Genomic DNA, 57,671 nt, shown 5'->3' on the forward strand with positions numbered 1-57,671 from the left:
CTGATTATAGAAGCTATGCGTAAAGACGGTATGACCAGTCACAGTGGGCCTTATTAATAGCAAGCTAGCTGTACAAAAAAGAGCAGAGACACAGGATATCTCATGAGAGTTACTGTTTTTCTGCTCTTTTATTTTTTAGCTAATCCGTCACGTTTAACTTATATTATCGGGCAAATTTCCGAGGTGGCTGTACCGCTTTCGGTATTCAGAGGGCGAACAACCAAAGATTTTGGAAAAATGCTGTCTAAAATGTTTGATATCCTTAAAGCCAACTTGATAAGCGGTTTCATTAATATTCGTTTTATTGCTAATCAGCAATTGCGCGGCGCGGCGCATCCGAATGTAACGGATAAATTCATTGGCAGATTTACCTGAAATAGACTTTATTCTTCTATACATATTGGAGTGGCTCATGCCTAGCTCGTCGGCAAGCATTTTTACCGTAAAATTTTCATTCAACAAGTGCTTTTCAACTACTGCGATAGCGCGTTGAAGAAAATCTTTAAAGGCGGTCGGAACCTCATGATCTTTCGACTGCAATGTGATTTCACTGTAAAAATAAGTATGCAATCTATTTTTGTTTTCTATCAGACTTTCCACTCGTGCCACGAGTAACTCTTTATCAAAAGGTTTAACAATATAGTCATCTGCCCCAACTTCGATCCCTTTTAATTTAACATCAAAAGACGAACTTGCAGTTAACAAAATAATAGGAACATGGCTCCGCTTTGTATTGCTCTTCATATGTTTGCAGAGATCGATTCCAGAGTCTCCACCCATCATGATATCACTGATGACGATACTTGGTTCTATTTTTTCCAACACAGTTATTGCCATCTCGGCACTGTCTGCTTTAATAACTTCATATTTGTCAGAAAAAATTCCGGCAATATAATTTAGCATATCTTCATTATCATCAACAATTAATATTTTCTCCTGCATACCATCACCATACCACTCGTCAAGTGGTTGTCGTTTTTTGGAATAGATTGAAGGTGTATGTTCACGCTTATCTTCTTCCGCAGAAGCAAGATGTCTAGAAGAAGCCTGTTGTAATTCGACAGTTGCATCAATCGTCGTTGAGTTGACCTGATGAATTGGTAATCGTATTGTAAAAGTAGCTCCAGCTTTTGGATTTGCAGTATATTCCAATTTACCTTCGTGCAGCGTAATAAATTTTTTCACAAAAAACAGTCCGATCCCAAAACCATCTGCGCTTTGGTTGAATAGATTAAAATTACGTTTAAAAGGTTTGAAAATTTCTTCTGTCAAATGGGTTGGACACCCCTGTCCGGAATCGATGATATCACATATCAATTCGGATTTTATACGGTTCACTTTAACAGATACAGATCCCCCTTTGTCTGTATATTTAAGCGCATTTTGAAGTAAATTGATGAAACAGATTTCGAGTTTTTCATTATCTGCATTTATAATCAGTTTCTCAATAGTTGTTTCAAATGAATAAGTAATATTTCGAGCACTGGCCAATTGTTTAAAGGACTCAAAGGCGTCTCGCCACACCTGTATAATGTCAAAAACCTTACTGGAGAGTTCGTCTAAATTACCATCGGATTTTCTAAACAAAAGAAGCTTATCCGCAAGGTTTAACAACCGCTTGGAATGATTGTAAATAGACAGTAGCTCGTCTGAATCTGCCATATTCTTTTTTGACTTGACGACTATATCTTTAATCGGATTTACAATGAGTGTCAATGGAGTTCTGATCTCATGGACGATGTGAGTAAAAAATGCCAGTTTATCTTCGAGTAATTCGTGTTCTTTATCACGCTCAAACTCTGCAGTCTTCACTTTAAAGAGCAATAAAGCTTTATTCTCCCTATACCTATTATAAAAATAGAGTACCGCAGCGAGTAGCAAGAAGTATCCTAGATATGCCCAAAAACTTCGATACCACGGAGGCAAAACTTCTATTTCGATAATTCGTTCTGCCGGGTTCCATTCGCCATTTGCATTGGTTGATCTAATATGTAATTTGTATGTACCTTCTCTAAGATTAGAATAATAGGCTGTCCGTTGTTTATTAACGTAATTCCAATCTTTGTCCCAGCCTTCCAAATAATAGGCGTAGTCGATCCTATCCGAAAAACTAAAGTCCAATGCCGCATAGGAAAATGATAATACTGCTTTATCAAATGGAATTTTTAGACGCTTCACCTCATTTAAAGGAATTTGTCTCTCCTGCCCCCTCTGGTCATATGGCATATTATCGATACTCAATCGGGTCAATTTTAACGCAGGAAAACGGGTCTTAAATAATACGTCCTTCGGTCTGATGATATTAAAACCACGTATGCCTCCAAAAATCAACTGATCATCATGCAATTTGATGGCAGCGTTGTAATTAAATTGGTTACTTTGAAGACCGTCTGACTGGTAGAAGTTTTGAAATGTTTTTTTTTGTAAATCCAATTTGGAGAGTCCGTCGAGTGAAGATATCCACATGTTGCCTTGTGCATCCTGTAAGCTATTTAACAACGTATTACTAACAAGTCCATCCTTTTCGGTATAGCGCCTATAGTTCATTGTATTTAAGTTCAGATGTAAAAGTCCTCCCCCTTCGGTGCCAAGCCAAAGAAAGCCATTTTCTGTTTGTTGGATAAAACGAATTGGAGTACCGATCTGATAACTCTTGTATTTCATCGTACGCAAATCCAGTCGGAATAAGGAATTCCAGGATCCCATCCACAAGGTAGCATCTTTATCTTCGTAAAACGTCAACACGTCATTTATTGGTAAATCGAGGTATTTAAACTGATCTGTGATGGTATCTAAGCGATAGACATTTCCACTGGCAAGGGTGGAAGCCCAAAATGTCCCCCTACTGTCTTTAAATAAACGCCATACAGCATTATTGGCGTATGGCGTATTCGGATAGTAACAGCTATAATGCTTAACATCGCCTGTTTTTGTATTTAATTTTACAATCCCCATATCGTAGGTTCCAATCCACAACTGGTCATTTTGATGCTGAAGCAAGGATGTTATAAAAGAAGGTTTGCTCTGCATAGGAGCTGAATAGGTATAATTAACCAAATGGCCTTCCGATATACTCCATTTATATAATCCATCCCCGTCAGTTCCTATCCAAATATGATCGCGATCGGCCTGTTCGAATGATAAAATAAAATCGGTGGTATTCACCCGTTGACTATTGGGAATAAGTTTAAATGATTGAAATCTTCTTTTTACGGGATCCACAATATTGACCCCACCCCTTAGCGTGCCAATCCAAATCCGATCATCTTTATCTTCCCAAACAGCAAAAACAGATCGACTGGTTAATTGTTTTTGGTCAAATCCGATATACTCTTCGAAAGTTTGTGTCGTGGTGTTAAATTTTTGAATGCCCGCACCATCGGTACATATCCACAGCTTTTTGTCTTTTCCAAAATAAAGGTTAACGATAGCTTTTCGATAAGTATCGTACTTATATTGATCAAACACGCCCGTTTTTATATGATAACAATTAATTTTTTGATAATTGGCAAACCAAACGTCCCCGATTGCCGACACAGCCATAGTTGTCGACTGGAAATCACCCTGTTTCACAATTGAAAAACTCTTCTTTTTGCTATCATAATAAGCCAAACCAAGATGATCTATTATTGCCCAAATTCCAGCATCAGCTGCCTTGCAAATAGCTGAAACACGATAGTCGAAATCCTTTTGGCCAGCATATGGTAAAGGTATCCTAGTCGCAATACTTCCATCCTTCGTTTCCTCAATTTTAAAAAGCCCTTTAGATCCGCCTTGCAAAAATAACTGACCTAGCATATCCTTCTCTATTTGATGGATAGGAAAATTTAGAAGTTTATTTTCTCTTTGCGAACGCACCAACACTTGCTTACAAACTGAACGATTGGCGTCTATGACTGCCAACCCACTTTTGGTCGCAACATAGAGCTGCGCGGAAGCACTTTCGGCGATCGCAGTTACACGATTGTCGGGAATGGTATTATTAGATAATGGCTCATTTTTAAAAACTTTAAATTCATATCCATCGTAACGATTCAGGCCATTGGATGTTCCAAACCACATAAACCCATCCTTATCCTGAAAGATAGCCGTTACAAAATCGTTTGAAAGTCCTTTATCAGTGCCTAAATAAGCGATAGCTGATTGACACCATACAACATGTACCGGCAAAAGTAGCCCGAGAAGGATCAAGTAGACGTTTTTCATAAGAAGATTATAATTGTTTTAGTGACAATTAATTTACAAATAAAACCATTGATCGACAAATTCGAGATACAATATTTAGGATCCGATGGGTGCTCTCCTAGGTTAATGTGGTAATTTGGTGCTGCTAATGGTCTAAATATCTATAGCTTAACTGATTTTCTTGACATTGCAAATAAAAAAAGCGAGGATAAGACCTCGCTTTTTATCGAGCTGTTGATAAAAAAGTCCAATTTATCAGACTCATAAATTTATAATCTTACCTATAATCTACATTCCGGATAGCTTTATACTCACCATTAAATCCGCTGCGAAAACTTCTTAGAGATATTACTTCAATCGCTGTAAGCGTTCTTTCGCAGATGGAACAATATCATCATCTTTCTCATAGTTTTCAATAACACTTTTCAATGTACTTTTTGCCTGAAAAGTATTCCCTTTGCGTGCATAAGCATCTGCGAGCAATATAAAACTCTTAGCTACCCAATATTCTTGTGCTCCCCTATTGTTGATAACATCAAAAGCAGTTTCCAACGCTTTATCATATTCCTTATTATCATATTGCAGCAGCGCCACGCGGTAACGCGCTTCTGCGCCAACAGCAGACTGGCTTTTCAGTGCAGCCAGGTTGAATTCTTTCAGGGCAGCCGCGACGTTCTTTTCTTTCAGTAAGGACCTTCCGTTGTATAAATAGGCCTTTGCTATTTCCTCCTGAGTTGCCCCTGCATAATTCTTGATCAAATTCACGTATTTGGCCACCTGTTCCATATCACCAAGTTCGAAATAACATACCATCAGGTTGGTTACCGCATACCCATAATTCTTTTTATACTCCTCATTGAGTTCCAATTTTTTCAGATGCACAATAGCTTCATTGTATTCCTTGAGTCCTAAATATAAAGCAGCCACTGTTAACAGGGTATTCTCCGTATACTTACTCGTCCAGTCGTTCAGTATAATATTTAAATCGTGCAACGCTTCCTGCGGGTGACCTATACGGTAAGAACTTACACCACGGATATAACGCGCGAATTTCTCCTGTTTAGGTTTTGGAAATTTGTCGAAATAAGCGTTGATAGCTTCCACGGCTGCACCGTACTCACCGCGGGCAAAGAGCGAATGGGCTGCCTGGAAAGCCATATTATCCTGCTCCGCAGGACTCAGATTTCCCACATTAGTACCTACAGCGTAACGAATATAGCTCGAAGCGTCTCCCTGATCGAGGTAAATATTTTCAATAAAGCGCATAGCCTGCTCCGCCTCAGCGGTTCTGGCATATTTCTCCACTACTTTTTGGAAAGTAACTTTAGCTGCTTCGGGTTCATCATTGTTGTACTGTACAAGCCCAATGGTCATTAGGGCGCGAGGAACATAACTACTACGGGGATACTTTTCAATCATTCCTTGCAACCCATTGAGTGCATTATCATAGTTTCCCATCGTAAAATAGGTGTAAGGAATTTCAAAAGCTGCATCATCCGCATAATTAGAAGCGGGGAATTGCTTCAGCACGGAACGTAGCGTACTCATCTTCTTTTCATTGTCGCCTTGCAGACCAAAGATAATACCACGCTGGAAAAAGGCATAGTCCTGATTAGGTGCTTTGCTGTTGATCAGCTGGTCATAATATTTGTTTGCCCGGCTGTAATCGCGAAGACAAAGATACGAATCACCCAGTCGGGCGATGACGTCATACCGTATATTCTGATCCACTGTACTTCCACCGGCAGTTAGAAAGCGTTCAAAATACTCTGCCGCCAATGCAAAACGATTATTTCGATAGGCTGCATATGCAAGTCCATAATTGGCATAATTGTATACTTCACTATTTCGAGCAGCGGGCAAACGTAGGAACCGGGAAAAGTTTTCTACTGCTTCCCCAAATTTGCGGACTTCGTACATTGCCTCAGCCTTCCAATAGGTGGCAAGAGCAGCCATTTCAGCGTTGGCTGGAAACTTTTCCGATCGCATAAACATCGATATACTGTTCTCGAAAGCACGCTCATTATAAAACTCCAGTCCGCGATAATACGTTACCTTTTGATAGATCGCATTGACTTCCCTTCCGCGTTGCTTTAGCGATTCAAGCATGCTGACCCCCGCGTGGAAGTTGGTTGTACCCCGCAAGATTTCAGCCGATAACGTTTCTGGACTTTCTAGCCTCTTTGTACCAGGATCAGCAGGTTTCACTTCTTGTGCTATATATTTTTCGAGTACTCTTTGCGCAGCTTGGGTAGAATCCAGTTCGAGCAGGACTTTGGCATAGTTAAACAGCGCATCAGCTTTCACTTGTCGATCGAGGTCTAATTTTGTCACCTTCACAAAGGCATCTCGAGCAGCTTGTTTGTTGCCGGTTTCCAAAGCAATGTGGCCTAAAGTCATGATTGCACCTTGATAAAAGGCGTCCGAAGATTTCATTGTCTCCAACATACCGCTTGCTCTTTTGTATTCGCCAGCCCCATAGGCCAAGAAGCTGATCCGATAATTATCAATATTACTTTGTGATGCGTCTGGATGACGTTTCATCAATTCATGATAATACGCTTGTTTATATTTTTGCTGCGCTAAATAAGTGGTGGTAGCGATCTGACGTAATTCTGCTTCTATAGCGTCACGATTGATACGCTTCATATCCGGGCTCCGACGTACCTTGACGGCATCGGCTAGCATAGGCCGGTAATCGCGTACAACCTCTATGGAATCCATAGTTTGTACTTCTCCGCTACTTCTTTGCTCAATAGATTGCTGCTTCTCTTTTCTATCTTTCTGCTGTTTCTCTACTTCCTGTGCATACCCTGTAGCTAGCAGAGCTGAAAGCGTCCCAGTAAACAGGTATTTTAGGTAATTATGACCGATTCTTTCTTTCAATATCATCATTCATCCGTATTTCTGAATTTTTCCAAACGTTCCTTTGCCGAGGAGACAATAGGGTATCCCTAATCAGTATATTCAAAATTAAAGAATTCAAACCACATTTGGTAATTTCAAACCTTAGATACTTCATTTCAGGGATTTACAACCCGAACCGCTGTCCATTGCCCAATCGGCAATCGTCCTAACACAATAATGGAGCCAAGAAGAAAAAATAAGAACAACATCAGTACTATTGCGCTACAATCGATACAGCTGTTAAGAATAGGCTTATTGATACGAATGGAATGATTTTGAAACTTGCCAACTGCCATTCTCATACACCAAAGTCACTAGGTCAGTCATGCTAAAGCCGTCAAATTTCAATACAATTTTTGCAATCATATAATCTGCAGATTTTTCGACGATCTTGATATGCGTTTTGCAATTCAAAATTTCACCCTCTTGTTTATTCAAACATTCAATCACCGCACGGCGTCCATAGGTATGTATAGTGGAAGTATGAATTTTTTGACTGAAATCTTGGGCAAACAATTGCTCTAGCCCAAAAGATGCTCCGGCAGTAGTTACCGCAACATAATGCTGCAAGGCGAACTCTGCTGTGGAGAGATTAACAGGAACTATTTCTGATTTTGATACTGGTTTTTCAGCCGCCATGACAACTGAGGATAAGGCAATTAAAGCTGCTACTGTGAATGTTTTTACGAATCCTTTCATACTATCTTTTTGTTTAATTGTGTTAGTTTATATCCTTTTCCTTTTTGATCCGAAACTACAGAGCAATATGCCGCTAGCCTAAAGACTTTAGACCAAAGGTCTCATAATCTCGGTGAATAACGGAAATGAAAAGGTGACATACCAACCGTGTTAGCTGCTGCATGCCAAATACTATACCATTGGCCACAATAAACCCGTTTTTGCCTCTGAGCACATTTAAAGGCATTTTCAAGACGCTCTACGAAAAAGAAAGTGTGCGCATACGAACAATTTAAAATAGATTGTCCGTATGCGCACACCGCATAAAAAGCCTGACAAAAGATTTATGATAATAATAGATAATTGATGTTCATTTGCTTAAAAATGATATTCCGTGCAAAAAGATTTGTTCAATTTACATGTTTTATTCATGTTTCAGGGTAACTTTTCATATGCGCTACGTCTTTTTCATTATTCGTTATATAAATAGGAGTTTTAGCTATTATTTCTTGTTTGATGTATCATTGATATTTCTATGCTATTCCTTCGAAGCTTCTCTGCCGATTCTTTGTTCTTTGTTCGGGCCTTCATTGAACTTGGTTTGGGCTTTGTTAGCTTATTTACTGCCGTTTGCTTGCTGTTTCTCTGCTTATTCTTTGCTTATTCTTTGCTGTTTCTCTGCTTATTCTTTGCTGTTTCATTGGTATTTCTTTGCTATTTCTTTGCTATTTCATGGGTAGAAAAGCAAAGAAACAGCAAGAGAACATCCACGAACAAGTTAACATTGTACCTACCAAAAGCGAGTATAAGCTCCAAACTTAGCAATACAAATTAGCATACACACCTATTACCCTCCCGAAACATAGAAAGCAATTCATAAGCTCAACGGCAAAAACCAACTGTTCACAATAAAAAAGTCACATCCGAAGATGTGACTCAGTAACTAGAAAGTTAATTAAACTAATCTTTTGCAATACAAGACTTTACAATTATTCTACTGGTTTTACAACAAAGGAGAAGGAATAATCTTTGTAAGGTAACGTATATTCCTCAAGCGGCCATGCTCCCCAGCTATTCACTCCGCCCACCCCCATCTGTTTAAGGTCAATATTAAGCTGTGTTTGCTTTCTCTTGACCAAGTCGGCAGCATGTCGCTGTTGACGCTTGAGACCATCATCCAAGTCCTTGTCAAAATAATGCAAAGCACTCATGCTAAACGTGGAATCTCCCGTAAACAACAATCCGCGACCACTTTTATTTTTTATTTCCATCCATCGAACATCCGTCTTATTGCCTGTCTCCTGTGGCATTACATAAGGAAAATACTGCTGATCCACCGTCTGTTTATATAGTCCCACAGGTGATGAAAAATTACGGTCAATGTAGTTTTCCTGCGGTCCCCTTCCATAGTAATTGATCGTTTCAAAGCCTGAGGGCAAGATCCATTGCATACCGAAACGTGGAAGAACAGCTACCTTTTTTGTGGTATCAGCAACGAATGACTGAGAAATACGCATTTCACCCAATTGATTAATGCAATATTTCATTTCCAGCTGTCCATATACTTGCGGCATTTTATAGGTTGCATTCACGTACGCTAGATTATTGACAACTGTTGATTTAATTTCAATCAATTCAATAGAGTCTGAAACCTGCTTCCAAGGCTTCAATTTTTCCGGTGTATTTGCACCAAAGTCATTATCATTCGGTGCACGCCAGAAATTACTCTTAAATGCGGTGTGTTCATCAACAAAAGACTGCCCTTTAAAATGATATCTCGTTAGCCATCCTGATTTAAGATCAAACTCGATCAGCAAATCCTTGGCCGACACGATGAGATTTCCTTCTTTTCGCTCCGTATTGATTTTTCCCTGTGCTAAAACGGCGGTATTAGGCCGAAAAACACCGCCCAAAAATAACTGTTCAGTTGCAATAATATGCCCAGTTGGAAGTAAAGCCTCGGCTTTTTTCAGTCGATAGGTCAGATTCAGAAACTTTTCGCCAGATACTACGCTTTGATAAGGTATAGATAGCACCACAGATTGTTGCGGCGATACATTCAAATTCTTGATTAGTCCAGATTCCGTTTTTTCTCCATCAACTATAATTTCCCATTGAAGTTCAACATTTTCAAGCCCGCTAAAAAAGCGCTCGTTGTAAATTGCTATCTTTTTTTCGCCCAATAAACTAGTATGAATATCCTGATATACTTTTTTCATTTCCCATGCATGGGGATAGGGAGTTCTGTTCGCGTAAAAAATTCCTTTGGAGGCATAATTCCAGTCCGTAATAGCTTCTTTTGGTTCGTAATCTCCGCCATAAGTATATACCGTATCTCCTTTAGCATTGACTTTAATAAAACATTGATCCACAAAATCCCAGATATATCCACCTTGAAATATCCCTTTGTTTGCCCGAATGATATCCCAATAATCCTTAAAATTGCCCAACGAATTTCCCATGGCATGTGCATATTCACATTGAATAAAAGGCCTTTCAGGCTTAGGGTTACGGGCTGCATAATTTTTCATCGCAGATGGACTGGCATACATAGGCACCACTAAATCTGTATTCCAGTCAAATCTTAATTCGCCATAATTATTCACGGCCCTCTCGTATTGTACAGGACGGCTGCTATCGAGCTCTTTCATTCGGAGGTAGGCCCGATAGAAGTTATACCCATTTCCGGCTTCATTGCCCATACTCCAAATAATGACACTTGGATGATTCCGATCTCGCTGAATAAGACGTTCAACACGTGCTACATGCGCTTTCTCCCAATTCGGCCTATTCGCCATGGTGTAGGACAGATCATAGCCCATGCCATGTGATTCGATATTGGCTTCGTCGATCACATACAGACCGTATTGATCACAGAGCTGCAACCAATATTCGGCATTGGGATAGTGGCTGGTACGAACGGCATTGATATTGAATTTCTTCATAAGTTGTATATCCCGCAGCATATTTTCTTTTGAGATCACATGCCCTGAGACGGGATCTGTCTCATGTCTATTTATTCCTTTAATAAGAATAGGTTGTCCATTAACCAGCAACTGTCCACTCTTAATCTCAATCGTACGAAAACCGACTCGCAATGGAATGACCTCTACTGTTTTGTCCATATGGTCTATGAGCTTGACAACTACCTGATATAAATTCGGCACCTCAGCAGACCATAGTGCAGGACTATCTACTGTCTGCTCAACATTTATTTCCTGTCCAGAAACCTTCACAGCTTTACTTGATATCACCCGGCCATCCTGCTGCAGTGTGATCTCTGCCTTGAAATTTTCCTGATTAATCCGGTTAAAAATGAGTTTGGTTTTTAAGACTCCTTTATCAAAAGAAGCGTTGAGTGTTGGTGATAGTTGAATATCACGCACATGCAGCGGTTGTCGCATCAGCAAATAACAGTCACGCGTGATTCCGCTTAAACGCCACATATCCTGATCCTCCAAATAATTCGCTACTCCCCATCGCATAACGCGCATGGTAATCAGATTTTTTCCTTTTGTTAAATACTTTGTTATGTCAAACTCGGATGGTAATTTGCTATCCTCGCCATATCCGACATATTCGCCGTTTACCCAAACAGATAAATTAGATTTAGCAGCCCCAATGTGTAGAATAACAGGCTTCCCCTGCCAATCCGCAGGAATAACTACCTCGCGGCGATACACCGCGGTAGGATTGAAATCCATCGGTACAATGGGGGGATTTGGCTTGCCGATCAGATAGGTAAACTCAAAACCTGAAGTGGTATACATTGGAAAACCGTATCCATTAAGCTCCCAATTAGCGGGCACCTGAAAATTGTCCCAATGACGATCGTCATAGGTTAGTGATTCAAATTGAGCTGGCAACTGAGACGGGCTATTAACCCATTTGAATTTCCAAGAGCCATTCAAACTTAAATAAGAGGAGGATTGACGCCAATCGTAATTGACAATTTGATCTGTATTCGGAAAGGTTACAAAATCGGTATGCATGGGCAGTCGATTTTCTTCAGTTATCGTTTCATCCAACCAAGGGATCCCTTTTCGGATAACCGTATCTTGCTGTTCTTTGTTGTTTTGCTCATGCGTCAAAGTCACACTGGACTGTGCATGGCCCAACATGGTGACAATACTAGACAGAAAAATAAGCGTGAATTTAGTCACTATATGCATTTCTTTTATTTTTAGGGATAACAAATTAATTCGAAACGGTAGATTAGTCTGGCCTAATCGAACTTGAATAGATTGATGCGTCAAACTAATGAAATACATTTAAATCCCACTGGTCTCTCCAATTTATCTGTACTTCTTCATTCCCAAGATCAATAGGTAGCCAGATATACCTGCTATCCATCAGCTCTTTGGAATTCCATCGGTCGGCCATAAAAATAAAGGAATTCTCTTTTCCCGCTACGGGAAGTACAAATGTCGACTGACCGTCAAAAGTCAAGGCTGAATTTGGCCCCCGCATCGGATCACCGAGTGATTTCCAAGGACCAAAAAGATTTGTGGCGACATGGAGCTCGGCACGATTCGGTGCCCAGCCCGTGCATCCGCTGGTGATCAGGTAATACCGATCATTGTATTTGAATAATGCTGGAGCCTCCCTATGATTCCGAAATAGTAAAGAATCCTTCGCTGTTACATGGAGGTAATCATCCGTTAACTGTACCATGCGTAAAGCATAATTTTCGTCGGATGAATACACTTGGTACGCCTTCCCATCGGTATCCACAAATAAACTCATATCGCGTGACATATTGTTATTTGGCCTGAAACTATGGACAAACTGAAACGGCCCGCGAGGAGAATCACTTACTGCAACAGCCGCCCTGGCCGCAGCATAGCCCTGACCTTTCAATTCGAGATGGAACCACATGACATATTTTTTCAGTTGCTCCTGATAGATAACTTTTGGTCTTTCCATAATACAGCCCCAAGCAATATCACTTGTAGAATCTGCGCTCGGTGCTAGCGCCAATCCTTCAAACTTCCAGTGGTGCAAGTCATTGGACGAATACACATTGACTCCCTGAGATGCCGTGCCACCACGTTTCTCTCCATACCAATAGTATGTTCCATTCTGATGAAGTACGCCCCCGCCATGTGCATTGATCACATCACCGCTGTCGTCTGTCCATCTTTCACCTGGCTTGAAACTACTCACCTGAGCCGGTTTCACTTTTTGATAGACCCGTACATAATCAATTTCATATTTTGCGGGAAGTAATTTATGATCTATCGCGCCACCATTTGTACCGCCAAGTGCCAAATTTAACAGTAAGTAATGCGGTTGGGTAAATGGATTGAAGCCTGTACCATCCCGATTAACCAATTGGTCCATCGCAACGCGAAGCATCTCAATATCGTCCACATACAGGGCAATAGCATCTTCATCCCAAATCATTCGCCAAATATGAAACTGATCAGCCCAAGCTTTTCCACCAAGATCTTTAACTGCCCTGGTATGACCGAACCAATGGGCTTTCCAGCGTTGCTCAGTACCCGTTGCGATATTGGCCAATATATTGCCGCGGTAATATTCCATGATGTCGATTTCTCCATTCGATGGCCATTCTTTGGTCGTCCCTAAAGTCCAGAAAGCAGGCCAAAGACCGTCCCCAACAGGTATACGTGCCCGGATTTCAAAGATTCCGTATTTCCAGCTTTGCTTTCCTAACGTATTTATTGAAGCCGAAGTATACCTTATCTGCTTTCTGCTGTTAATCCAATCTTTACTGCCTTGAATAAAACCCAGATGCTCGCGATGTTCTTTTTTTGCTTCAATAATCAATAGGCCATTACGACAGAAAGCATTTTCCTTTTGATACCATTGTTCTTCGCGGTTACGTTTGAAACCTTCTTCGTAGCTCCACTTGGTTGTATCTAGCGTGCCTTGATAATCGAACTCATCCGACCAGACTAAGTTATACTCCTTTGGGATGGGTTTTTGGCTATATGCGGCAAAACAGCTTAAAAGCAGAATAAGACAGACAGATATAGGTGTTTTCATGATTTATTTTAAGTCTCTTTGAGCGAATAGTTATTGATTATTCGCAAACAAAAATATCCCCCTTTTTCTATCTAGACAAGGGGGATATTGAGTCAAAAAGAGGGATATATTCGTATTTATGTAATAATACGATGACACAAACACGATTTAGCTTTTCGAATTCCCAATTAGATTACAAACTCATTCCTAGAGTAAATGCTACCCCTTTAGATTCTAGATCCACATTTCCATACCCAATTCCCGTCAAAGGCATTTTAACAAATGGTTTCACGCCGATATTAATTTTATCGTTGATTTTCTTCTCAATAGAAACCGAAAAATCCGCGACACCAAAGATATGCTGGTTCTCGCCATTCACTTCATAGACGGCACTGTTTTGAGATCCGCTATAGCTCCCTCCGCCTTCATAATCGAAAGTGTACTTTTCCTTCAGCATAAAATAACTTGAAAGCCCTGCGCTCACATTAAATTTGACGTTTTTACTTTTAAGTACGGTGTAACTTGCTGTCAAGGGAACATCAAGAACATCACAAACGGCACTTACATTGCTGGGCAACTGAGCCATCTCCGGTGGATTTGATGGTGTATAAAACTTATATGCTGATTTATAATTCTTCTTAGCATAAGTCGCTCCCACAGAAACATGAAATCCTTTTGCGAGCGGATAGGAATAAGCCAAGCCGACATTTTCACTAAGGGAAGATTTCCCTGCTCCACGTACGCTTGTAAGATCTGGCCCAACGAGGAAACTAACAACCGACCGCTCCTCTTCCTTCCTCATGGCACCTATGGTTTCTTTAGGTTGATAAATAGCTGCCAAGCGCTCCCCTATCCCTTCAATCGGTTCTTCTTTTAAGTTGAAACTAGGTAATCTACGATGACTATATTCTATAGGAGGAATAGTAAATGTTGTTTCCTGTTTTCCATCCTGTATCCTTGTCAAATTTATATCGGCGACCTGCATCAAAAGAATATCCTGCAGTATTCTATTTTCACTTGGTACCGCTAAACCACTATTCATACCTGTATGCGGCTGAAATGCAACCCCACCTAAATCTTGTTCAGGTTCATGTCGCAAATTTCCCTGACGATGAATAGTTCCATTTTCCAGCCCTTCTTTTTCAGACAAAATATTGGCTTCATTGATTTCATTCAGCACTTCGTTAGACTTAAGTAATTGGTCATTCCAGATAAAAAAAGCTATTAAAACTGCTGCAACTGTGGTCGCTAATGTTATTAAAAGTACAATCTTTCTTTTCTTTAAACGATTTGACTGATTCAACCGTGATTCTATATTTTGCCAATGTGATTCATCAAACTCAAAATGAACATCATTTAGGCCGTCTTTGAAAATTTCATCAATCTTATTTTTATCCTTTTCCATCATGCTTTCTTTTGAGTTTTACCAAATTTTACCCCTTGAACTTCCATTATTTGTACAAGTCGCCCGCGTGCTTTATGTAAATTAGATTTTGATGTTCCAATAGCAATACCCAGCATGCCACTAATTTCCTCATGTCCATAACCATCTATTGCGTAGAGGTTGAACACCGTTCTGTACGCCGGTGGAAGCTGCTGTACCATCGCCAATAGGTCTTCATAGTTTAACTTTTGAGTAATGCTATCATCTTCCACAATAGCGTGCTCATACAAGGATACATCAAGTAGGAAGCCCTGTTTAATCTTTGCGCGGTAAAAATCAATTGCAGTATTCGTCATGATTTTTTTGATCCATATGGAAAAAGGCTTCTGAAAATCATATTTACCAATATTTTTAAAAACCTTAAAAAAACCTTCATTTAAAATACTTAGTGCATCTTCTCTGTTATTAGCGTAGCGCAGACATATACCTAAAGACATCGCATAGTAAATGGTATAAAGATCTTTCTGAGCTCTCCGGTCCTCATCAATACATCCTTTAATAATATGGATAGATTTTTCGTCAACTTCTGTTATCGCCACTCGATATTGCTTCTTTCTTTTGATAAATATAGTATTAAGTCTAATACGAACGGATTATAAGAAAGGTTGCCTGCAAAAAATATTTTTTTTGAATCAATTTCAAAGCAACCTTTCTTTTGAAATGATCGTAATATCAACAGATTATTTAAAAAAAGGCACTCATATGAAAGTAACAAAAAAACACGTAAAGCTAGTCTTTCTCGGTCTATTGACCTTAACAATGTTTTCTGCATGTTCAAAAAACGATGCAGCTCCTGACAATGTAGAAAATAAAAATAGGGGTATACAAATATCTGCCAATACCCAGTTTGGTAATATCCTGACCGATGCAAACAGTAGAACACTGTACTTTTTCTCCAATGATACAAAAGGAATCTCTACCTGTAATGGCAATTGTTTGGCAACTTGGCCAGTTTACCACAGTAACGAAACAAGTACGGATGTAAAAATTGATAAAAGCCTGATGGGTGAAATCACACGCGAAGATGGTTCCAAGCAAAGTACATTTAAAGGCTGGCCGCTTTATTACTATGCAGGCGATGGTCAATCTGGTCAGGTGAAAGGGGATGCTATAAATAAAATATGGTATGTAGCCAAACCCGACTATTTACTTATGGTTGCCAATGCCCAACTCATCGGACACGACGGTAAAAACTATTTAGGTGATTATACCGAAGGAATAGCAAAAACAATGTATCTAACAGATGATACAGGTAGAACACTGTATGCCTTTAAGCCTGATAAATTTAATAAAAACAATTATACTGCCGCAGATTTCAGCAATGATCCGATCTGGCCAATTTTTCAAAAAGAAACAGGAGCCCTTCCTTCGCTTATTCGTACAACTGATATCGCCGTAATTAGCGTCTATGGAAAGAAACAGTTGACTTTCAAAGGATGGCCCTTATATTACTTCGGTCAGGATATACAACATGGAGACAATAAAGGAATAAGTTTCCCACGTGTTGGTGTTTGGCCGATCGTAAATGACGATACAACCGTTGCTCCTGCAAACTAAATCTATACTAACGATTCAAACATATGGCAAAAACACACAAAACAGCAATTCCTTGCCTCATAGCATATCATCACTTCGTCATTTCGCTCTTAACCATATCGGCTCTCACTTTCTCCGCCTGTACGAAAAAGCAGGCGCAGGAACTTACGACCAATCCAGATAACGGTACTGAAACGGTGACAGCCGAGAATGTATCGTATACGAATTTTTCTAAAGCTCTTTTCGAAAGCAAATGTAGTTCATGCCACGGAACAGGACGTTCGGCTAGCGGACGATGGACATTTAATGGCTATACTTCCGTAAAAGACAACATCGCAAGAATTAACAACGCTGTACTGGTCACCAAATCCATGCCGATAGGCGGGGCGCTAACTGCAAAAGAAATAGAACTGCTTGATGCATGGATAAAGAGAAATTCACCTGAAAATTAATGATATCAATATGAAAAAAATTAACATTTACATGGTGCTCTTCATGATGCTTATCAGCGTGGGGACATTTGCTCAACAAAAGACCTACCTTGTTTCAAAAGAAAACAGCATTACCTTTTTTAGTAGCGCCCCTTTAGAGAACATTGAAGCTAAAAGTACATTAGGCGCTTCGGCTATAAACCTTCAAACCGGAGACATCATTTTTAGAGTAAAAAATACATCTTTTCAATTTGACAAAAAGCTGATGCAGGAGCATTTCAATGAAAACTACATGGAAAGTGACAAATATCCCCTATCAGAATTTAAAGGCAAAGTCGAAAATGCGGACAAATTAACAAAAGACGGTAATTATACGCTTAACGTAACAGGAACACTTCAGGTTCATGGAGTTACCAAATCCTACAGCACAAAGGTCGAGTGTACCGTAAAAAATGGAACGATAAGGGCTATTTCAAATTTTCAAGTAAGACTTGCAGATCACAAAATAACAATTCCATCGATCGTTGGAAAAAAGATTGCTGAAGTCGTCAAAATAACCATTGATGCGACCTACAAACCCTAAAAATTCGATTGCATTTCAAATGAAAAAAACGCTACTTATACTCTTGTGCTTAACTTCTGCAACATCATATGCCCAGGAAGACCTTGAGAAATTGATTCATATCGATACACCGAAAAATGAAAAGGTCACAGCAACCTTTAAATCCGGCAACCTGATCAATCTTAAAACTACAGAGACTATTCATCGAAATGAGATGGACTTTCGAGTAGATCACCGTTTTGGTGATATCGCGGGCAGTGCAGGCGGTGGGAAAAATTTCTTTGGTCTGGATAATTCTACAGACATCCGTATAGGATTTGATTATGGCCTCTTAGATAATCTAAATATCGGAATTGCCCGCGCGAAGGGTGCGACCGACGTTAGACAACTCTTTGAGGGCAATCTGAAATACCGATTTATCGACCAAACAGTAGATAATAGTGTCCCTATTTCCGTAGCTCTTTTTGCAAGCACTACCCTATCTGCAATGGAGGCAAGTACTGATAAAGCTTCGGCTGCAAGCTTTGATACCTTCAGTGACCGATTAAGTTATGTAACGCAAGTCATTATTGCTCGAAAATTCAGTTCAAATCTATCGCTCGTTTTGGTACCGTCCTATCTTCACCGCAACTATACCGCACATAATGATCAAAATGATTTGTTTGCACTTGGAATTGGTGGACGGGCGAAAGTCAGCAATCGGGTCGCATTAGTGGCGGACTATACATTACCTTTCCGAAAATCATCAAATAAAAAATACCGTGAAGATTTAAGTGGGCAGCGTTACTATAATGCCTTAGGGATAGGTATTGAAATGGATACTGGTGGACATATATTCCATCTAAATTTCACAAATGCGACGGCAATTCAAGAATCTCAGTTTATTAGCAAAACAAATAGCTCTTGGGCTAAGGGACAATTCCGCTGGGGATTCAGCATCGCTAGACGTTTCAACTTCAATAAAAAATGACAGTTAAAAACCTGAATTAAAAACCATTAAAAACAATAATACGCTTGGTAAATTAAAAATTAAAAAGCTAAAAAACAGATAAGCATCTACCTTTTCTAATGAGCACGTTGAAAAAAAATTCCCCAACAGATTCTACACCTGTGGGGAATTTTACTATTACACAATATTAACCCTATAAGTCATTTAACCAAGTATTTACCTCGTCTTGTGTTTTTCCCGTCTTCTTCTGAAGTTTACCTACTAATTCGTCTTCCTTGCCTTCTGCATACATCAGATCATCATCTGTAAGGTCTGCATATTGTTGTTTTACCTTGCCTTTGATCTCATTCCAACGGCCTTTCCATGTTAAATCACTCATAATTATTCTCCTTTCATTAGTTATTAATAGAACAGTTTTAATCAAATAATCGTTTTGATTTTTTTTAATCTTAATCGTTATACCAGCACTTCTTTGTCCTGCTATTATTATTTTCGGTTACAATTAGCGGTCCAAGCTTTTCCGTCTTTTGTGTAGCCAATTGTTAATTTTCCAGCATCAATACGAATAACTCCCGTACCAGCCGAACCAATATTGATTAAGACATTATTCTTTTTCTCAAAATCTACCCCATTAAGATTAGGAATACCATTTCCGAAAGCAAAATTATAGGTATCGCCGGCTTTTGTTACCGTAACTGTCCCTTCTGCCGCTGCAACATCATTATCATTGTTGTTTAAATCATCAAAAGAGATTGTACCTTCGTATTTCCCAATAAAAAGATCATTGTCTGCCGGATCATCATCTTTGCTACATGCCGTAAAACCCACTAATACAGTTAAAATAAGCATACCTAGTCCCAATGTTTGAATTAATTTTTTCATACGTCAAATGTGTTATTGTAAATATTCTATTTTATTATAACAGGGTAAAATTCAAACTTTATGCCATCCCACTTTCGCATCATCAACATCCGTATCAAATTCCTAATAAGAGGTATAAATACCGTATTAGAGTATTTATATCATTTTTAAGACAAGTTTAGCTGGCATAACATCTTACTCATAGATGCAATGACGCAAGATTTTGTAAACTTTAGGTTATCAGTAGTTTTCAGTTTTAAAAGGTAAGATCGCCGGCAAAATATTTCTGAAAAAACTTGGATCGAAAGCCCATTATCGCTAACTTCATTTATCCCAAGCCTACACTATGGAAATCAATCATGCGCTTAATGTCCGAAGATTTGAAGATTACTTTGACTTATGGAGTTCCAAAGTATACCAATATGCCGTCCATAAAACCAAATCTTCTTATCTAGCGGAAGAAACTGTACAACGTGTATTTATCAAGCTCTGGAAAAATATGCGAGATAAAACGATCGATGCCACCATAGAATCCCAGATTTTCTGTATCACCCGAACGGTGGTGATCGATCTGGTCAAGGCAGAGTATAACCGAAAGAAACTTCTGGATCACGATCAGACTTTAGTGTTGCGCCATAGCCCTCAGGATGATTTTTATGCCAAACAGCTTACATCCACACTTCATGAAATTGTTGATAAACTACCGGAGAAACGCAAGGAGATTTTTATGTTAAGCCGGTTTTCTAATCTTTCGCATAAGGAAATTGCGAACAAGCTGACCATATCGACGAAAACTGTGGAGAACCAACTGACACTAGCACTAAAAACCATTCGAAAGGCTTTACTGTTCAGTATGCTGGTGCAAATTATTTTTTAATTTCTTTGGGGGCTAGCTCATTTTCGATCGTAATCTTTATACATGAAGATTACAAAAACACTCATCGACAAATACCTAAGCGGTAAAGCCAGTGCGGAAGAAATTGCCGCAGTAGAAAATGCGCTGGCCAATAACGAGTTTTATTGGGAGGATTTTATGCCGGAAACGGAATGGCAAGGATATGAGATGGATTCGGATTTTAAAAACCAAAAGGAAATAAAAGCGCATATTTTCCAACAAATAGGGCAAAAAAATAAGAATCGTTTGGGCTGGTTAAAATATGCGGCTATTATCTTCTTCATCGGAATCGGAGCTTGGCTGGGATTAATCCAAATCGACTCTACTAAACATACCACCACATACCGTAGCGCAAAGAAAGTCCAGCCCACATCACAGGAGCAACCAAGTAATTTATATTATATCAATTCAGGTAATACCATTCAACAAGTTTCCGTTCCAGACGGTTCTACGATCGATCTATACCCCAATTCCGAAGTAAAATTCAGTTCAGATTTCACATCCATTAGCGCACGTAACATCCAATTAAAGGGTAAAGCCAAATTTACGGTAGCAAAGGATAAGACAAAGCCTTTTCACGTTCATACGGCAGATTTGATAACAACCGCACTTGGCACTGTTTTCAGTGTGGAAGAAGGAGGTAGCGCAGTTACAAAAATAAAACTCTATGAAGGCCGTATTGAAGTCAAAAGCAATCAGCATGCTGAAAACAAACAGGCCCTACATCTACAATTTCAACCCAACGAAGAAATCAGCATTGATCGTAAGCTACAACAGATCATTGCCGAAACCCGAGTCAATACTTCTCCATCCAGCAAAAGGGGGGCATTCTTAAAAACTAGCGGACAACTGATCTTTAAAAACCTCCCATTGCAAGATGTACTTCACATCATCAGTCATAATTATGGCCTTAAACTAAGCGTTGAACCGAAAGATATACGAGATAAATACTATAGTGGATCGTATAAAAATACAGCATCTGCATACGTCAACATGCTAGCTGATATCCAAGCACTGCATAAAATAACCATTCATGTACAAACCGAATAACATTCACTCACATAACCCACAAATTATGCACAATTATTTACCTTCCAAGCATAGTATCCTGACTATGCTATTGTTGAGATCCAACATTCGAGCCGACGTAAACTGGGCACTGCGTCTTGGCGTTATGGGGCTTTTGTCAACAAGCTATCTTCTTGCTAACGCCCAACAAAATGCCACCATTAACGGAGTAATCAAAGATGAAACAGGAAAGCCCATCCCCTCGGCAACGGTTACCCTACGTAATGTGACGAGCGGATTGAAAAAAACAACAACCAGCAGACAAGACGGAACCTTTTCACTGGACCAGATTCCCGCTGGACAGGGCTACCAGATCAGCGTATCTTCCATTGGTTTTAAGAGCAAAGAACTGGTGGATTACACCATTACCGACAGAGACAAACTAGCGATCAATATCAGTTTGGAATCGAGCGCGCAAAACTTACAGGAAGTTGTCGTTACAGCGCTTGGTATTAAACGCGAAAAAAAAGCGCTCGGTTATACGGTCGCTGAACTCAAAGGTGACGAGCTGACGCAGGGTAAGGAAACCAATGTGGCTAATGCCCTATCGGGTAAAGTTGCCGGCGTGCAGGTAAGCCGTGCGGCATCTGGTGCCGGAGGTTCATCCAAGGTCGTGATACGTGGTAACAACTCACTTATCGGTAATAGCCAGCCGCTCTATGTTGTTGATGGCGTACCAATTGATAATCAAAATATTTCATCTCCAAACCAATCTGGGGGAACCGATTATGGCGACGGAATCGGAAACATCAATCCCGAAGACATCGAAACGATGTCGGTATTAAAAGGCCCGAATGCGGCCGCACTTTATGGACAAAGAGGAAGTAATGGCGTTATCTTAATTACAACTAAATCTGGTAAAGCTGGTAAGGCCCGTTTCAGCTATGGTACAGATTTTTCATTGGGCAATGGGCTGGTCATACCTGATTTTCAAAATGTCTATGGACAAGGATTGAACGGAACATTTACACATTTCAGAAAAGATGACGGCACCATTGTTTCGATGAGCGAAGCGCTGAAAAATGGTTACAGCGGTATGCCTAAAATGAGTGCAGGACGTGACCGTACGACACGGGCAAGCTGGGGTGCAAAAATGGAAGGCCAGACTTATGAAGATGCTTATGGCAACATCTTACAGTTAACACCAAAACCAGACACCTACTCGTCGTTTTTTCAAACGGAGAAACAGTTTGTCAACAACCTAAGTATCGATGGCGGAACCGACAAAGTAAACTACCGTTTTTCATTTGCCAATACAGATGTAAAGGGTTATATCCCAACGAATACGCTGAAGAGAAACAATTTCGGTTTGCGCACGCAAGCCAAAATAACCGATAAATTTCATATCGACATCAAGGCGAACTATATTGCACAAAAGGGACAAAACCGACCTACGTTGGCCGATGCGGCAGACAATCCTGCCTACCTATTTATCAGCCAGCCGCGAAGCCTGGGCAACGACATCATGGCACAGTATAAATGGACCGCACAGGAGATCAGCAGACAGCTCGGATTTTCGGGATTGACGGAAGGATTGGAGAAAACATATGCCACCAATAGTTCCACAGCCAACCCCTTTTGGACCACTCATGAAAACCATAATGAAGATCGTCGGGACCGCATCATAGGATTGCTCCGTCTGAGTTACGACTTTGCACCTTGGCTTAAGGTTACAGCGACCGGGGGTACGGACTTCTATACCGACCAACGGTTTCGCTACCGTCCAATAAACACCTACCAAAGCTTGAACCGAAAAGGTGATATTCGCGAAGAGGTCATCAGAGCGCGCGAAGACAATTTTGACGTCCTCGCTAGCTCCAACTTCAAATTGACCGACGACTTTAAACTCAGTGCCAACTTAGGGGCTAGCCATCAAAGCCGGTATTTGCGTATGACAGGAAATTCAGGTAATCAATTTATTGTTCCCAATCTCTTTGTCATCAATAACACTACTACAAATAGTTACATATTTGACCTGATCGAGTCCAAGATTAATTCGGCTTATCTATCGGGCCAGTTCAGTTACAAAGACTATTGGTTTGTCGATTTCTCTGCCCGTAACGACTGGTCTTCGACCCTGTCAAAGGAAAACAATTCGTTCTTCTACCCGAGTGTAAGTTCCAGTTTGGTCTTATCGGATGCTTTCAAATGGCAATCTGACGCACTGTCGTTCGCCAAAATCAGAGCTTCATGGGCCCAGGCCGGTAGTTCAGGAAACCCCTATCAGCTGACAGGAGCATATAGCCTCAATCAGTATACCCATGGTGGTATACCGATGGCTTCTTATACCGAAATTATTCCTGATCCGAATTTGAAAAACGAATTGACCACGTCTATCGAAGCTGGGGCAGATCTGAGATTCCTAAAAAACAGACTTTCTTTCTCCTTCACCTACTATCAGGCCAAGACAAAGAATCAGATTTTGGACGTACCAATCGCTCCTTCTAGTCTCTATGTAAAAAACAGGATCAACGCTGGAGAAATTAGCAACAGAGGTATCGAATTTGTCTTGGGAGCAACACCGATCAAAAGCGAATCGGGTTTTGAATGGAATACCACCTTCAATTACAACCGCAACCGGAATAAAGTTGAATCACTCTATCCCGGTGTAGAAAGCTTTTTACTCGCTACAGACCGCGGGATAAATGTGGTTGCAGAAGTCGGAAAACCATTTGGCCAGCTCATTGGGACACAGTTTGCCTGGATCAAAGATGAGCAAGGAAATAGGTTGATCGACCCTACCACTGGACTCCCTTTGCGCACAGCCGGACGTGTAGAAACCGATCTTGGAAATGCGCAACCCGACTGGTTGGGAGGTTTTGCCAATACAGTTAAATATAAAGGTTTCAACCTCTACGCGCTTGTCGATATCCGTCAGGGCGGCGTGATCTTCTCCCAGTCGAACCGCGAACAGATTATTTATGGTACTTCAACGAAGACCCTAGAAGGACGAGATGGCACCTACATTGCCGAGGGGATGGTCGGACAAAAAGATGGATCAGGAAACTGGACAAGTACAGGAACAAAAAACAGCAAGCAGGTTGCCGCGCAAGATTACTGGAACATGGTAGCCAGTGATAAAGAAGTTATGGTCTCTGAAGAGATGATCAATGATATGAGTTATATTGCCATGCGCGAAATCAGTCTCTCCTATTCTTTCCCTAAAAAGCTGATGCCACATAAACTTGTTAACTCCCTAAAGTTGGGCGTCTATGGACGTAACCTATTTTATTTTCAACGGAAAACGGATGGATTTTCACCAGAAGCTTCTGCTTTCAATGTAAACAATAGCTCGATTGGTATCGAATCAACTTCACTTCCAATGATGCGCACATTCGGTATTAACCTCACTGTTGGATTGTAAACCTATTATCATGAAAAAGAAACTATTTAAAAATACATTCATCGTCGGACTTATTTCTGTGGCAGGACTAGGATCCTGTACCAAAGATTTCGAACGAATCAATACACCACCAACATCGGTCACCACTGTAGATCCTTCCTTACTCTTAGCCCGTATTCTACGTGATGGAACTTTTCAGGAATCTGGGGAACTACCCAACAACAAGTTTGGCTCTTGGATCCAACATTGGGCTGGGGGACCGGTAGTACCCGTTTCTCGATATTTTGAAGGACCTGAAAATCTGATCTGGTCGCAGCACTACACCTTGCTCCGCAATATCGTTCAGATCAAACAGGAATTGAGCGACAAGGAAGACAATGCAGAAGGGAGAAGTAAACTGGCCATTGCCGAGCTTTATGAAGCATACCTCTATCAGCGCCTTACAGATTTGTTTGGTGACATCCCCTACTCCGAGATCACAAAATCCAATAAGGAAATTAATCGTACCCCAAAATTTGACAAACAAGAAGAGATCTATCCGGCACTGGTTCAAAAGGTCGATGCAGCTATGGCAAGGCTTACGACCGGCGACCAGTCTTACGGCTCTTCAGATTTCTTTTACAAAGGCAGTATTGATAAATGGAAAAAATTTGGCAATTCGCTCAAATTAAAGCTCGGCATGCGCATGCGGTACGCCAATCCTTCTTTGGCCCAGAAAACGGTTACCGAAGCCATGACTTCTGCTACAGGTCTATTCTCCAGCAACAGTGATAATGCCGCGGTACCGACCTACAACGATGCTCAGGCTGAAAACCAGAACCCGATTTTACGTCAAATGACTACCGGAAGTGCCGATCTACGTTATTTGGCGAATACGCTGGTTGACAAGCTCAAAGAATACAATGACCCAAGGCTTCCTTTACTTGCCGAGCCTGTCAATTTTAATGGTACAGCAACATACCAGGGTATTGGCGTTGCGTTAACGGATAATCAGTTGTCACAGTTGATTCGTGCCAACTATTCCACGGCCAACAAATCAACGTGGTTTAGTCTCACCTTTGCACCGATCCCAAGCTATGCGTTTACGTATTCGGATATCTGTTTTTACAAAGCCGAAGCTGCACTGCTTGGCTGGGGTGCTACACCTGCCAATGCCCAGACGTTCTTTACAGAAGGGGTCAAAGCTGCGCTGGCACTTCCACCATACAATATGACGGCAATCCCCTCTGCATATGAACCTGTGCTCAATCTAAGCAGCTTGACAGACGAACAGAAAATGGAGAAAATAGCGACACAAAAATGGATTCACCTCTTTGGCCGGGACATGGAAGCCTTTGCCGAATGGCGACGTACGGGATATCCTCGATTAACCCCCGGTCCTAACCCAGGTTCCACCAACGGACAAATACCGCGTAGAGCTATTTATTCCAGTGAAGAGACTGAGTTAAACGCAGCAAATTTAAAAGAGGCTGCAGCACGTATGACAAATGGTGACTCTTTCCTATCCAAAGTCTGGTGGGACAAAAAATAATACAATATATCAATGGGGCTGCCCAATTTTGGACAGCCCCTCTCGTTACCGATTTAAAGCATAGGTAGCACAGCAGTTTTTTAGATAAATTTTCAAAACGATAGACTTAGTTCTTTACACAATGATTATATTATGTTTGCACCGAAATAGCGACATTATTAAACAAACATAATCCATCAATACACTGTAAGATTCAATATAATGATTAACTTAAAACCCCTTGTTCAGCAAGACGTATCACCATTTTATGAATGGATCAATGATGACATTTCGATAAAATATTCCCTTTCTGTATTCCAATCCATGCACTCAAAGTGGGAGATCGATGCTTGGTTTTTAACTGTTGTCAATGATCTAAAAAATTTTAATCGTGGAATTTTCTTAAACGATACAAACAAATTGATTGGATATGCTGGCATTTGTAATATTTCAAAGCCAAACAGATCAGGAGAATATTTTATTTTCATCGGAGATCGTCAACATTGGGGTAAAGGGATAGGATCTCAAGTTACCAAATTACTTCTCGCTATTGGATTTGAAAAATTAGGGCTCAATAGAATTATGCTTACCGTATCCGAGCCAAATTATGCGGCGATTAAAGCGTATGAAAACGCTGGATTTAAACTTGAAGGTAGAATGCGTGAAGCCTGCTTTAGGGATAACCAATTTCACGACAAGTTGCTGATGTCAATTTTAAAAGATGAATGGTTTGAAAAAAGAAAACGAATAGAAAATTAATATAATTAGTGCAAGCTCATTACAACTTCGAAAAGTGCGTCGAAATTTATCGCTAAATCTAGATAGCAGTAAAAAACAACAGAAACCCTCCCAGAAGGGATTACCGATGTCAATTTAATAAAGAGACTACTTCTTTTTTAGGATTCCCTGAGCAACTCCTGCATCAATCAGCTTCTCTGCATATGCCCAAAGCGCAGTAGAGCCATCTTTGATGACAGATTTCTTGGCAAAGACCTTTTCATAACTTACGCCGGGCTCGTTCCAAGTTCCACCATTATTGGAACTGTTCTGCAAAAGGGGTTCCAAACGATCCATTGCACGCGCAAACTTAGCCTCCTCCGTCTGTCCCAACTCAAACTCCTCCCAGAGTGTAATTAGTTCATCTGCCTGATCTTTCGGTAAAATCCCGAAAATCCGCCCTGCTGCCAAGCGTTCTAAATCAGTGTTGGTATGATTTCTTTCCAAATCATAGATAAAAGTATCTCCAGCATCAATCTCTACAATATCATGAATCAACACCATTTTGACAACTTTTAATAGGTCTATTGATTCATCTGCGTATTCTAAAAGTGTTAGCGCCATCATTGCAAGGTGCCAACTGTGCTCAGCATCATTTTCATGCCGGTCGCTATGAAAAAGCTTTGTTTTTCGTTGTATATATTTAATCTTATCAATCTCTTTAATAAACTCGATTTGTTTTAATAATCTATCCGAAATTTCCATACTATGAAAACAATATAATTGAATAATATACAAATTTACTATTTTTCGTATATAGCCTATTTATCCGCTATCATTTCGATCAGAATGATAGATTATTGACACCGCCCCGACAATAGGCATCCCAAAAATAACCACAACATTTATTAATTTTGATAGACATCGAATTCCATTGTGGTTTATGAAAAAAATAGGCTTTTTATCGTTTGGACATTGGTCCAAACATCCCGCATATCGTACGCAGACAGCAAGTGACACCTTGCTGCAATCGATAGATTTAGCTGTAGCTGCAGAGGAAATAGGCATAGATGGAGCTTATTTTCGCGTACACCATTTTGCAAATCAGCTGGCATCTCCCTTTCCTTTACTCGCGGCTATTGGAGCCAAAACCTCTAACATCGAAATCGGCACAGGTGTGATCGACATGCGCTATGAAAATCCGCTCTATATGGTGGAAGACGCCGGCGCTGCAGATTTAATTGCTGGAGGCAGATTGCAGCTAGGAATCAGCAGAGGTTCCCCAGAGCAAGTAATTGATGGCTGGCGCTATTTTGGTTACAATCTAGGCGAAAATGAAACCGACGCAGATATGGGAAGGCAGAAAGCGTTGGCATTTTTGGAAAAACTTAACGGTATCGGTTTTGCTGAGCCGAATCCTTATCCGATGTTTCCAAACCCACCGGGCCTACTCAGGCTTGAACCCTATTCAGATGGCTTAAGGGATCGTGTGTGGTGGGGAGCAGCGTCCAATTCAACAGCCGTATGGGCTGCGCAAAATAAAATGCATCTTCAAAGCTCAACCTTAAAATATGATGAAAATGGTAAGCCTTTTCATATTCAGCAGGCCGAACAAATCCGCTTATACAAAGAGGCGTGGAAGGAAGCTGGACATGCCGGCGAGCCCCGGGTATCTGTTAGCAGGTCCATCTTTGCATTGGTCAACGATTTGGATCACTACTATTTCGGGCAGGCGGCGGATAAAAAAGATAAGATAGGAATGATCGAAACAGATCGACGGGCGATTTTTGGAAGAAGCTATGCCGCCGAGCCAGATCAACTTATAAAAGAATTAGCGCAAGATGAAGCCATCCAAGAAGCCGACACATTACTCTTAACCATTCCAAATACGTTAGGAGTAGACTATAACATTCATATCCTTTCGGCTATATTGAAATATGTCGCGCCCGAACTCGGCTGGCGTTAACTTTTCTGAACTCATGATAAAGAATATTCGGTACAAAACAAAAATTGCTGTAATAGGTGCGGGACAAGCTGGGCTTTCCGCTGCATATCATTTAAAAAGAATGGGACTTACAATCGGGAAAGACTTTATGATCTTAGATGAAGCCCCTAGCCCAGGTGGGGCCTGGCAATTCCGTTGGGATTCGCTCACCTTAAGCACTGTTAATAAAATACACGATTTGCCTGGTATGTCGTTTGAAGAAACGCTATCCACAAGTGACACGGAGGTCCGAGCAAACACTGCCGTTCCCCATTATTTTGAGCTTTATGAGAAGAAATTTGAGCTTCAGGTATATCGGCCAGTTAAAGTAGACAAAGTCTATGCACACCATAATCGTTTTCACATCGACACAAATAACGAGCTTTTCTCAGCTCTAGGCATTATAAACGCTACAGGTACATGGGAAAACCCATACATTCCGGACTATCCCGGCGCAGCTTTATTTCAGGGAGAACAACTTCATACAAAGGATTTTAAAACTGCAGACTATTTTATCGGGAAACATGTGATTGTTGTTGGGGGCGGCATTTCAGCCATTCAATTACTGGACCAAATCTCCCAAATAACGACAACGACCTGGGTTACACGTCGCCCACCTTTGTTTAGAGAAGGCCCCTTCGATGATATGGCAGGTCATCATGCTGTTGCGATGGTGGAAGAGCGTGTAAGACAAGGACTACCGCCTTTGTCTGTAGTGGCGGTGACAGGCCTTCCCTATACTAGTGAAATCCAAAAGATGGAACAGCGTGGAGTTCTTAAACGTTTTCCGATGTTTAAGGAAATAACAGAAAAGGGAATCAAATGGGACAACGGAAAAGAGCAAAAAGCAGATGTAATTCTTTGGAATACGGGCTTCAAAAGCTCATTGAGCCATCTCGATGCCGTTCTGCCAAAAGAAGTCCAAGGCGGAATCCAAATGACAGGCAGACTCGCTACCATGGTAGCTAAAGAGCCCAGAATTCACCTCGTGGGTTATGGCCCATCAGCATCCACTATTGGCGCAAACCGAGCCGGAAGTGCCGCAGCCAAAGAATTGCTAAACACGCTTTCAGACGTCGGCCACAGTCTGACCATGTAGAGAGAAACAAACTAAACTGGCAAATCAATGCAGAGCGCAGCAATGGAATAGCAATCTAGCATTTAATCAAAGTTATTCACCACGGTAACAAATCCTCAAAATATTAATTGTCAACAGCTAACTAAACCAAAAACCCTATAGACTTTCTATAAGGACTAACCATCAATCGATTTGTACACGTACCTTCATTTCCAAACGAAAAAAAGCTCTGTGGATGCGAATTTAAATTCATTCCTTACGAATTTAAATCATACCTTAAGATATATTTATCCATGCATTACTTTTATACAAAATAATAAAGAGAACCCTACTGAATGAAAGCTAAAGCTAGGAGGAATGGAGTGGACAATATTGAATCATCAAACCTTCCTACATCATATATATAGTGCTATTCAGTATGGCTAAGCGGACTAATAACAATGTATTCAATTAATAGATTTTTATCATGAAAACAAAACATTTATTTTCAGCATTATTGTTAACATCTTGTAGCTTAACACTATTTACATCTTGTAATGGCGACTCTGTCGATACGGTAAAAGCTATTGAATCTAACTACGACAACCAAGACAAGACCATTGCGTTAGTTGGAGAATTTGATGCACCGTCTTTCACCTTTTCATCTGGCAAATCGAAAACGATGGAAATGAATTTTGTTGTTAAATCTCATGCTTTCAGTTCAGAAAAATTTACAGTAATCAATGTGATTTTACCTGTTGGCACAGAAAAGAATAGTGTATTATTTGATATCCCTGCGGACCAAAAAAATTATACGCTCAAGAACTTCTATGTATTTGACGACAATGGAGAGAAAATCAATCTAGATTCGCATACAACATTTAAAATGAAAGGTACAGTACGTTACAGCGAATTAGAGAAGCCAGAAAATGAGCGAGAAAAGGACAACTTTAATTATAAAATAACCGACGTTAGTTTTGTCAAAAATTAAAAATGATAGCCGCTATAATCCAAAAGATAAGCTCATTTTATCAATCGAAAACATAAGCAACCTAAACTTAATAACGGTCTTCTATTTGAATTGAACGCTACGGGCAGGCTTGAATAATGAGCAACCTATATCCTTGCTATGCTAACGGTCTATCCGGATGCATGTATATATACTAGAAGCGCCAAAATAGCACACAGCAACATGACCGTAAACGTTCAATTTAAAACCAAATATAGAAATTAAAACTAACATAATTAGTTTTAATTTCTATATTTTTTAGCAACTCAATTTAAAATGCCCATATACTTTAAAGTCAAGAAAACACCTAAAAAACTAATGCACTTATAAAGAGCGGCTAATATCTACAACGTTGAAAATTTGGTCAACGTCATCCAGACTTACATCAAAATCAGGATATCTTTTTTTATCCGAGTTAAGTGATCTAAGCGTAAGAATTCCGTTGTTTACATTGTGATGAGCGATTTCTTTTATAATAACACCCTCAAACTTATGCACTATTACCCAATAACGATATTTATGTGTATGAAATTTGGATTGCCATAACTCTGGCTTTATCAAACGCCCCGTAACAATATCGCCATCCAATACACTTGCATCCGTACCATCGGTCATACTGTCACCACTAACTTGAAAAGAACGATAAGCTCCCTTATGAAACTCATTGACTGTAATAAAATGGGCAGGTAAGTCGTCCATATATTCGGGATCGGAAAAGCCCGATAAATAACCGGCTTTCGCTTTCTCAGTAACAAGTTTTGTCTGCATCAAATATCTTCCAGGGGAAACTTCAAAAAATATATTGTTCTTGTTTTCATCGATAAACTTAATATCGTCCGAAAAGTACCCTATTGATTTTCCATTTCCCACACTGACCATCGCCATAGTGTCAGACTGAACTGGAGCGACAGTCGCTAGCCTATCCCCTTTTCCATACAACAGCCAGTCATATTGAACATGCGGAAAAGCCTTCTGAATTCGTGTTTTCATCGTAAGCCCAATAGGATACTCACCTTTTTTAATACGCGAATAGACCTGTTCGCGGACACCTAATAACGACGCAAATTCACGGTTTGTAACACGCATTTCCAGGCGCAAAACTTCAAAATTATTATTTGAATAAGTCTCCATAGTTGATACTGTACTTAAGAAATGTTACACAAAAACATAACATTCTGACACAAAGTTACACAACTTATCAAACCTAAACAAACAGAACAATTAAAAAAAATAAAAACAACTGATTATAAGACTATTAGAACTAAACAAATAAGTTTATTATTTTTCAATAATATGAAAATTTATCAAAAAAAAACACCCAATGATTAACAATTTAGTTTAACTTTGTTTAACAAATAAATTGATTAGCGGCTAATATACAGATGTTAATAAGCCGCGCAAATAAAATAAGATTTTAAGAACAGAAGCAACACTATATTTAACACGTAAAAAATAGCTCACAACACATGAACACATTATATTATTCATTTATGATGAGTTTCTTAAAGGAAAACCATCCCGAAATACTAAAATCCATTGATAAGATTTATGAACCTGATCTTTCTAAAATCAGTAAAGTGATAGACTGCTATTGCAAAATCGCAGGCATCCCAATTCAACAAATCATGGGAGAATATATCAATTATAGCGATATTCAGCATCGTTACAAAGCTATAGCGGTTGTTTTACGCATTTTTCAACCTGAAAAATTAACTAATCTAAAAACAAAGGTTAAAAGCACCATTTATAAAGAATTAGGACCGTGTTTGAAAATAAATAATGACATTTTACAGAAATCCATCATCTGCGCATGCAACCAATTTGATCTTTACCGGGACTTCAAAATGGAGATCAAGCAGATTGCCAATTATTACCTTATTGATGCGCGTTTCAATAAAGACTATTGATTTATTTCACGTCCATCTTAAACTTATTGATAAAATTCGTCTTCTTCTTATTGAACCATATAGATAGTCCTTGATAAAAAATACTCAAGGACTATTCTTTGGATGTAGATTCAAACAACTTATTCATTGCCTGTACTAAGTTTTGCTTTTTTGATCTGCTTTAATTCCATTTGTAACTTATTGTAAAGTATCATGAGGTCATCATATTTTTTTTGCAAATCGGCTAATGTCCTTATGCACGCCATACGTTCATCATTTGCTAGACGTAGCGCTTCATTAAGATCTTCAATAATCGCGCGAAGTTGCTCAATATCCTTCGCTAATCTATTCGAATATCCTTCCCATTTCTCGATCACCTTTCCAGCATTTTCAACATTTGTAGCTTCCACTTGAGCTTGCTCTTTGGGCTTTCCGACGAAATATCCTCCAACAGCAGTAGCCACGGGGATAATCAATTTTTCCAAAATTTCAAGTAAGTCCATTCCAGCCCCCTTTTATTAATGATTTAAATTTCTCCCAGGGAAACTGTCGTCCTGGATCCTCTTTTCTTCCGGGAGCGATATCTGAATGCCCCAAAATATCCCGAATCGGATAGTGACCGATAAGTGCCTGACACACTTCAAGCGCAATACTGATTTGCTTTTCGGTATAGATTTCATGACCTTTATTCTGTAACTCTATACCTATACTATAGGTATTCAACCCCTTTAGCCCCGCCCATGTACTAGAACCTGCATGCCAGCATCTGACATTAAACGGGGCCATTTGGGTTACAACACCAGTACGACTTATATGCAGATGCGCAGACACTTTACTTCGCGAATCTGTCAACCAGTCTATAGCACTAGTCGAGTTGGGCGCACCATCATAATGCATGATGATATAAACAGGTTTGATAATACCACCTTTATTGGGCGTATCTCTATATGAAACACCTAACAGCTTGTTTTCTTTAATTTCCATAGCTTTTATCCTTATTAATTAGTTCTTTTATGTTTGTATTTAGATTACTCCGAGCTTTCATAAGCATCGAATCAAATGTGATCAATGAAAGCATTTTAGCTTTCTCTACACTACAAATTTAAAGGCAGTCAGCTATTAAAACACGGAATAACAGATTAATGTAGTCGGTACGTTCCACTTACCGACTATTTAGGAAAAACACCTCAACATTAATGTTCATCCTAAAATGATCACATCGTTAGCGTTTCATAACGAGGATTTTATCTGGCAATCAAACATTTCCTTCTGTCCTTTGTTATTTGTTTGTTATAGCATAGGATGAGTTATACCGTGAAGGCTAGGAAGTTGGTTCGCCTAGCCTTTTTTTTAATAATCATCAGCAGAATAACTCCAGTCCCGCTAATTACATTCAGTTACTATTCCATAACCTATATCGTGCTAATTAAAGCATGACTCTCGGTGAAAGCATTATGCAAGAAAGCTCACCTAAAAACACTAGCAGACAATTATTACCAGTTAATGAATAGAAATATGTTAAGGTCTCCAGACTAAAAGCCTACAAGATCCGCTCTTAAAAAAACGTACATTATATTCCTTCAGGATTTAATTTATTATTTTAGTATTGGATTGACCTGTATGCTACAGGTGATCAAATAACAAATTATGCGATTATTAGGCATCGTCTTCAAGGTTATACGTGGATGGCGCTTGATTTATATGATGATGAATAAGTTTACTTTACTCGTTGGGAATGACATCAATAATATCTCACCCGGAATCAGCTGGAGCGATTTATTAACTAATATTAAAGAGAAATATAAGGTCAGTTCATTAGAAAATGGACTCAAACCCTTCCCCATGTTATATGAGGAAATATTCCTTGGCGCAATCAAAAAGCAGCACATTAACGAGAGGGAACTTAAAAGTTATATCTCCGATTGTGTTTCGCAGATCAAGCAAAACGAAATACACCAGTTAATTCGGGAGATACCAATCGAAAACATCATAACCACAAATTATGATTTTAGTTTAGAAGGTCAAATCAGCACACGTAATACTGGTTTAATCCGCGAAACAACCTACAGCATCTTTCGCAGGCATGAAAGTGAGCATAAAACCTATTGGCATATTCATGGTGACTGTCTAAATCCCTCTTCCATTAATCTCGGTTATGAGCATTATTGTGGTCAATTGCAAAAAATGAGGGATTATGTCGTTAATGGAACAAATTACAGTTCAGAAACTGTCTACAAAGATTCCTTGATGAAAAGGTTGAATCAGAAAAAAAGAACCGAGCTACAATCGTGGATTGATCTATTTTTTACGCAAGATATCCACATCTTTGGCCTTTCTCTAGATCTTGTTGAAATCGATCTTTGGTGGCTATTAACGTATCGTGCGCGCAATAAGTATTACAAACGAAGTAGCTTTATTAAAAATCAATTGTTTTATTATACAACAAAAAAATGGTATTCGCTTTCCAAGGATAAGATGCAGTTACTTCAGGCAAATGATGTCGAGATTATTGTAATTGACGAAGCCGATAAAACTACATATTATAGAAAAGTATTAGCAGCAGTAAGAAAGAGATACCAGCTTTGAAGTGGAGGATAAGAGACAATAGAAACATCGAATAATATTTTCAGATTGATTTTGAGAAATAAAAAAAATAAATCACTTTTGCTTTTAGTTCCTGCAATTTAAAGGAACCGTAAGGCCATAACATATTAACCGTCGATATTTATTTTTAAGAACTCTCTATGTCGTTTCAAAGAATTGCCTATTTCTTCTTGGGCCTAACATTATTTGTTAGTTGTAAGAGAGATATTCACCCAGGTATTGTACCGCCCGATCCTGAGATCACAGAAAGAGATAAACTACCAGTCCCAGCAGGTTTTACAAATGATATTGCTACTATAAAAATTAATGCAATTGCCAATGCAAATGAACCTGGTGAAGAGCGACCATCTTTGGTACGCGATATTTCTGGAAATAACGCGAGTTATTGCCATCCCGATGTGGAGTATTTTCCAAAGGGTTTCAACGGATATAAATATTGGATGGTATTCACGCCTTATTTCGGAATCATAGGCTCAGACAGAACAGCCTCACTTTACGAAAACCCGACTATAGTTGCATCCAACGACGGAAAAGAATGGATTACACCAGCTGGGATGATCAATCCTATTCAACGCCGACCACCATTAGAGGAGTCTTTCATCCAAAAAGATGGTAGTCCAAATCAAGGCTATTGGTCTGATGTTGATTGGAATTTCAACGGAAAGGAATTTGAGCTCTATTATAGGGGATGCTTTTTCTCCAGCAAAATTCTGAAAAGATGGGGCGCAAAAAGCGACAATAATAATAGGAAATTAAACGAAGAAGCTGAACGTGTTATTGTAAGGCAAACATCGAAAAATGGGATTGACTGGACTCCCCTGGAACTCGTTTATAATAGTAATGAACCCGCAGCCTTTCAAGACAACCACATCCTATCTCCAACCTTTGTAAAAAATTCCGCCAATGTAACAACAAGCTACGAAGTAGATTTCATGCCGAGTTATAAAACTCCTATTATAACGAATATCCTATCGCGTGTTTCTACAAATGGATTAGACTTTACCACTTATCGGAATAGCAAAAAGATTGAATTTATCAACAAACCTTGGCTCGAGTTTAGTAAGGGGTATTCAACTTGGCATTTACAAGGCTCTTATATCGATGGATATTATTTCTTATGTCTGGCAATCGGAAATGTAGACCGATTCACCTCAGATATGAATTACCTAGCATATTCAAAGGATGGCATACACTTTCGGGTCTTTGAAAAACCTTTAGCTTCCGCTAATGTATACCGCTCTTCCGTATTCCCAAAGATATCTTCCTCAAAAAAAATTGAGTTCGGTGCCGTTATTGGCTACAAGTCTGGTGCATTTGGCTATCGTGAGTTCACGATCGATAAACAGGTATTGGAAAATGGTCTCAAATAAAGTCCATTAAATAGCGCCATAGAAACCAACGAAAGATATCAAAGCATCTTTAGTTTTCCCTACTTCATATGGATTGCAATCTTTATTTTTACTATTTGACTTTAACACACTAAAAATGGCAATAAAAGATATTGAAATTATAAAAACCGAGATATTATCAGATAATTGGTACACGCTAAAGAAAGTAACCTATCAATACAGCAAACCCGACGGTACAGTACAGCAACAAAGTAGGGAAGCTTATGACCGTGGTAATGGCGCGGTTATTTTGCTTTATAACATCAGTTCCCAGACCGTAATATTGACCAGACAATTTCGAATACCAACTTACATCAACGGCAACGAATCGGGTATGTTGATAGAAGCATGCGCAGGATTACTTGACCAAGATTCACCGCAAGATTGCATCCGTAGAGAAACAGAAGAAGAAACGGGGTACCAGATCAAGGAAGCACAAAAAATATTTGAGGCCTACATGTCCCCTGGGTCAGTAACGGAGATATTGCATTTTTTTATAGCAGAATATACAACCAACATGAAAGTTAGCGGTGGAGGTGGACTTGAAGAAGAAGAAGAGCATATAGAGATCCTTGAAATTAAAATTCAGGATGCTTTACACATGATTGATACGGGTGAAATCAAAGATGGAAAAACTATTATGTTGCTGCAATATATTAAACTGAAAAATATCTTGTAGGCATACAGCATGTTTATAGCCATTTTAAGCTAAATAGCTAATTTCAGCAAAAATAAACTTGGAGCACTCAAAAATTTGTGGTAGTTGATATATAGTGATGACTTCCTTTTTCGAGTACTTTTTATAGTAAAATAATCAAGGACAGAACGAAATTATATCTCGTCCAGTCCTTGATTATTCGATATGAAAGACTGCTAGATTTTACCCGAATTATTGACGATTTTATCAGCTAAAGACTTGAGCTGAACCATATCATCATACTCAAGGTTTAACGTTTGAAAAATCTGCATAGGAATACAACTCGCTTTTTCTTTCAGCATCAATCCTTGCTTCGTCAGTTTGATTTTTACCACCCGCTCATCAGATTTGCTTCGTGTTCGGGTGAGCAAGGCTTTGCCCTCGAGACGTTTCAATAGCGGTGTAAGTGTTCCATTATCTAAAAATAGCTTACTTCCTAATTGATTTACCGTCTGCTCACCATTTTCCCATAATGCCATCATGGTGATATACTGTGGGTAGGTCAAGTCGATCTCTTCAAGAATAGCTCGATAGTGCTGCATAATTTCCCTATGCAGCACGTAAACTGAAAAGCAAAGCTGTTTATCTAATTTTAATAAGTCGTCCATCTCACAAAGATATTGAGTTTTCGAGTGATTGAGTAAGCAGTGTCGATTTATTTATATTCAACGACGAAATCTTCTTTGGCGACTCTAACTTTTTTCATCGTTGAGATCCAATCTCGGGAAGAGTCTGCTACACCAATATACATTAATGATACACTTTTTAAACCAAGCTTTTCAAGTTCCAATACGTTATCCACCATTTGATTATCAAAACCTTCCGCTGGCGTAGAATCGACACGAAGTTCGGCCGCTTGGGCTAGCGCCAAGCCTAAAGCAATATAAGTTTGTCTTGCTGTATGCGCAAAATTTCTTTCGGCAGCTTCATTTAGATAAATCGACTTTAACTTATCGGTGTACGAACCAAAGCGTCCTCGAGGCAGATCGCGTTCATCTGTTGTATAATCATAAACCTGATCGATACGCTCAGCCGTATAGCGATCCCATGCAGCGAAAATCAAAACGTGCGAACATTCCCGCATACACTCTGGATTTAGTGCTCCCTTAGCCAACTCCTCTTTTAATGCCTGGTTCTCAACGACAAGCACTTTAAATGGTTGCAGGCCTGAAGACGTAGGGGCTAAACGAGCAGCTTCCACAATCTTATCGATATCTTCCTGACTAACTTTTTTTTCAGGGTCATACGCCTTTACAGCATGACGCCATTTTAAATCTTCTATTAATGACATATAATTATATATTTATTTGGAGAGAATAACAGCTAATATCGCCAACAATGCTGGCAGCCCCTGTACAATGAATATCTTTTTGCTCGATGTAATTGCGCCAAAAATTCCAGCCACAAGAACACATCCTAGAAAAAACAGTCGTACATTTTCACTCCATACCGGATCAGTGATAAAAAACGACCAGGCCAAGCCTGCAACCAAAAAACCATTATACAAACCTTGATTTGCAGCAAGCCCCTTAGTAGGTTTGAAGAGCTCAGCAGGAAGAGCTTTTCCGAAACTGCGTTTTCCAGCCGTTTCCCAAGCAAACATTTCCATCCATACAATGTACACATGTTCTAAAAGTACAAGTGCCGTCAGCACATTGGCCAAATTATTCATCTATTATTCGTTAGTTGATACTGTCAATTTAACTTCTATATTCCCTCTGGTTGCATTTGAATAAGGACAGACTTGATGCGCCTTTTCAATCAATTCCTGTGCAACTTCAACGCTCACACCAGGAATATTTGCATGTAGTTCAGCAGCGAGACCGAAACCACCATTTTCCTGTTGTCCTATACTGACATGAGCAGTTACAGATGTCTCTCCTGTTTTAACCTTTTCTGATCTGATCACCAAATTCAAAGCACTATCAAAGCATGCCGCATACCCTGCTGCGAAAAGCATTTCCGGATTGGCATAATCGTCATTGGCCCCGCCAAGACCTTTAGGCATACGAACAGCTAAGTCCAATACACCATTTTCACTTTTTACCTGACCGTTTCGTCCGCCTTTTGCTGTCGCACCGATGTTATATAACGTTTTCATATTTTAATTTGTTTTAATTTGACCATACAAATGTACATTAAGAAATTATATTGTGTAAAATATAATATTGTAATTTACATTGAAATGAGAATCATTATCAATGGAACTACCGCTTGAAGTTGGAAAACAATTTCAGGTAATAAACGTTATAATTTGAATCTTACAAGGATCCAGTTGCATCTTTCCTTTCTATACAGAAGACAAGATAGCGATGGACACGCATTGAGGTGTCCGGTGGAATGAATATTTAATATCTAGGTTTCGCAACAAAACTCAATTTGTTTTGCATAAAGACAGTAATTTCGCTAAGTTTGAAATCCATGATAGCAACATATTTCCGCTCTATTGGTCTCTTTGAGGAAGAAGAGATCAATCAAATTGTCGATCTTTTCGAATACAGAAAGTTGAATAAAAACGACTTTTTCATTAAAGAAAATCAGCGCTGTCGTGAGGTTGCATTCATACAGTCAGGGATTTTCCGCTCCTTTTATAGTAGCGTCAATAAAGAGGATATTACGTATTGTTTCCGCTTTCCGAATACTTGGATAGCGGCCTACTCCTCGTTCATTACGGGCGGACCAAGTATAGAGAGCATGCAAGCGATTACGCCTGTTGAACTATGGGTGATCAAAAAAAATATCATTAACAAACTTGCTACAAACAACCTAAAATGGACAACGTACCTTAAAATGATTGCTGAAGAACAATATCTTGAGCTCGAAAAACGTGTGTTTCAACTGCAAAAAGAAACCGCATCACAACGTTATGCCAATTTACTTAAAGATCATCCTGAATTTATCCAACAACTTCCTTTACAATATCTTGCTTCTTATTTAGGCATTACACAACGCCATTTAAGTCGTATTCGCAGCGAAATTTCTTTTTAGACATTTGTCCTATAACAACGGTATTCGTATGACTATTTTTGTGCTATAATACAAGGTCATGAACAAAAAAATACTCATCATCAATGGACACCCAAATCGGGAGTCTTTCAATTTTGCCATTGCAAAGGCTTATCAAAAAGGTGCAGAAGCGTCCGGAGCGGTTATACGAACGATCCATATCGTCGACCTAGACTTCAATCCAAATCTTCAATTTGGTTATCGCAAACGGACTGAACTTGAACAAGACCTACAACTTGCCTGGGAAGACATCCTATGGGCCGATCATCTAGTCTGGGTACATCCCGTTTGGTGGGGTGGGCTCCCCGCCTTGATGAAAGGCTTTATTGATCGACTCTTTTTACCTGGGATGGCATTTCAATACCGTGAAAACTCGCTTTTTTGGGACAAATTATTAAAAGGTAAATCCGCTCGAATCATTACGACACTTGATCAGCCGAGTTGGTATTACACGCTGATATACGGTAGTCCCAGCGTTAATCAACTAAAAAAATCAACATTGCAATTTTGTGGAATATCACCCGTAAAAGTCACCTACATAGGCATTATCAAAACTTCGGATTCAATTCAGCGTGACAAATGGCTACATAAAGTGCAGCAGCTCGGTTACAGGCATGCATAAAATCAATCCGATGATTTCGCCGAATCTTAAAAGATAGGGTGGTGATTAATTTTTATACAACCGCACGTTCGGATCCATTTCAGCTTACCAACGGTACTGCATTCTAGCCGTAAATACATCATCTTTAAGATCTGCTGAAAAGTTTGGCAAACTTGTCGCTTCATTGGTGACATGTTCATTATAGACTGTAAACTTGAGTCTATTGCTAAATTGATAAGCGAGTCCATAGCCAAGTGTACTAAACTTGACATCACCATCAGCCGTAAAATTGCCGGCCATGCCAATCGTCGAACCACTTGCTTTGGTATTTGGGTCATATACATCGTATGCAACCATTGCAGTAAATCCTGTACGCCCGATTTCCTGCGTTAACCAAAGGTAGTAACCGTTGAATTTACGTTGATAAAGGTCGGTTGTCGGTTGTGCTGTAAAACTTCTACTTGCATAAGGGCCTTTGATATCTACACCACCTGCAACGCCGGGCTGATCTCCAGCAACATATTCTGTTTTAAAACTAGACTTACCGAAGCTGTTATCAAGCTCGAGCTGTAAGTTTGCCCCATAATAATTTCTACCGATGGCTTTGCCCTCATTTTCTTCGCTGGTATGCGCACTATATCCATTATTGTTCGCCGTATAGTAAGTTTTGGTATCGTTACGGACAGATCCCTTATAAAACGAACCACCGAATCCAAGATGGATTTTTTTATCCGCAAGACTATCAAATTTAAAAGCTAGATTACCGATCAGATCCTTTTTTGAATCATAATCTTTCGCAGAATGCCCACTGCCATTAACCAATGCTAAATCGAGGTTCAGAAATTTAGCTTTGCCTCCCGGATGGTAGCTAACCATCCCCCCTAGGTCACGTTCTCGAGGCATCAATGTTTGAAATACTCGTGCTCTTTCAGGGAAATCCCGATATCCTGAAGAATATACGATGGAGTATCCAAAAGGTCTATTAAAAAGACCAGCAGTCAAACTCAGGCCTTTCTGGCTAGGGTGTCGTAACTGGATAAATGCATCCATTAGCTGTACCCCATCCTGGGTCGCATCCAACTGGAATACAATACTGGAGTAAGTGTCTACACGGTCAATTTTAAGACGCCCCCTGCGGATCATAAACCTATTGTCCGAATTCTTTGAAAAATCACCTCCCGAAAAGGAAGTTATTCCGGGGGACTGCGCCTTTTGAAACTGTGTCTGAAGGTATCCTGTGATTTTGATATCATGTGGATCGTAGCTAGAAGGCGCATTATTATTTTGCGCAAGCGCTGCAACAGGACTTATCAGAGCTAAGAGTAAAAGTACTTTTTTCATGAGAATTTTAAATAAATTGTCTTTTTCGCTTGTGATGACAAGATATGAATAGAATCATTTTTCCTTCTTCTACCACATCATCTTTTCAATGGCGTAAAAATAGATTCCCAATATTAAGTTAATATTAATAAATTGTTAGTCTATTAATTTATATACATAAAATTAATGATTTGGTAATAAACGACCTAGTTATAAAAGCCATGGGATTGAATATTTCCACGTCATACGTATTATCTTCAAAATAAAATGGCCGGTACAAGTTGTATCGGCCATTTTATCGCAAAGATTAGCAGCTAAAATTATTCTAATCCCTTATTGTAATCACTTTCGCGAAGTGGGATAGACCACGTCCATTTGTTTTTATCTTGAGGATTGATGGTAACCGCCAATGATGTCAAGAAATTACCGCCGTTTGCAAATGCATTGCGAACAATAGGATCTCCCCATCGCTTCATATCAAACCAGTCAAATCCTTCACCCCAAAGTTCAATCGCGCGATACAGTTTAATTTCCTTTAGTAATGCAACACCGGTTTTTGTACAGTTGTAATTAGCATCTCTGCCAGATGTAGCATTTAAAGCGTTCAAAGTTGATTGGATCTCGGAAGCTGGTTTATTTTGAAAGTATTTTGCTTCAGCCTCTATTAGATACATCTCAGCAGCTCTAAAATGATTTAGATTTCCAACTCCAATTAAATCAAAAGTCCTTGCACATTTATAATGGCAAGGACTTCTCATTTTTACTCTATATATCTAACGTTTTAATAACTAACATTTTATATCAATACTAATTATAGCCGGGGTTATTTGGCAATAATTTAGGATTAGTATTAATGGCTGATTGAGGGATTGGATAAAGCTCATCGTTAATAGTCCGCTTTTTAGCTTCAAGGAAAACGGCAGCCATAGATTTTGATGGATTAGATGGTGATGGAGTTCTCTTCATATCCGTCCATCTCAAATTCTCAAAAGCAAATTCAACACGACGTTCTTTAATGATATCATTCAGCGTTATAGCAGATAAATTCCCCAAACCCCTATTTTTCCTAACAATATTTAAGTTTTCAAGCGCATTAGAAGGCGACGTAGTCAAATCACATTCTGCGATAATCAAATACATTTCAGATAATCTTAGAATGTAATATGGATGCGCGCCATTTCCAGATGGATCCTGATATTTTTTTGAATACCATCCAGGATTAGCCAAAGGCGATTTAATTTCTTGAACTGAAGCTGCTTTACGCTGATCTCCTGTCTCATATGCCGCAATCAAGCTCTCGTCAACAGGCAGCTCAGCACGCCCACCACCAGGCATGGATGGATGTTGGAGAAAATAATCTAAAGAATTATCGCCTTCGGTAGCAGTATTAGCGATCTTAAATATATGCTCACGAGATTCATATGGCGTTGTAAACATATTGGCATAATTGCTTTCAATTGCAAATTTACCAGAATTTATTACTTCCAACGCATATTGTTTCGCGAGTGCCTTTTCACCTTTAATCAAATATACCCTCGCTAATAAGGCCTTCGCTGCCTCCGTCGATACTTTATTACTATTGTCAAATGGAGCAGGGTTTTCGATGCTCAATTTCAAATCACTAATAATCTGTGCGTAAACTTCATCTGCAGAATTTCGTGGTAATTCAACAATATCCCTATTTGGAACAATCGGAACAGCACCAAAAAGTGTCACCAATCGGTAATATCCGTAAGCTCTAAAAAAATAAGCACTTCCTAAAAGTCTTTTCTTCGTCGCATCGTCCATTGAAGTTGCAGAATTAACAATTGCGATTAAATCATTAGCTCTTTGAATGGCAACATACGGAAAATTGAAATATCTTGACACGAGAACATTGTCAACTAATATAGCGTTATTATCAATTTCCCCATGTTGAAAAAAAGTAGCTCTATATTTCAAATTGTCAGCGGATAGATCTTCAGTTACATAACTTAGGTATGCATACCCTGAATTTATATTTCCGATTTGAAATGCATCGTATATTCCATTTAAAAGTTTATCACCCTCAGCTCCACCCACTAATTCTGGAGCAACTGAATCTCGCGGCAATAATTCCAACTTACTATCACACGAGGCGACAAATCCGGCAATTAGGACCAGCCCTATTGTTTTAATTATATTATTTTTCATTGTTAATTCTCTTTTTATAGTCCCAAATTTACACCCAACATAAAAGTCTTAAATTGAGGGATAGCACTTTGATCCACCCCTAAATTTGAAACTGTCAACTCTGAACTTACCTCTGGATCAAATCCTGTATATTTAGTAAATGTTAAAAGATTATATGCTGTAGCATAAACCCTTACATTGCTAAATTTCGCTTTTTGAGCGATCGATTTAGGAAGGTTATAGCCTAATGTGATAGTTTTCAAACGAAGGTATGATCCATCTTCTAGGTATCTCGAGGACCGTTGTGTATTATATGTTCCTCTTGTTCCTCCAACCGCACGAGGATATTTTGCATTCTTGTTATCTGGAGTCCAACGTTCATCATAATATTCTTTAAACATATTAGTCGCTGGAGCGGTTGCCGTTACGACCCCACCCATGCTTCCATATCCACCGGTGCCTTCAGCACCTAAATTATAAAGATCATTTCCATAACTATATTGAAAGAATATATTTAAATCAAAGCTCTTATAAGATAAGTTATTTGTTATCCCTCCATAAAATTTCGGCAGGGGATTTCCTAAAAATTGTCTATCTGCAGAAGTAATAGTTCCAGAGCCATCAATATCCTCATATTTCATATCTCCTGTTTCAGGGTCTACTCCTAAGGATTTGATTAAAAAGAAAGATCCTAGAGGTTGCCCAACTGCATGTCGAACGACAAATCCCTGATCAATTGGCTGATCATTATATAACTTCGTAACCTCATTTTTATATGTGGAAAGATTTAATGATGTTGACCAATTAAAGTCACTGCCTACAAAGTTTCTTGAAGTGATTTGGAAATCAAAACCAGATCCTTTAATATTTCCGATATTTTCTAATATTGTTGTAAATCCAGTTGTTGAAGGAATTGGTCTATTTAACAATAGATCTTTTGTCTTTTTGTTATAATAATCGGCAGAGATCTCTAATCTATTGTTTAGTAATCCCAAATCAATACCGATATCAATCTGGTCAGTAGATTCCCATTTCAAATTAGGGCTACCAATAGCAGACAATGCAAAACCTGGTGTATCAAAATAGTTAAAGCCTCCGCCAATAGTTCTGCGATAGGCAAAATTCGCAATACCCTCTTGGTTACCTGTTGAACCATAAGAAGCTCTAACTTTCAACAAACTTATAGCATCAACATCTTTCAAGAAATTCTCTTGAGAAACAACCCATCCTGCCGAAACTGAAGGAAAGTATCCAAATCTTCCTGATTTAGGAAACTTAGAAGAACCATCTCTTCTTATTGATGCAGAGAACAAATATTTTCCCTCCCAACCTAGATTTACACGAGCTAAAGATGAAGCCATAGCATATTCAGTAAAATTAGCAGTTCCGCCGGTAATTGACGCTGCGGAGGTTATATAAGGAGTTAAATCAGATGGAAAATTAGACCCATCAACTCTATTATTTTCTCGCTGATTTTTTTGATATTCATAAACAGCAATAGCATTCAAATCTAAACGATTATTGTAAAAAGATTTATCGTACGATAATGTTTGAGTAGCCAAAATATTTCTTGTCTGAACATATCCAGAATTAGCAGATCCGCTACTTCCTGCTCCTGATAATGAAGTTATAGGATTATATAATCGCTGATCCAAATAAGAGAAATCTATACCTAATGCTGTTTTAAATTTTAATCCAGATACGATATCAAACTCTAAATACGACGAATTGAAGACATTCGACAAATTCACAAGGTTTTGAGACTGAAACATATGTACGGGGTTATTATAACTATTTGTCGCAAATGTTCCATCTTGATTGTAAATCGGCTGATCTGGCCTAGCAACTAATGCGCGTGGAAAAGGTGAGAAAATACTATTATCCACCGGGGTTTCATCTCGTTCTGTACGAGAAAGTGCTGTATTAGAACCAAATCTAATAAAATCGTTTATTTGATGAGTTAGATTAGCTCTAAGTGCATATCGCTTAAATCCACCACGAAGTAATGCGCCATCTTGATCTAAATAGTTAAATGAAGTATAAAACTGAGTCTTTTCATTTCCACCAGAAGTAAGAGATATTTGAGCAGAGTTTATTCTTGAGTTTTTAGCAAGGATCTCGTCTAACCAGTTGACATTGTTTTCGGGATTAGCAACCTGATCGTTAGTAAAAACAGGAGCAAGCCCTGCGTTCACAGCTGCCTCATTATAAAGTGAACGATATTCTGTAGAATTAAGCAATTCCTTTTTCTTGGTTAAGGATTGCCATCCTGTATATGCGGAAGCAGCAATAAGCGATTTTCCTCCTTTACTTCCACTTTTTGTCGTAATAATTACTACCCCATTAGAGCCCCTAGATCCATAAATTGCAGCCGCTGCTGCGTCTTTTAGAACTTCAACAGAGGTAATATCGTCAGGATTTAAATTTGCTAATGGAGAAATTCCGGCCCCAACATCATTAGGTGTAAAAGAGTTATTTGAAGGCATAATCACACCGTCTACAACATACAAAGGATTATTCCCCGCATTGATAGAAGATCTACCACGTATCTGGACTGCTATAGGAGCTCCAGGACGCCCTCCACCTGATGATACCTGAACACCCGCCGATTTTCCTTGTAAAGCTTGTTGGATATTGGCAACAGGCATTTCCTTTAGATCATTCGCTCCGACAGTGGATATAGAAGTCGTCAAGTTTCTTCTAAGTTGAGTACCGTACCCTACAACCACTACCTCTTGTAATGCATTATCCGTATTATCCAATGTTACATTGAAAGCTGATTGTCCCTCTTTAACAATTAAGGTTTTATCAGCAAATCCTACGGAACGAAATACGATAACTTTTCCTGTTGGTACAGATAGCGAATAATTACCATTCGCATCTGTTTGCGTGGCGACGTTAGATCCTTGAACAGCAATCGTCACTCCAGCCAATGGCTTACCATCTGCTCCAGTTACTCGACCGCTTACTTTTTTCTCTTGCGCAAACGCAACAGAAGTAAGAATCATACTACCCACGAAAAAACTGAGTAATTTGTGTTTCATATGTTTATGTTTATTAAATAAATAGTAGTTTGAAAAACTAGATTAAATACAATTACATATACTTAATTATATCCAAATGATGTAATAGCAGATTAATATAGTTAGCGCTCAAAGCCATAAACTTAAATGTTAAGGTTTTGTTAAAACAAATATATAACAAACATTTATATTTTCAAATAATTTTATGACCTATACAATAAGAAAACAATACAAAGAGAAAAAACATACATAAACGACAGGTAATATAAAGCAAAATGTGTCACAGTACACCTTTTAGGGAGTTGTGTAGATGACAAAAGATAATTAGATATTTAGTTCATTAAACTTTTAGACAGACGCACGATTCATTTAAAGCTTTAATGCCGCTTATCATTCCCGAAGGAGAAGGAGTTTCTGATTCTTTTGAGATGACCCATTGTTCGCAAGATCTTGGTCGATTGGATATTTTTTGGATGAGATGAATGTAATACCAGAGGGATTTCAAAGTAATACCTTATTATCTAAAGAGTTCTTTGAGCCTAACACCCTGCAAGATTTCCGTATTCGAGGTCAGCAAGTTTACCTGCATTTGAAACCTCGCAGATGGCTCAGTCAAGATAGCGGCAAAGTGGTTTACAGGAATTGGGAGTTAGTAGCAAAAGGGACGCGTATCACACAAGATTTCGCTCCTTTTTTAAAAGGTATCAGGGGACAATCAGGCGCATAGCATCAAGACCATCAGTTCGTATTATGTTATATCGACCATTAAACTAGGAAAATACCACAGAAACAATCTCAGTGGTTTTCAGCAATGGGAACACCGTAATAACGCAAATGAAGGATTGATCTTTCCACAGAATATTGGTTCAAGACTCTCGATTGATGAAACCTTTCTCTCCCATGGCGAGCTCTATACGGTGGTCACCAATAAAGATGCACATGGTAAAAAGGGAACTATTGTAGCTATACTAAAAGGAACCAAGTCTGAGAATATTATCCCCCCTGACTCAAAAGATCTCACAAAGATTACGCAAGAAAGTTCAGGAAATAACACCTGACCCGGCGGGAAATATGGGAATAATAGCTAGGCAATGTTTTCCAGGTGACGTGCAGATTACCGATACGTTCCATGTCCCGCAGTTAGCCACCCAGGTGCTGCAGGAGATCCGAATAAAGCACCAATGCGAAGCTTTAGATAATGAGAACCAGAGGATCGGTGCTTGCAAAAATGCTGAAGAGACCTATTTTCCAGAAATATTGTGCAATGGGAATACCATAAAACAGCTACTGTCCCGAAGTCGTTATCTGCTTTATAAAAGTGAGCATCAATGGACGCAAGAGCTCTCTTGGATATTTAACAGTAACTCGGATAAGATATATGCATTTAGAAGACTTGCAAAATGGGCGGATAAAGTAGAACACGCGGACTTTAAATCGTTCAATACAGTATCAAGAACGATCAATACACACCACAAGAGGATATTGAACTGCTTCGACAAAAAGAACACGAATGCTTCAGCCGAATCTTAATGCAAAAATAAAGGCTTTCAGAAGTCAATTCAGAGGTGTAGGGAATATCAACTTTTTCCTATTCAGACTCTGCAAATTATTTGCTTAGTCCACAACTTTTGTACATGATACCCTTTTATGGCCCATGTTCAGAGGATTTAATTCTATCCCCCAATTTAATCTGTAATTGTTGTATTGTCAACACCAGTTTTGAATAGGCAAGACCAATTTTTTTGAAATATCCTCTATAGTCAAATGAACAGACTTTAGTAATTCCTGATCGGAGGTAAATGCACCTTCGTTTTTGTGATTTTCCTAATCTGACGGTGCATTGCCTAGATATAATTCGCTGTATAGATGCCCTGCGGATATCGAATGAGTATTCAAAGTGAGTAGAAAGTTTTGCCAAATTTTTCCTCAAGAAATACAACAATTTCCCGTAGCCTTGATCTTAATTATTAGCCTGATAAATAGGCTTTAAGTCTGCAAAAATAGCCTTCTTATACTTTTCAGCGAGATACCGTAGACTGGAAGTTATCTGTTAAACTATACAGAGTTGGATCTGTGTTTTTAGGTAAACAGCTTCGATAGCATCGGGAAAACCTTTAAGACCATCGGCACACGCAATAAAGATATACTCCTCGCCGCGCTGCTTAAGATCGGTCAGTATCCAAAGCTATAACTTAGTATTTTCATTTTCAGAAAGACAAATACGGACCAAGTCTTTTTAACCATTCCAATTCATCGAAGTATATTGTACTCTGCGATGCGCGCATCTGCACACTGCCATTATCTTTAACTTTATAATTCATAGAATAAAAAAACAATGGTATACTTCGATTCAAGCGCGTGGTTACGTCATTCAGTTTAGGAATCACTCTGTCTGCGATATTGGAGATCTTCGTAGCAAAATTATCGATGGCATATATCTCATCCACATAGTTTGAAATATATAGTGTACTCATTCCTCTATATATGGATATAACAATACTTCCAAGCTCATCTGTAATGATCAATTGGCAGCTAGAGACTATTTTAGGCCCGAAAGTAAGATTTCGGTTACGACCGCTCCCAAATTCAAATTGTCTAACCTGAATAATCCGTACAGCTGTTCTCGCCTTCCCGTTTTTACGATTCAACTCTCCTGAAACTTTAGTTTCCTGTAGGTGATGATCCAGCTCACATTCAAGCATATTTCTGAAAGATATTTCAGCATCAGTACGAAGACTCCATCTGTACAGCCCATTTCCTTGTCCTCTCACAGATCCCTCATTACATCCTCTTTATAGCGTTCAAATTTAAATTCCTCTCTCCAATTCCTGCCCCAAAATAAAAATTCTTTATCAGACGCCGTTTAATTTACACTCTCTAAAAATGCGAAGTTCTCCCGAACTCCGCATTTTATTTATAATCTTATAAAGTAAAGACACCAATATTATGGACTCTATTCAATAAGATGGACGGTTAATTGTTTTTTATATGCAATTGATTTTTAATCATCATTTGCCAATCCAGTATAGCGATATCCAGTAATTCGATAACGATCGAAACCATTACCAACAGGGTCATCATCATCAAATTTAATCTCAAAAACTACACTATCGGCTTTCATGCCACTAGGCGTTGTAGCAGCAGCCTTTAAAATTTTACCGTTTGTAACAGTAAATTTGGAATCATAGCTCACGTTTTGGACATCTTCTCCCGAAAAAGTTAAAGTATTAACATCTCCATTTATTATCCCTTTGAAATCCCAAAAATTGCCTCTATCTTCTATCCAAATTTTGGATAAATCATTACTCTCTGTATTATAGGTAGCTAACATAAAATGCCCCAAACCATAAACATCTTTTTCGAACAAAGAACCATCTGCTTTCAATGCATCAGCAGTTACATACCATTCACCCGCAAGCTTCTGTGTGGCTGTACCTTCAACTTCATCTTTCTTACATGATTGGAATGTGAGAAAACAAAGTCCTATTATATAAAATATCTTTTTCATACTATTATTTCAAAATTATGTTAAAGTTAAATCCAGCATAAACAGCTGTAAAACTGATGGTTTTCGTAGCCGGATCAAATTTAGCGTTTTCCAATGCTGATAAGCTATCCCCCCATCCTGCAACAAAGCTTTCTACGAGGGTTAGTGTATTGTCACTATTTAACTTTAACTTACCGAGTGCAGCGTACTTTATACCATATCCTGCTCTTTTATCATAATACCCTCCTAAAAAGTCTGTAATCGTAAAAATCCCAGGCGCGGTTTGATAAACAGCAATCGTGTAACCACTAAATGCAACGGATCCATTCCTATTGCTACCGGCTTGAACAATATATCCTTTTGAGGGCATAACACTAGCTGTTGGATCATAAACATATACATCTCTAGTTACTTCTGCCTTGTAACCTTCGGCATTTGCAATGGAGTAATTAACCGCGTAAGGCCCAATTTTACTAGGATTAATTGTTGATTTAACCACCACCTTTTCTGAGACATCATTTCCATCAATTGTAGCGATATACCCAGGTTCACTAAATGTGCCTCCTAATGGTAAAGTTACGCGACTCCCTCCCTCAATGCTCAACAAAGGAAAGCTTGTCACATGAGTATATCCTTCTGTTGTCTCCTTTTTACAAGCTTGCAATAAACACAAGGCCAACATAAAAGGTATAATATTATATATAAATCTTTTCATTACTTTTTATTTAAAAATTTATTACTAAACCTTATTTCGCCCAAAATACGGGCTCAGAATCTGATTTCACAGCAGGTGCATTGGAATTTGAATTCGTCGAACTTTGAGCATATCGTAAACGCTGCAAAACCTTTCCCGCGCCCAATTCAGTGTTATTTTTTATTGGGGTATACAATGTGCCAGGAACATATAATTCGGGTTTAAACGCATCTGTTTCCTCATTATAGATATTTTCCCCTGTAACGGATCCAAAAGCTGGGTACTTAAGTCGGCGTAACTCACACCAAGCCTCAAAGTTATTTGTCCCACTAAGCGCGATCCATTTTTGAATCCCGATGAGTTTCTCAAATTTTGCATTATCATAGGCATAATCTCCTTCATAAATATCTGCTGCATCTGCTGCACTAAGGCCTGCAGATAGGAATGATTGCGTTATAGCATTTTCATAATGCGTTTTTGCTTGTCCAGCGGAGCCATATCTCGCGTAATATTCTGCTAAGAAAAACTCTATCTCGGATTTAGTAATTAAATAAACGGGCGAATTATAACTCATATTTGGTCTACTAAAGTAACTAGCAGTATATACTTTCGAAATCGAAAAATTTGTTCCAGAAACACCTCCATTATAAAGCCCACTACCATTTTTCACAAAAAATTTAGACAATCGAGCATCTTCAACATCTTCCATTGTACCTGACAATGCTAAATTTAGTATGACATTCTGTTGATTCGATCCAAAATAAGTAGCAAATTCTTCTTGGTAAAAGGGATTTGCCTTACCAGTTTCATCAGCCCACATATTTGCGTAAGATACATCTGATAAAGGAAACATATCTTCATTTATAAGGGACGTAAGTTCATTTTTAACATCTTGAACCTTACTGATGCGCATCAAAAGTTTTAACTTCAATGCATTAGCAAATCTAACCCAATCGGCTGGATCTGGATCTTGACTACCAACCTTCGGATATAGGAAAGTCGGTATGACAGGTTTATCAAGTTCTACCTTAGACAAAGCCTCGTTTAGTTCAGCTAAAATACCACCATATATGTCTTTTCCATCATCATACTTAGGTGATAGGATATCATCCTTAAGTGCTTCCGAATACGGGGTTTCCCCATAAGCATCTACTAAAGCTTGGATTGAAAAAACCCGCAAGGTAGTTGCAATCAAATATGTATTCCAATCTCCATCTGTTTTAGCTTTTTCAAGTACTGTATTAGCATTCTTTAACACCCGTGTATTTAATTGGGTATAGGTTCCCGCTGACCTTGTTTGTGAGGAAGAGAATTTCGAATAATCTAAATAATTACTTGTTCCAAATGTTTGGCTATAATGCTCCGCATAATACCCACCTATTATTCTAAAATAATTTCCATAACTAGCGGCAAGATTCATCTCAATTCCTGGGACGATTAGCGTATTAGAAACATTCTCTTCCGCGGGTGAATTTGGACTATCATTAATATCCAAAAACTTCTTACATGAAGTAACCCCTATACTTAAAGCCAATAAAGGCAATATTATCTTTTTCATATTCGTGTTAAACATTAAAATTTAAGACTTACATTAAATCCATAAATTCGAGTTGCTGGATTAATATATAATTCTCCAAATTGTCCAGACAGATCGCTACCTATCGACGATCCTTCAGGATCGATGAACTTATTGCTTTTTGGTGTCCATACAAATGGATTATTAACAAATGCTGTAACTGCCACATCGCTTAATTTTGCTGAACTCACCCAAGATTTTGGTAACATATATGTCAAAGAGATATTACGTATTTTCCTAAACGAACGATCTAACAAGTAATATTTCCCAGCTTCTTTCGCACCGTGACTATTGAAATAATCTTGATAACTAGAATTGGATAAATAAATAGGAGTATTATTATCCTGATAACTAATTACATTACCCTCTTCATCTAAAACAGACTGAACAGAATTAGGAATAATAAAAGGATTACGATCATTGTACATGGTTTCGATACCATTCCCCGTGAATTGCATAAGATTCTTTGTACGCGAAAACATATATCCACCTTCACGAATATCCAAAGTAGCTCCTAATGTAAAACCATAAGCACTAAAAGAAGTAGTAGCTCCGCCAGTCCATTTCGGCTGGATATTTAAACCTGTACTAGCTATATCCTTGGTTTGACGAGGCTGTCCCAATTCATCCACAGTTAACTTTCCATAATATGGGCTATTTGAATCTTCAACAAAGATTGGTAAATAAGTATAAAAAGTACCGAGTGGCTTACCTACTTCTGCATACATACTCACATTGTCATCTCCCGCTGAAAAATTATAAATCTGAAATTTATCTCCGATGCGCTCATCCAAAGAGATAACTTTATTTCTGTTGATTGTCAGGTTCAAATTCAAATCCCATCTAAATTTTTCAGTCTTGATCGGAGTTGTCGAAAGTAAAAGTTCAATACCTCTATTTCTTACCTCTCCAACATTTGTAACCATTGTTGCAAAGCCACTTGCTGGATCTACTGATAGAGGAAATATTTGATCTGTTGTTCTTCTATTATAAAATACAGCATCTAGACCAATACGATTGTTCAAGAATTTCAAATCAAGACCAGCTTCAAACTCAGTCGTCATTTCGGGAGACAATTGATCACTGCCTTTTTGCGTACTTAAAAGGAATGAGTTAGTACCATTTAATGGAAATTTGGCAATATCCGATCCGTAGTAACCGTTGGCAAATCCCTGAATATAGCGCGCAGTCGTTTGATAAACTCCAGCATCATTACCTGTGCGCCCGTAAGCTAATCTTGCTTTACCGAACGATAATATATTATTTTTAGGCAAGTTATTCGTAAATAACCAGCTCAATGTTGCTCCCGGATAGAAATAATTATTTTTATTAATCGGTAACGTCGAAGACCAATCGTTACGGGCAGTTAAATTCAAAAACACAGTTTCATCATAGCCTAAGGTTACATCTCCAAAAAGACCAACCAATCTTCGTTTTGTTTGCACTTCACTCAATTCAGATCTTACAGAACCATTACTTAAATCCCAAAAACCGGTATATACTGATAACCCATCTGTTTGACCTTGCATATAAGTAGAATATCTTTCATTAATATTCATACCTAAAAGCGCCGTAATCGATAACTTATCAAATTTATTATCATAGGTAGCCAAAAAATCGTGGTTAAGTTCGTATGAACTTCCATAACGCGAAAAGACATTCCCTGCTTGATTCATTGCGGATGGCGGATAACCTTTATTATCAGTGATTAATTTATCATCTAACTTTATCTCTGGCACTCCAATTTTTTGATCATAATTCAAATGATCAAATCCGAAACGATATGTCAGAGTCAACTCTTTTATAGGATTAATATCCGCTTGAATTTTTCCATTAAATTGCTTTGAATTCAACTGATTGTAGTTGTTTGCCAGTGCCCAATATGGATTTGTTATCCCGTAAGGAGTAAAGTAAGCCTCAGGCGTATTAAATGGACTAGATAAATCTTTTTTGTCTATAATCGATATATCTCTTGGTAATTCCAATAGTCCGTCTATTACAGAAGTTCCTTGATATGTACCAACTACATTCGTTTTGTTAGTTGTAAAATTAAGGTTGGAAGATACTTTTAACCAATCAGTACCTTGATATGTACTTCGGTATGCTAATGTATTTCGTTTGTAAGAATCCGCATCCGTTGGCATTATTCCATCGTCCTTGGTATTTGAGTAGGAAAGGTAATAAGTAAGTTTATTATCCTCAGATGCACCGTTAAATGCGATACTATTATTAAATGACTTGCCAATATCTAAGAAGTCCTTAACATTATTTTTTCGGGCAGAATATTCATGATATAATTGTTTATTATCCCATACCGGTCCGAACAATTGTTGTGAACCATCTAGTCGAGGTCCCCAAGATCCATTTTCAATATAAGTTTGTTGACCATTCCAACCTTGTCCAAATTCATTTTGCATGATTGGAAAAACGGACATTTCCCTAAATTGCATACCACCGTTATAGGATAGGGAAAAATTTCGACCATTCCCTTTTTTTCCTGACTTCGTTGTAATAACAACGACGCCATTGGACGCACGAGAGCCGTACAACGCGGTAGCAGCCGCCCCTTTAAGAACGGTCATTGATTCAATATCATCAGAAGAAATGCTGGATATACCGCCTGCCGCAATTGTAGTACCATCAGTTTGGAAATTGCTTGTTTGCAATGGAACTCCATCAACAACATAAAGAGCTTGGTTAGACCCATTGATAGAACTAAAGCCACGGATCACCACCGAAGAAACCGCTCCTGGAGATGCACCGGTTGAATTAACTTGAACCCCAGCGACTTTACCAGCTAAAGCATTAGCAACATTTGTATTCCGAGACGCTGCTAATTCTGCGCCACCAATTTTTGTAGCCGAATAACCTAATGATTTTTCTGAGCGAGTAATCCCCATAGCTGTGACAACCACCTCATCAAGGGCATTGTCGGCGTTATCTAACGTTATGTTAAAAGACGATTGTCCTTCTTTAACTATTAGCGTTTTATCTGCAAAGCCTACAGAGCGAAATACGATAACTTTTCCATTAGGTGCTGATAATGAATAATTACCATTTGCATCTGTCTGGGTAGCAGTATTTGATCCTTGGACAATGATTGTTACACCCGCCAATGGTTTGCCATCAACTCCTGTAACATGACCACTGACCTTTCTCTCCTGTGCAAATGCCACAGAAGTCAGAATCATACTACCCACGAAAAAACTGAGTAATTTGTGTTTCATATGTTTATGTTTATTAAAAATGTTTATTCTTGGTAATATACTTTTGGTTAGTAATATACTTTCCAATAATTTATAAAGCATTATAGTTAGTATCGTTTTCAACCCTTGGATCGCTTCCATATGTTAAAAAACGTTAAATACAAATTTATAACTTTTTTTAACATTTGCAATGCAAGCATAATTTATTGATAACAATTAATTCACAAACAAAATTAAAACACTGATTAACAGATATTTATTTTTAAAATCAATTCCAACTTAAGTAACATTGTTACATTAAAAACGAAAACAATTTACATTAAACCTTATCTGTTCATGTAAAATAATATATTAACTTTCCAATTATACTTTGAGATGGCTTACCCTATTATCTTTAGGGTAAAAACTTCTTACCTCTTATCCTCTACCTCGCTACATAAGCACTCGCAATGCTCGGTGAATCTTTTCCCTGTAGCTTCAACACCAGCCATAAACATTTATCTCAGTGCAACTACAAAAATATCGCACTCAATAAAGAAACGAATAGTGTAATATGTCAACTCAAAATCCTTAGTGAATATTTCTCTTCCTTCCTGCGCGCTGTTCTATTACTAAGCTATCATTCTGCTTAAAAAAAACTTATGGAGAGTAAACTTAGGCTCGCACAATAGTCAATCTTGTGTGATCGTTGTGGTAAACTAGTCAATATTGTATGTTTGTTGTGTTAAGCTATAGCCAACCAATACGTCACCAATAGGTGACCAACTCCTACCTTTTTCCCAGCGTTGCTCGAATTTTCTTCGGGCAGGCTTCGAATCTCCCTCGGATTAAATTCGAGGAACAGCTATGGAAAATACGATGCCAATTCTATAAAAGGCAGGAGTTAGTAGGGAATTGGTGGAGAA

47 protein-coding genes and 1 pseudogene (1 of these 48 cut by a window edge) are annotated in these 57,671 nt (G+C 38.8%); 22 read left to right on the forward strand and 26 right to left on the reverse strand.

The window, feature by feature from the left end; genetic code table 11:
* Nucleotides 1-57 carry the end of a hypothetical protein gene (locus B2107_RS11085; RefSeq protein WP_293955698.1) on the forward strand. The gene continues 1,167 nt to the left of window position 1, outside the view, so the window shows 57 of its 1,224 coding nt (coding positions 1,168-1,224); its start codon lies off the left edge, out of view; its stop codon occupies nucleotides 55-57.
* 96 nt (nucleotides 58-153) lie between these two features.
* On the opposite strand, the gene B2107_RS11090 is transcribed toward B2107_RS11085, so the two are convergent.
* The 7 genes from B2107_RS11090 to B2107_RS11120 all read right to left on the reverse strand — a co-directional run bounded on the left by B2107_RS11090 (nucleotide 154) and on the right by B2107_RS11120 (nucleotide 15,744).
* The gene (locus B2107_RS11090; RefSeq protein ID WP_293955699.1) at nucleotides 154-4,206 is read right to left on the reverse strand and encodes a hybrid sensor histidine kinase/response regulator transcription factor; all 4,053 of its coding nucleotides are present in this window, start codon (nucleotides 4,204-4,206) and stop codon (nucleotides 154-156) included.
* Nucleotides 4,207-4,533: 327 nt separating this feature from the next.
* A complete protein-coding gene (locus B2107_RS11095) occupies nucleotides 4,534-7,080 on the reverse strand; it encodes a tetratricopeptide repeat protein (protein ID WP_293955700.1) in 2,547 nt (848 codons plus the stop codon).
* Nucleotides 7,081-7,344: 264 nt separating this feature from the next.
* Nucleotides 7,345-7,791, reverse strand: coding sequence for a nuclear transport factor 2 family protein (locus B2107_RS11100; protein ID WP_293955701.1), 447 nt, complete (start codon nucleotides 7,789-7,791; stop codon nucleotides 7,345-7,347).
* A gap of 968 nt (nucleotides 7,792-8,759) precedes the next feature.
* Nucleotides 8,760-11,942 carry a glycoside hydrolase family 2 TIM barrel-domain containing protein gene (locus B2107_RS11105; protein ID WP_293955702.1) on the reverse strand — a complete coding sequence of 1,061 codons (3,183 nt, stop codon included), beginning with the start codon at nucleotides 11,940-11,942 and terminating at the stop codon, nucleotides 8,760-8,762.
* An 85-nt stretch (nucleotides 11,943-12,027) separates the two neighbouring features.
* On the reverse strand, nucleotides 12,028-13,782 hold the full coding sequence (locus B2107_RS11110; RefSeq protein WP_293955703.1) for a family 43 glycosylhydrolase: 1,755 nt from the start codon (nucleotides 13,780-13,782) through the stop codon (nucleotides 12,028-12,030).
* 172 nt (nucleotides 13,783-13,954) lie between these two features.
* A complete protein-coding gene (locus B2107_RS11115; protein ID WP_293955704.1) occupies nucleotides 13,955-15,166 on the reverse strand; it encodes an outer membrane beta-barrel protein in 1,212 nt (403 codons plus the stop codon).
* Entirely contained in the window at nucleotides 15,166-15,744 is a 579-nt protein-coding gene (locus B2107_RS11120) for an RNA polymerase sigma factor (RefSeq protein ID WP_293955705.1), read from the reverse strand. Before B2107_RS11120 ends, B2107_RS11115 begins: the two co-directional genes overlap by 1 nt.
* Before the next feature lie 163 nt (nucleotides 15,745-15,907).
* Between B2107_RS11120 and B2107_RS11125 the strand changes: the two genes are divergently transcribed.
* From B2107_RS11125 to B2107_RS11140, 4 genes are read left to right on the forward strand one after another with little or no spacing between them, the layout of a single operon-like run.
* A complete protein-coding gene (locus tag B2107_RS11125) occupies nucleotides 15,908-16,762 on the forward strand; it encodes a hypothetical protein (protein ID WP_293955706.1) in 855 nt (284 codons plus the stop codon).
* A 23-nt stretch (nucleotides 16,763-16,785) separates the two neighbouring features.
* Nucleotides 16,786-17,193 carry a c-type cytochrome gene (locus B2107_RS11130; protein ID WP_293955707.1) on the forward strand — a complete coding sequence of 136 codons (408 nt, stop codon included), beginning with the start codon at nucleotides 16,786-16,788 and terminating at the stop codon, nucleotides 17,191-17,193.
* 10 nt (nucleotides 17,194-17,203) lie between these two features.
* Entirely contained in the window at nucleotides 17,204-17,755 is a 552-nt protein-coding gene (locus B2107_RS11135; RefSeq protein WP_293955708.1) for a YceI family protein, read from the forward strand.
* A 19-nt stretch (nucleotides 17,756-17,774) separates the two neighbouring features.
* On the forward strand, nucleotides 17,775-18,704 hold the full coding sequence (locus tag B2107_RS11140) for a DUF5777 family beta-barrel protein (protein WP_293955709.1): 930 nt from the start codon (nucleotides 17,775-17,777) through the stop codon (nucleotides 18,702-18,704).
* Between the two features lie 172 nt (nucleotides 18,705-18,876).
* Here B2107_RS11140 and B2107_RS11145 read toward each other — a convergent pair whose 3' ends face one another.
* Together B2107_RS11145 and B2107_RS11150 are read right to left on the reverse strand one after the other, a co-directional pair.
* The gene (locus B2107_RS11145; RefSeq protein ID WP_209576504.1) at nucleotides 18,877-19,062 is read right to left on the reverse strand and encodes a CsbD family protein; all 186 of its coding nucleotides are present in this window, start codon (nucleotides 19,060-19,062) and stop codon (nucleotides 18,877-18,879) included.
* 107 nt (nucleotides 19,063-19,169) lie between these two features.
* Nucleotides 19,170-19,565, reverse strand: a complete 396-nt coding sequence (locus tag B2107_RS11150) for a hypothetical protein (protein ID WP_293955710.1) — start codon at nucleotides 19,563-19,565, stop codon at nucleotides 19,170-19,172.
* Nucleotides 19,566-19,890: 325 nt separating this feature from the next.
* Between B2107_RS11150 and B2107_RS11155 the strand changes: the two genes are divergently transcribed.
* The 5 genes from B2107_RS11155 (at nucleotide 19,891) to B2107_RS11175 (ending at nucleotide 27,119) form a co-directional block, all read left to right on the forward strand.
* On the forward strand, nucleotides 19,891-20,421 hold the full coding sequence (locus tag B2107_RS11155; protein ID WP_293955711.1) for a sigma-70 family RNA polymerase sigma factor: 531 nt from the start codon (nucleotides 19,891-19,893) through the stop codon (nucleotides 20,419-20,421).
* A gap of 42 nt (nucleotides 20,422-20,463) precedes the next feature.
* Nucleotides 20,464-21,489, forward strand: a complete 1,026-nt coding sequence (locus tag B2107_RS11160) for a FecR family protein (protein ID WP_293955712.1) — start codon at nucleotides 20,464-20,466, stop codon at nucleotides 21,487-21,489.
* A gap of 25 nt (nucleotides 21,490-21,514) precedes the next feature.
* Nucleotides 21,515-24,871, forward strand: a complete 3,357-nt coding sequence (locus B2107_RS11165) for a SusC/RagA family TonB-linked outer membrane protein (protein WP_293955713.1) — start codon at nucleotides 21,515-21,517, stop codon at nucleotides 24,869-24,871.
* A 10-nt stretch (nucleotides 24,872-24,881) separates the two neighbouring features.
* A complete protein-coding gene (locus tag B2107_RS11170; RefSeq protein ID WP_293955714.1) occupies nucleotides 24,882-26,381 on the forward strand; it encodes a SusD/RagB family nutrient-binding outer membrane lipoprotein in 1,500 nt (499 codons plus the stop codon).
* Between the two features lie 201 nt (nucleotides 26,382-26,582).
* A complete protein-coding gene (locus B2107_RS11175) occupies nucleotides 26,583-27,119 on the forward strand; it encodes a GNAT family N-acetyltransferase (protein ID WP_293955715.1) in 537 nt (178 codons plus the stop codon).
* A gap of 126 nt (nucleotides 27,120-27,245) precedes the next feature.
* On the opposite strand, the gene B2107_RS11180 is transcribed toward B2107_RS11175, so the two are convergent.
* Nucleotides 27,246-27,842 (reverse strand): HD domain-containing protein, encoded by a 597-nt coding sequence (locus tag B2107_RS11180; RefSeq protein WP_293955716.1) that lies wholly within the window; start codon nucleotides 27,840-27,842, stop codon nucleotides 27,246-27,248.
* A 178-nt stretch (nucleotides 27,843-28,020) separates the two neighbouring features.
* On the opposite strand from B2107_RS11180, the gene B2107_RS11185 reads away from it, so the two are divergent.
* From B2107_RS11185 to B2107_RS11195, 3 genes are all read left to right on the forward strand, one after another.
* Nucleotides 28,021-29,043 (forward strand): LLM class flavin-dependent oxidoreductase, encoded by a 1,023-nt coding sequence (locus B2107_RS11185; protein ID WP_293955717.1) that lies wholly within the window; start codon nucleotides 28,021-28,023, stop codon nucleotides 29,041-29,043.
* Between the two features lie 13 nt (nucleotides 29,044-29,056).
* Nucleotides 29,057-30,160, forward strand: coding sequence for an NAD(P)-binding domain-containing protein (locus B2107_RS11190; protein WP_293955718.1), 1,104 nt, complete (start codon nucleotides 29,057-29,059; stop codon nucleotides 30,158-30,160).
* A 445-nt stretch (nucleotides 30,161-30,605) separates the two neighbouring features.
* Nucleotides 30,606-31,109, forward strand: a complete 504-nt coding sequence (locus B2107_RS11195) for a hypothetical protein (RefSeq protein ID WP_293885379.1) — start codon at nucleotides 30,606-30,608, stop codon at nucleotides 31,107-31,109.
* Between the two features lie 342 nt (nucleotides 31,110-31,451).
* Here B2107_RS11195 and B2107_RS11200 read toward each other — a convergent pair whose 3' ends face one another.
* The gene (locus B2107_RS11200) at nucleotides 31,452-32,258 is read right to left on the reverse strand and encodes a hypothetical protein (protein WP_209576526.1); all 807 of its coding nucleotides are present in this window, start codon (nucleotides 32,256-32,258) and stop codon (nucleotides 31,452-31,454) included.
* A 335-nt stretch (nucleotides 32,259-32,593) separates the two neighbouring features.
* Between B2107_RS11200 and B2107_RS11205 the strand changes: the two genes are divergently transcribed.
* Complete coding sequence (locus B2107_RS11205) at nucleotides 32,594-33,034, forward strand: hypothetical protein (RefSeq protein ID WP_293955719.1); 441 nt, start codon at nucleotides 32,594-32,596, stop codon at nucleotides 33,032-33,034.
* Between the two features lie 119 nt (nucleotides 33,035-33,153).
* Here B2107_RS11205 and B2107_RS11210 read toward each other — a convergent pair whose 3' ends face one another.
* Both B2107_RS11210 and B2107_RS11215 read right to left on the reverse strand, forming a co-directional pair.
* Nucleotides 33,154-33,516, reverse strand: a complete 363-nt coding sequence (locus B2107_RS11210) for a hypothetical protein (RefSeq protein ID WP_293936993.1) — start codon at nucleotides 33,514-33,516, stop codon at nucleotides 33,154-33,156.
* Nucleotides 33,503-33,997, reverse strand: a complete 495-nt coding sequence (locus B2107_RS11215) for an N-acetylmuramoyl-L-alanine amidase (protein WP_293955720.1) — start codon at nucleotides 33,995-33,997, stop codon at nucleotides 33,503-33,505. The genes B2107_RS11210 and B2107_RS11215 overlap by 14 nt, the downstream gene beginning before the upstream one ends.
* 663 nt (nucleotides 33,998-34,660) lie before the next feature.
* On the opposite strand from B2107_RS11215, the gene B2107_RS11220 reads away from it, so the two are divergent.
* The 3 genes from B2107_RS11220 (at nucleotide 34,661) to nudK (ending at nucleotide 37,684) form a co-directional block, all read left to right on the forward strand.
* On the forward strand, nucleotides 34,661-35,599 hold the full coding sequence (locus tag B2107_RS11220; RefSeq protein ID WP_293955721.1) for an SIR2 family protein: 939 nt from the start codon (nucleotides 34,661-34,663) through the stop codon (nucleotides 35,597-35,599).
* Nucleotides 35,600-35,757: 158 nt separating this feature from the next.
* Nucleotides 35,758-36,987 (forward strand): hypothetical protein, encoded by a 1,230-nt coding sequence (locus B2107_RS11225; protein ID WP_293955722.1) that lies wholly within the window; start codon nucleotides 35,758-35,760, stop codon nucleotides 36,985-36,987.
* Between the two features lie 115 nt (nucleotides 36,988-37,102).
* Nucleotides 37,103-37,684 carry a GDP-mannose pyrophosphatase NudK gene (nudK, locus tag B2107_RS11230; protein ID WP_293955723.1) on the forward strand — a complete coding sequence of 194 codons (582 nt, stop codon included), beginning with the start codon at nucleotides 37,103-37,105 and terminating at the stop codon, nucleotides 37,682-37,684.
* Nucleotides 37,685-37,878: 194 nt separating this feature from the next.
* Here the strand turns inward: nudK and B2107_RS11235 are convergent, their stop codons facing one another.
* From B2107_RS11235 to B2107_RS11250, 4 genes are read right to left on the reverse strand one after another with little or no spacing between them, the layout of a single operon-like run.
* Nucleotides 37,879-38,310, reverse strand: a complete 432-nt coding sequence (locus B2107_RS11235; protein WP_293955724.1) for a MarR family winged helix-turn-helix transcriptional regulator — start codon at nucleotides 38,308-38,310, stop codon at nucleotides 37,879-37,881.
* A 47-nt stretch (nucleotides 38,311-38,357) separates the two neighbouring features.
* On the reverse strand, nucleotides 38,358-38,993 hold the full coding sequence (locus B2107_RS11240) for a nitroreductase family protein (RefSeq protein ID WP_293955725.1): 636 nt from the start codon (nucleotides 38,991-38,993) through the stop codon (nucleotides 38,358-38,360).
* Between the two features lie 12 nt (nucleotides 38,994-39,005).
* Entirely contained in the window at nucleotides 39,006-39,374 is a 369-nt protein-coding gene (locus B2107_RS11245; protein WP_293937007.1) for a DUF1304 domain-containing protein, read from the reverse strand.
* Between the two features lie 3 nt (nucleotides 39,375-39,377).
* The gene (locus tag B2107_RS11250; RefSeq protein WP_293937010.1) at nucleotides 39,378-39,803 is read right to left on the reverse strand and encodes an organic hydroperoxide resistance protein; all 426 of its coding nucleotides are present in this window, start codon (nucleotides 39,801-39,803) and stop codon (nucleotides 39,378-39,380) included.
* 320 nt (nucleotides 39,804-40,123) lie between these two features.
* On the opposite strand from B2107_RS11250, the gene B2107_RS11255 reads away from it, so the two are divergent.
* Both B2107_RS11255 and B2107_RS11260 read left to right on the forward strand, forming a co-directional pair.
* Nucleotides 40,124-40,690 carry a Crp/Fnr family transcriptional regulator gene (locus tag B2107_RS11255; protein WP_293955726.1) on the forward strand — a complete coding sequence of 189 codons (567 nt, stop codon included), beginning with the start codon at nucleotides 40,124-40,126 and terminating at the stop codon, nucleotides 40,688-40,690.
* A gap of 58 nt (nucleotides 40,691-40,748) precedes the next feature.
* Complete coding sequence (locus B2107_RS11260) at nucleotides 40,749-41,330, forward strand: NAD(P)H-dependent oxidoreductase (RefSeq protein WP_293955727.1); 582 nt, start codon at nucleotides 40,749-40,751, stop codon at nucleotides 41,328-41,330.
* A gap of 84 nt (nucleotides 41,331-41,414) precedes the next feature.
* Here B2107_RS11260 and B2107_RS11265 read toward each other — a convergent pair whose 3' ends face one another.
* The 4 genes from B2107_RS11265 to B2107_RS11280 form a co-directional block, all read right to left on the reverse strand.
* Nucleotides 41,415-42,650, reverse strand: a complete 1,236-nt coding sequence (locus B2107_RS11265) for a porin (RefSeq protein ID WP_293955728.1) — start codon at nucleotides 42,648-42,650, stop codon at nucleotides 41,415-41,417.
* Nucleotides 42,651-42,949: 299 nt separating this feature from the next.
* Nucleotides 42,950-43,387 carry a RagB/SusD family nutrient uptake outer membrane protein gene (locus tag B2107_RS11270; protein WP_293955729.1) on the reverse strand — a complete coding sequence of 146 codons (438 nt, stop codon included), beginning with the start codon at nucleotides 43,385-43,387 and terminating at the stop codon, nucleotides 42,950-42,952.
* A 49-nt stretch (nucleotides 43,388-43,436) separates the two neighbouring features.
* On the reverse strand, nucleotides 43,437-44,801 hold the full coding sequence (locus B2107_RS11275) for a RagB/SusD family nutrient uptake outer membrane protein (RefSeq protein WP_293955730.1): 1,365 nt from the start codon (nucleotides 44,799-44,801) through the stop codon (nucleotides 43,437-43,439).
* Nucleotides 44,802-44,815: 14 nt separating this feature from the next.
* Nucleotides 44,816-47,824 carry a SusC/RagA family TonB-linked outer membrane protein gene (locus B2107_RS11280; RefSeq protein WP_293955731.1) on the reverse strand — a complete coding sequence of 1,003 codons (3,009 nt, stop codon included), beginning with the start codon at nucleotides 47,822-47,824 and terminating at the stop codon, nucleotides 44,816-44,818.
* A gap of 457 nt (nucleotides 47,825-48,281) precedes the next feature.
* Here B2107_RS11280 and B2107_RS22005 point away from each other — a divergent pair, with 457 nt between their 5' ends.
* The 3 genes from B2107_RS22005 to B2107_RS11290 all read left to right on the forward strand — a co-directional run bounded on the left by B2107_RS22005 (nucleotide 48,282) and on the right by B2107_RS11290 (nucleotide 49,333).
* Complete coding sequence (locus B2107_RS22005) at nucleotides 48,282-48,530, forward strand: ISAon1 family transposase N-terminal region protein (protein WP_422663700.1); 249 nt, start codon at nucleotides 48,282-48,284, stop codon at nucleotides 48,528-48,530.
* A gap of 115 nt (nucleotides 48,531-48,645) precedes the next feature.
* Nucleotides 48,646-48,861, forward strand: coding sequence for a hypothetical protein (locus B2107_RS11285; RefSeq protein WP_293955732.1), 216 nt, complete (start codon nucleotides 48,646-48,648; stop codon nucleotides 48,859-48,861).
* Nucleotides 48,851-49,333: a transposase gene (locus B2107_RS11290; protein ID WP_293955809.1), complete on the forward strand. Its 483-nt coding sequence runs from the start codon at nucleotides 48,851-48,853 to the stop codon at nucleotides 49,331-49,333. The genes B2107_RS11285 and B2107_RS11290 overlap by 11 nt, the downstream gene beginning before the upstream one ends.
* Before the next feature lie 115 nt (nucleotides 49,334-49,448).
* On the opposite strand, the pseudogene B2107_RS22010 reads toward B2107_RS11290, so the two are convergent.
* The 5 genes and pseudogenes from B2107_RS22010 to B2107_RS11315 form a co-directional block, all read right to left on the reverse strand.
* Nucleotides 49,449-50,585, reverse strand: a pseudogene (locus B2107_RS22010) (IS256 family transposase).
* 219 nt (nucleotides 50,586-50,804) lie between these two features.
* A complete protein-coding gene (locus tag B2107_RS11300) occupies nucleotides 50,805-51,311 on the reverse strand; it encodes a lipid-binding protein (protein WP_293955734.1) in 507 nt (168 codons plus the stop codon).
* Nucleotides 51,312-51,315: 4 nt separating this feature from the next.
* Nucleotides 51,316-52,005, reverse strand: a complete 690-nt coding sequence (locus B2107_RS11305) for a BT_2262 family domain-containing protein (protein ID WP_293955735.1) — start codon at nucleotides 52,003-52,005, stop codon at nucleotides 51,316-51,318.
* 31 nt (nucleotides 52,006-52,036) lie between these two features.
* Nucleotides 52,037-53,542: a SusD/RagB family nutrient-binding outer membrane lipoprotein gene (locus B2107_RS11310; protein WP_293955736.1), complete on the reverse strand. Its 1,506-nt coding sequence runs from the start codon at nucleotides 53,540-53,542 to the stop codon at nucleotides 52,037-52,039.
* A 14-nt stretch (nucleotides 53,543-53,556) separates the two neighbouring features.
* Nucleotides 53,557-56,787 (reverse strand): SusC/RagA family TonB-linked outer membrane protein, encoded by a 3,231-nt coding sequence (locus B2107_RS11315; protein WP_293955737.1) that lies wholly within the window; start codon nucleotides 56,785-56,787, stop codon nucleotides 53,557-53,559.
* Between the last annotated feature and the right edge of the window lie 884 nt (nucleotides 56,788-57,671).

This window comes from Sphingobacterium sp. UBA7855, assembly GCA_002500745.1.
GTDB lineage: Bacteria > Bacteroidota > Bacteroidia > Sphingobacteriales > Sphingobacteriaceae > Sphingobacterium.

What these genes read in the sequence shown, in the direction of transcription:
- B2107_RS11195 (WP_293885379.1), top strand. Translation starts at nt 30,606, where the DNA reads ATGAAAACAAAACATTTATTTTCAGCATTATTGTTAACATCTTGTAGC.
- B2107_RS11155 (WP_293955711.1), top strand. Translation starts at nt 19,891, where the DNA reads ATGGAAATCAATCATGCGCTTAATGTCCGAAGATTTGAAGATTACTTT.
- B2107_RS11115 (WP_293955704.1), bottom strand. Translation starts at nt 15,166, where the DNA reads ATGGAAAAGGATAAAAATAAGATTGATGAAATTTTCAAAGACGGCCTA.
- B2107_RS11240 (WP_293955725.1), bottom strand. Translation starts at nt 38,993, where the DNA reads ATGTCATTAATAGAAGATTTAAAATGGCGTCATGCTGTAAAGGCGTAT.
- B2107_RS11250 (WP_293937010.1), bottom strand. Translation starts at nt 39,803, where the DNA reads ATGAAAACGTTATATAACATCGGTGCGACAGCAAAAGGCGGACGAAAC.
- B2107_RS11090 (WP_293955699.1), bottom strand. Translation starts at nt 4,206, where the DNA reads ATGAAAAACGTCTACTTGATCCTTCTCGGGCTACTTTTGCCGGTACAT.
- nudK (WP_293955723.1), top strand. Translation starts at nt 37,103, where the DNA reads ATGGCAATAAAAGATATTGAAATTATAAAAACCGAGATATTATCAGAT.
- B2107_RS11275 (WP_293955730.1), bottom strand. Translation starts at nt 44,801, where the DNA reads ATGAAAAATAATATAATTAAAACAATAGGGCTGGTCCTAATTGCCGGA.
- B2107_RS11215 (WP_293955720.1), bottom strand. Translation starts at nt 33,997, where the DNA reads ATGGAAATTAAAGAAAACAAGCTGTTAGGTGTTTCATATAGAGATACG.
- B2107_RS11130 (WP_293955707.1), top strand. Translation starts at nt 16,786, where the DNA reads ATGGCAAAAACACACAAAACAGCAATTCCTTGCCTCATAGCATATCAT.
- B2107_RS11255 (WP_293955726.1), top strand. Translation starts at nt 40,124, where the DNA reads ATGATAGCAACATATTTCCGCTCTATTGGTCTCTTTGAGGAAGAAGAG.
- B2107_RS11265 (WP_293955728.1), bottom strand. Translation starts at nt 42,650, where the DNA reads ATGAAAAAAGTACTTTTACTCTTAGCTCTGATAAGTCCTGTTGCAGCG.
- B2107_RS11135 (WP_293955708.1), top strand. Translation starts at nt 17,204, where the DNA reads ATGAAAAAAATTAACATTTACATGGTGCTCTTCATGATGCTTATCAGC.
- B2107_RS22005 (WP_422663700.1), top strand. Translation starts at nt 48,282, where the DNA reads ATGAATGTAATACCAGAGGGATTTCAAAGTAATACCTTATTATCTAAA.
- B2107_RS11190 (WP_293955718.1), top strand. Translation starts at nt 29,057, where the DNA reads ATGATAAAGAATATTCGGTACAAAACAAAAATTGCTGTAATAGGTGCG.
- B2107_RS11150 (WP_293955710.1), bottom strand. Translation starts at nt 19,565, where the DNA reads ATGAAAAAATTAATTCAAACATTGGGACTAGGTATGCTTATTTTAACT.
- B2107_RS11310 (WP_293955736.1), bottom strand. Translation starts at nt 53,542, where the DNA reads ATGAAAAAGATAATATTGCCTTTATTGGCTTTAAGTATAGGGGTTACT.
- B2107_RS11160 (WP_293955712.1), top strand. Translation starts at nt 20,464, where the DNA reads ATGAAGATTACAAAAACACTCATCGACAAATACCTAAGCGGTAAAGCC.
- B2107_RS11110 (WP_293955703.1), bottom strand. Translation starts at nt 13,782, where the DNA reads ATGAAAACACCTATATCTGTCTGTCTTATTCTGCTTTTAAGCTGTTTT.
- B2107_RS11280 (WP_293955731.1), bottom strand. Translation starts at nt 47,824, where the DNA reads ATGAAACACAAATTACTCAGTTTTTTCGTGGGTAGTATGATTCTTACT.
- B2107_RS11140 (WP_293955709.1), top strand. Translation starts at nt 17,775, where the DNA reads ATGAAAAAAACGCTACTTATACTCTTGTGCTTAACTTCTGCAACATCA.
- B2107_RS11225 (WP_293955722.1), top strand. Translation starts at nt 35,758, where the DNA reads ATGTCGTTTCAAAGAATTGCCTATTTCTTCTTGGGCCTAACATTATTT.
- B2107_RS11100 (WP_293955701.1), bottom strand. Translation starts at nt 7,791, where the DNA reads ATGAAAGGATTCGTAAAAACATTCACAGTAGCAGCTTTAATTGCCTTA.
- B2107_RS11185 (WP_293955717.1), top strand. Translation starts at nt 28,021, where the DNA reads ATGAAAAAAATAGGCTTTTTATCGTTTGGACATTGGTCCAAACATCCC.
- B2107_RS11180 (WP_293955716.1), bottom strand. Translation starts at nt 27,842, where the DNA reads ATGGAAATTTCGGATAGATTATTAAAACAAATCGAGTTTATTAAAGAG.
- B2107_RS11170 (WP_293955714.1), top strand. Translation starts at nt 24,882, where the DNA reads ATGAAAAAGAAACTATTTAAAAATACATTCATCGTCGGACTTATTTCT.
- B2107_RS11205 (WP_293955719.1), top strand. Translation starts at nt 32,594, where the DNA reads ATGAACACATTATATTATTCATTTATGATGAGTTTCTTAAAGGAAAAC.
- B2107_RS11095 (WP_293955700.1), bottom strand. Translation starts at nt 7,080, where the DNA reads ATGATGATATTGAAAGAAAGAATCGGTCATAATTACCTAAAATACCTG.
- B2107_RS11165 (WP_293955713.1), top strand. Translation starts at nt 21,515, where the DNA reads ATGCACAATTATTTACCTTCCAAGCATAGTATCCTGACTATGCTATTG.
- B2107_RS11245 (WP_293937007.1), bottom strand. Translation starts at nt 39,374, where the DNA reads ATGAATAATTTGGCCAATGTGCTGACGGCACTTGTACTTTTAGAACAT.
- B2107_RS11220 (WP_293955721.1), top strand. Translation starts at nt 34,661, where the DNA reads ATGCGATTATTAGGCATCGTCTTCAAGGTTATACGTGGATGGCGCTTG.
- B2107_RS11270 (WP_293955729.1), bottom strand. Translation starts at nt 43,387, where the DNA reads ATGAGAAGTCCTTGCCATTATAAATGTGCAAGGACTTTTGATTTAATT.
- B2107_RS11145 (WP_209576504.1), bottom strand. Translation starts at nt 19,062, where the DNA reads ATGAGTGATTTAACATGGAAAGGCCGTTGGAATGAGATCAAAGGCAAG.
- B2107_RS11235 (WP_293955724.1), bottom strand. Translation starts at nt 38,310, where the DNA reads ATGGACGACTTATTAAAATTAGATAAACAGCTTTGCTTTTCAGTTTAC.
- B2107_RS11175 (WP_293955715.1), top strand. Translation starts at nt 26,583, where the DNA reads ATGATTAACTTAAAACCCCTTGTTCAGCAAGACGTATCACCATTTTAT.
- B2107_RS11125 (WP_293955706.1), top strand. Translation starts at nt 15,908, where the DNA reads ATGAAAGTAACAAAAAAACACGTAAAGCTAGTCTTTCTCGGTCTATTG.
- B2107_RS11300 (WP_293955734.1), bottom strand. Translation starts at nt 51,311, where the DNA reads ATGAAAAAGATATTTTATATAATAGGACTTTGTTTTCTCACATTCCAA.
- B2107_RS11315 (WP_293955737.1), bottom strand. Translation starts at nt 56,787, where the DNA reads ATGAAACACAAATTACTCAGTTTTTTCGTGGGTAGTATGATTCTGACT.
- B2107_RS11200 (WP_209576526.1), bottom strand. Translation starts at nt 32,258, where the DNA reads ATGGAGACTTATTCAAATAATAATTTTGAAGTTTTGCGCCTGGAAATG.
- B2107_RS11210 (WP_293936993.1), bottom strand. Translation starts at nt 33,516, where the DNA reads ATGGACTTACTTGAAATTTTGGAAAAATTGATTATCCCCGTGGCTACT.
- B2107_RS11305 (WP_293955735.1), bottom strand. Translation starts at nt 52,005, where the DNA reads ATGAAAAGATTTATATATAATATTATACCTTTTATGTTGGCCTTGTGT.
- B2107_RS11260 (WP_293955727.1), top strand. Translation starts at nt 40,749, where the DNA reads ATGAACAAAAAAATACTCATCATCAATGGACACCCAAATCGGGAGTCT.
- B2107_RS11105 (WP_293955702.1), bottom strand. Translation starts at nt 11,942, where the DNA reads ATGCATATAGTGACTAAATTCACGCTTATTTTTCTGTCTAGTATTGTC.